We start from the raw sequence: 57,671 nt of genomic DNA on the forward strand, positions 1-57,671 counted from the left end.
AAAATAGCCTTTGGGGATTAAAAAGAAAAACTCCCGCCCATCCGCCTTAGCAATATAACTAAAGCGTTCTTCATCAATTAAAATAACATTTACGTTAAACGAATTTTTAAACCACGCCTTATCATTTGTTTTGGCCAATCCAGAAAACTCTTTCTCAGACAATAAGCCTGCAACCCCATGTATTTTAAAAGTTACACCATCTAACGAAAAGGAAATAAACTCATCTGACAGAAAATCGGATGGATAGATACGATGAACTCTCTCTCTTTTGCCCAGATTTACTGCGCTAACGGTGTAAATTCCAAAGATATTCTGGTGCACCGCATAAATACTCTCAACTTGCTGTGACCCTCGATAAAATGAGCTACATGCAGTCAGTGCAGTAACGCTTAATAAAATACAAAAAATAAGATAAAACCGCATAGCATCCAAATTAAAAAAGGTGATCTCAAATCAACCACCTTACCTTCCTTGAAAAATTAAATCACGAGCATCTAAAACTCAATTAAAAACCCGCGACTCAATTATTTTTTAAACAAAATTTTCAGTTACAATTCAAATTGAAATAGACAAAACCATAACCAACCCAATTATATCACTCTTCTTGGCACATGGAATCCATTTCACCATTGTGACAAATATAATTCTGGGTTGCTGCAGCCACCATTTTCCCATTCTCATAATACTTCACGGTCAAACTTGCGTGCCCTTTATATGAGGTCAATGTACCAACATTGACCTTGACTGAACTTATCTCTCCATTTGCGTTTAATGAGTCCGTAAACCAGTTCTTAACTTCGTCCGGTGAGTTAAAATACACATTATTACCAACCCGCTTAGTTTGGAAACTTCGCGAATTAAATACCCTGCCAGCACTGTTGTACAAATCAACAGCTGCTAACTGCATTTCCGTGTAGGAGTTAACATTGTCAATTTGTAAATAGAAATCATCGGGGTTAAATTGACTTGCTATAGAGGGGCTTAACCAACCAAAAGGGGCAAGCCTATTTGTGTCAATAGTTATGGAAACCTCCGTACTTTTTGTCTTGACACCTATAGTCGATTGGCAGGCGGTTACTAAAGTTACAATTGATAAAGCTAAAGCTATTTTACTATATTTAAGCATATTCATTCCTTTGAGATTAAGTTGTTCAACTAAGCTTGAACAACTTAACAATAGCCAAATTAAATAAAAGTGCAAAATAAATTAAAAGAACTCAACCAACAGATATAAAAAACACCCAAAGAAAAAAATAAATATCCACAAAAACTAAACAACTTAATAAAGGAAAAATTCAACATAATGATATTACTTCGCTTTTATCAAGTTCTTTGTTTTTATAATTAGTTTTTTAGCATATATTACTTTTAGCAAAGTTTAACCCGCTATCAGTTTGGTAAGGGCGTTAAAACCCATGCTCCACACTAAAACTTACCCGTTCTTTACTCGTTGGGTGTGCAAAGCTTAAGCTTTGGGCATGTAAATGTAGCCTTGGCGCAGCTGCCAAGCACGCAGCGTCACCATAAAAATCATCGCCTAAGATAGGGTGACCAAGCGCCAACATATGCACCCTAAGTTGATGAGTACGACCAGTCACAGGTTTTAGCTCTACTAGCGTTGAATTAGCACGACGTTCAAGCACTCGGTAATAAGTCACCGCAGATTTACCTTGCTCATAACACACTTTTTGTTTCGGTACGTTGTCCGAGTCCTTTGCCAAAGGTAAATCAATACACCCTTCTTGCTGCGCTAAATGCCCTTGCACTTCGGCAACATACACTTTACTGGTGGTGCGGTTTTGGAATTGTACTTTAAGGTCAATCTCAACTTTTTTGCTTTTGGCATACACCATCACACCCGAGGTTGAACAATCCAAACGGTGCACTAAGTAAATACTGCCAAGCTGCTTCTCTAAACGTGTTAGTGCGCAATCAAAGGTGACTTCTGCGCGTCCAGGGTTTGATAGCAAACCAGAAGGTTTGTTAATAATCACAAAATCATCGTCTTGATAACGGATATCAAGCCATGGGTCGCTTGGCGGGTTGTATTCAAATATTTGCATCTGGAGTAGTACTGAAAGCTATTTGTGGCAAAGTATACCTGACTGCTTTGGGGTCACAAACCTTTGCCTGTCAATCCGACTGTGCAGACCTATGAATAAAGGCTTTGTGCGCCACTGTTCCCGACAAAAGCCATTCACACAATCCGTGGCATTGCAGCTAGACGGTAGCTAAGCAAATGTGAGCTTCACTGTCGCAACTTCAGTACTAAAAATATAAACGGTTAGCCGAGATTTTTGAGCTGCTGCACAAATATCAACATCCCCACACCATCGAGTAAATCAAATTGCATAAAGGCCATTAGTGCATGAATAAAAACCAAATTACGCTGGTAAGGCAGCTGGTTATGATGTAACTGCTCAGCAAAATTAAGCGCTTGGCTGCGACCTTGGAGATGATAGATATTTAAAATCTCAACTGCATACTCTTCTGCAGTAACTGTCCGTGGTTTTGGTGTGTAGCCCAACTTTTCAATGGTAGCCTCAGCCATTTTCCACACTGACCAAGGATTTTGTCCTGTAATTAAATTATCATCGATAACCACATTGTTTAAATACATAGGCCCCTCGTAAAACTGCGCTCCTTCAGCCACTAACCTATCTTGTAGCAGTTGACCAAAAATCTCTCGGGCATCGGGGATCAATAATAACTCTTCTGGATTAGTAAACGCGGTGAGTTTTTTATTCGTCACAATAAAATCACCTTGGCTATTTTTCGCACCCAATAAGGCCGCAGGGCCGTGGCAAACCGCTGCGATGGCTTTATTGTCGTTGTAGAAGTGCTCAACTAATTGAGTGATTTCGGGGTTAGCAATAAAATCAAACATAGTGCCCTTCCCTCCCACAAAGTAAACCGCTTGATAGTCTGCCGGATTAACTTCGCTCAGCTTCAAGGTGTCTGCCAGCTTCTCTGTGGCTGCGATATCATTCAAAAAGGCATAATCGTACTCTGCCATATCGTCGCCATCGAGCACTTGCGGTGGTGTCCCCCCTTGTGGACTGGCGATATCCACACTAAAACCGTTGGCCTCAAAGACATAGTAGGCACGTGCGAGTTCCGTAAGTTCATAGCCCACGGGCTTTGCAGCATTACCCAGCTTATTATGACTGGTTACGACCGCTAAGATTTTACCGCGATTATCTGGAATATCCTTGCTGAGATAAGCCAGTTCCGTTTTTTGAGTAGTCTTTAAATTGTGTTTAAGTGCTGCTGTATCAATTAAGCCATACGCCCAAAATCCTGCGCTGACCAAAACTAGCACTAAACAGACAAAGGCGATGAGTATTTTCTTTAACATTCTTGTTGCTCCGCTGAGATTTAACCCAGATTAAAGTTGAGCATGTGAAATCAATGTGAAATCGCAAGACGCAAGATCTTAGACTGAGGTTTAAAAATGAGCGCGAGCAAGGATTACACTTGTAATTCTTTTTGAATAGATCTAATGTAATTAGCACAAATTACAACCGTAATCTAAATATGAAATCACATTTTCTTCCCTTAGTGAGCACCGTACTTTTTGCAGTTGCGGCATTGCCAGTATCCGCGATTGTACTGCGCCATGATGTCGCACCAGAAAACTACTTAGCTACTTTGCAAGACTTTCCTGCTCTCGCCCAGTTTTACCTTGATGGCGCTCACGGTGCGCTAATCGCCCCCACTTGGGTTCTCACCGCAGCGCATACCACCTTTTGCACCAACCCAGGTGCAAGTATTTTGGTCGGAGGGGAAAAGGTCACAGTAAAGCGCCGCTTTATTCATCCTAATCATACTCCCAGCGTTAGCCATGATTTGGCCCTACTGGAGTTAGCCGAGCCTGTCACTCGCATTAAGCCAGCCAAGATTTATTCAGCATCTGATGAGCTGGGCCAAGTCGTCACATTTATTGGTGCTGGCGGAACGGGAACCGGGCAAGAGGGGCAAACAATTGATAACGCTGAAAACAAGGGCGTGTTACGCAAAGCCAATAATACCGTGGCAAAGGCCGAAGGGCCGCTACTACAGTTTATTTTTCGCCAAGGTGATGAAGCACTTCCACTAGAAGGCATTGGCGGTGGCGGAGACAGCGGTGGCCCTGCATTTATTAAACACGGCGATGATTACATGGTACTCGGGGTAAGTTCGCGCGGAGAAATAGGCAGCACCATTGGCAAATACGGCAATCGCGAATACTACACGCGCATTTCCTATTTCAAAGATTGGATCAATAACGTGATGTCCGGCAGCGAAGAGCAGCGTGCCGCCATCGCTCTGCCGCAACTAAAACATTTGATGCCAGGCTTAAGTGTCGCGAGCCTACCGCAACTATGCGCAGAAATAAATCTAGCTTCGAATGAGTAGGCTAACATAAGTAAAGCTAACCACAGGGCTGAGCTAGATAAACCAATACCAAGTTATTACGAACCTTGCCCCTTTCGCTTCTATTCGCAAAATTATACTGACATTGCTATATGGGGTCACATTCCATCCTCAGCCGTTTTCAAGTAAGCTGCAAGCATTAGTGTAAAAAACGAAAGGTAATTGTGTTGGATAAACGAATTGAACCTGAGCTACTCAGTATTACACCTGATCTCGACCAAGTTGAAGACTTCAAACGCTCTCAGACTAAATCTAACATTCAAGCGCCACCATCTGAGCCAAGCACCACGGTCAAAGCTGCACCAGCCAAAAGCTCTGCTGCTACATGGTTGAGCGCAGTGGCGATTATTGCTTTAGCTGCAGGTGGGTTTGGCCTTTATCAACAAAATTTAGCAACTCAGGCGCAGCTAAAAGCTTCTGAGCAGCGTATCGCTGAACTTGAGCGCGCCTTGTCAGCTACCGGTGAAGAAATGGGCGAATCAGCAGGTGCTATTCAAGCCAAGCTGAGCGCAGTAGCGACGCGCACTGATGAACTGTGGACGCAAATGGATAACCTTTGGGCGTCTGCATGGCGACGCAATCAGGCTGAGATCAAAGAGCTAAAAGAGCAAAGTGATAAATTTGCTAACAGCCAAACCAAGCAACTAGCTGATATGGCATCCAGCAACAAGACACTTTCGCAAACACAAACCGAACTTGGGTTAAAAGTCTCGTTGTTACAAGAGCAATTACAAGCTACAACCACACTCAAAAGCCAATTGGCAGCCCTCAACAACGATTTAGACAAGCTAAAATCTCAATCCCAAAGCAGAGACGCGAAGCAGATAGAGATTGGCGCAACCATGGCACAACTTGAAATGACCCAAACAGCACTTACTGAACGGTTAGAGCGCTTGGAGAAAAGTCTAGTCTCGGCAGCAAAAACACCACCAAACCCAAATTAGGCTTGAACCGGTTCTACTGCTATTGCAGAGCAAGGGGTAAGTGCATTTTATCAACCTTACCCCAGCTCTCTGTGCGCGCCTATAGCACAACACAATCCATTTGCTTATTTTTCAATCATGCGATCAGATGAGTAATATCAGCATAAGCTTTACAATATAAGTTGGGACATACCCACAAGCACATACTGTAGTGCAGCGATTACGCGCCTTTGATCATGTGCGGTATAACACCTTAATAATATGCCAACCAAATTTAGTTTTGACAATTTGCGGGGTGAGCACTTCGCAAGTGAAACAGACTTTATCAAATTGCGGCACCATAGTGCCGCGTTTAAATTCACCGAGATCTCCGCCCTTTTTACCAGAAGGGCAAGTTGAGTATTTTTTTGCCAAGTCCTGAAACTTAGCCCCTTTTTTTAATTGCTGAAGAATATCTTCAGCTTGTGCTTGATGCTTTACCAATATGTGGAGTGCATGTGCTGTACTGGCCATATTACCTATTCTGACTGTCTTAAGTGCCGCATTTCAATAGATGCAATAATACACCAAAACTTCGTGAATGATGAGTGTATGGACGCCTTCACCTGTCGCTAAACAACCAAGTCGGCTTCCTCTCACCCTTCCTCAATACAATATTGCTTGAGCACGTCCATCATATTGGCAGGAATTGGGGTTTTTTGTGATGTGTGCATATTAAACATAACCACGTTGGCATAGCCCGTGGTGCATATCGCCTGTTGTGATTCACTGTATGCTTCGTAGCGCATCGTAAAGCGATCACTTTTAATATCGGTAATATAGGTGCCAACAATAAGCGTATCGGGAAAGACCACTGGGCGTTTATAATGGGCGTGGGTATCGCGCAAAACTGGGCTATGGCTTGGGTCTGACAATATTTCCAACAAACCGGTTTGCGCTAAAAAATCGATACGTGCCGTTTCAAAATAGCGAAAATACGAAACATTGTTGACATGTCCTAATGCATCCATATCACCCCATGCTACGTTAATTTTGGTTTTTATTGGAAACTTATCGAAAAATGCCTGCATTTTGATGCCTCTTTGCGGTTAATTTAATTCGAGGTTAGCAATTCGCCGAACACCTCACAACCCTCCAACTGAATAGAGTCGCCAAACAAATAGATCAAGCCAGTCTCTAGAAAGGTAAAATTGGAAATCAGTAAACAGTGACATCATTTTCAAATTTATTATTTAAAATCAATACCATACTCATGTAATCTCGATCTTCTGGCAAATATTATTATCGAAATGTAGAAATTTGACCTAATCTCAATCTAGGTAGAGCAAAAGGTTAAACTTGTGAGAAAAGAATTGGGATGGCGAAAGCAGGGTTATGTAGCGTGTCTATATTCGCTACTGCTGCTGGCAGCAAGTTTCTCCAACCAAGCTGTTGCAAATACTTTATCTATTTCAGTTGGTTGGAACAAACCACCATACGTTATTGAAGAGAAAAACTCCGGATTTGAGCTAGATATGGTTTCCGCAATTTTTGCAACAATGGGATATCCGGTGAGTTATGTCTATGTACCGTTTGGTCGTTCAAATACCCTGATTAAAGCTGGAAAAGTAGATGTCGCCTTAACCATTAATCAACGCATGGATACCGAAGGTTTAGCACTAAGCGAATCCTATATTTCTTATCAGAATGCCGCCATCAGCCTTAAAGGACGAAGTATAGAGCTAAGTTCGATACAAGATTTAAGAAATTATTCGATAGTCGCGTTCCAAAACGCGTCGCTCGTACTTGGCAATGATTACCGAATGGCAACTAAGTTGAGTCCGCTTTATTTAGAGCTACCAGATCAACGAAAGCAAGTCGAAATGCTGTTGAAAGGTAAAGTTGATTTCGTTGTGATGGACATCAATATTTTTAACTATTTAAGTACTGAGCTAATTGGCAGTTCACATATATCGAATGTGGTCATTCATCGCTTATTTCCAAAAACCGACTACCACATGGCGTTTAAGAGCAAAGAACTCATGCTTACTTTCAATGCTGCAATGCATGCGTTTAAGCAAACAGATGCGTATACAAAGCTCGTGGAAAAATATGAGTTCTTGCACTAAGGTGATGTATCAATGAAGTCAGAGTCGAAAGGTCTAGCTGTGTTCATACGACTACGACCCCATTGTTCATTTATATTGCTCGTACGTCTCTACGGAATCTAGCAAGTTAAATGGCGTTGCAAATAATCCTGAGCTTCTAAATTCTGCAATAACAGCAGGTGAAATCGCCTGTATAGCTAGGCTTGCCTCGATTTGCTCTGGCTCTTGCATAAACACCAAATAGTTTAAATCATCTAATAATTTTAATGCTTTATTATTGTTGTGATAGACCACCCTCGCGACTGTATAGGCGGTTGCTAGCGCCGACTGCACACCCTCACCAATACAAATTTGTTGCGTTTCAAAGTAAAAGTAACTGAGTATTTGCACAACTTGTGATTCATCTTGAGTTGGTAGAGATGCCAATTGTTGTGGGGAAATAACTCGGCTTGTAGCACGACACTTTTCTTGCTGCTCCGTATAATCAACAACGGCTTGTAAGTAACGTTTTACAGCAACACGCTCAACCGGTGTGGTCGCATATTGCTTGAGCTTATTAGGTTCGCTGAGTGCGCTTGCGCTATCTTGAGCAAACGAGCAGGAAGTAAACAGCGCCATAAAACATAACAGCATGGTCAATTGGGTATAAAAACATGTCATTTCAAAATCCTTATCAAAATGATGGTAAAACACTCCCAAGCCAGTCTCTCATCATAACCAATGAAAAGTGAACGAAAACTAAAGTCGTGCCCAAAGTCACTTGCATCCACCCCATATTCCTTGGATTCCGTAGGCGCTTTACCAGCGACACACTACGATTTTTTACTTGCTTAACTGGGGCATTTCTTCTGTCATCGCAGGGCATTTTGGCAGCATTTACGCCAAATAGCGTATTAAATGCTTTATCACACTCATACACAGATACTAATCTCGCTAAAATCTCCACGCTATCTAAGGTATTGCCAGTTAGCTCTGAGGTTTCAAAAAACGCTAACATTGGCATAGTGTTTCGCCTAATCACAATAAACATCATAAACGGCGCATGGCTACAAAGCAGGCTACTTTGCTCTAACATCAGCGGCTGACCATTTAAAAGCGCAGACTCCTCAATAAAACTGGCCAGAATGTTCAGCTGCCGCAGATATAAAGTGGACGTACAGCGTAGCTCTGCATACGCCCCACAATAACAAATACCATGTTTATCTAAGGCTAAATTGGGGGTACGGATATGCGCGTTGACCAAGTCAATCACCTCATCAAACAGCCAACTCCGTTTACTTGTCACCATACCACGCCCACTCCAAAGGTTAATAATTTGAAACTATTACACACCTTGTTATGAACATCTTCATAAACACTACAACACCTGATTTATATGAAAATATTGATAAATTAAGTTTTCGCCCTTTGCAATCTGTTTACTTTTAAATTAACATTTCGTTAAATGTGTGAAAATTGTAACATTTGACTTTTAGGTTTAATTTTATTTAAATGGATGTTAAATGAGGGCTGACAAACGCAACAGTAGGTCACATAGTGTCAAGCGTGACATTCAAGCCTCTATCAGGCAGCTACGGCAAAGTGTGAAAATGTCGCAAACTGAATTGGCAAGGAAAATGTCAACCCCTGTAGATCAGTCCACCATCTCTAATTGGGAAAGCGGCAAGACCGACATCACTGTATGGCAACTTTTGGATATTTTAATGATCTGCGGTAAAGATTGGTCAACTTACTTTGGACTACTTCAAGGTGAAAAGTCGAACAAGGAAAAAGATCAAGAGGTGGAAGAGTGAGCTTTAACTATACGGATTTAGCTGGGCTATTTATTGTCGTAATAGGTTTGATAGTAACATGGAAAAGTTTTAATGCGAGATGGTTGTTCATTATACTTATTGCACTACAGCTATTTGAGGTCGTCACCCATCCTTACACAATAAAATGGACTCAGCATTATTATATATGGCTAGTTGCAATGGGAGTTATTTTTTTTACCATAATTCTATGCCGTGCCAAAATAGCCAATTGGCTTTATGATGTAACATCCATTTCATTTTTTAAACAAAGCTGTAAGCAATACAATTTAACTCTTCCGGAATGCTCCTTTCTATTGTTCATTTTTATAGCCGAAGTATTCCATTTAGCTGTCTGGGTTGAGATTCAGTTGTATGTATTCAAAGTTATTCAGACTCCTTATTTATATTCTTATGTCTGGGAAACATTTCAAATATTTATCCAAGTCATGGAAATATGTGCACTGATCACATACATAATCAATGAAAGAAGGCAAATAGGACATATCAGTTATGAAACATGTTAGCCCTAAGTTATTGCGCTTTGTAATTGGAAGCGGCATTGGTGGGGAGCAAAAACCGGCGTTACCTCAACTTAGCCAACAGAACACAACGGCATTCTTGAACGCCGCAGAATTAAAAGCAAAACCCTGATGCAGGCGTTTAGTTTTAGCAAGCAAACTTTGCATTTGTGTGAGTCATACCACCGCAGAAAGGACATATTAATTATGAAACAGATTTGCCCCTTGGTATTACGTCTAATCAGTGCTGGTGCAAATTCAGGGGAACAAAAACCAGCATTACCTCCGCTTAGCCAAAAGAGCCATACAGCTGCCTGATAACGACAACGGGCCAAAGCAAAACTCAAATAGAGTTGTTTGCTTTTGCCCTGTATAAGTTCAAAGTTCTTATCAATTGTGCATAGGGAAAATAGCTGGCCAGCGAATCGCCCGCCATGGCTTTTGCGTTGGTAAGATTTTAAGACGTTAAGTTTATGATAAAAGCACTCTTCACAGCACTACTCCTATACGTGGGCTCAACTGCCGCACAGGTTGAAAACACGGTTGCCCCTTTACCATCACAAACATGTGAAAGCCTGCCATTCAACCTCGAAATGGTCGGTATCAAATTTTGTCTTAAACCAACTGTGCTTAGTTATGTAAATGTACTTTATGCAGACCGCCCCGCGATGAGCCTGCTCTACAATAACGAAGAAGTCTTTATACAAGTTCAAACATTCGCTAACTTTACAGGCGGTGCACAGAGAGAAGTGCAGCTTACCGCAAGTGATTATATAAAAGCATTAAAATTCAAAAGCATAGATAAACTAAATTACACTACGCTGTATCAAATCCATGAACTCAGTAACAGTGACGACCTACAACTTTACGAGAATAAAACTTGGTTAGTTGCAGTCATGCAAAACGAAGCAAGGCTTTTTAAGGAAGCGCTGATAGTGAACAAACAAAGTCAGCAAATGTTGCAAATTGCAGGCGCATTTAAGCATACCTCGTTGACGGAGTTTATCACTAAAATACAGCTGCCTAATTAGTGTATTGCTTTGGAGTCCATAAGGTCTACGTGCTATGAACCTATGGACTCCAAAGCAAAGTGTGATCCCATAACTCATTCAAAAAATTGACACCCTTTGAAATATCACGCTCTTACTGAAGAAAACCGCACGGTTTAGCGCAGTCCTTCAAGGCAAACAGGCATAAAAAGCAGCTTATTAGTTTGGTCTGGAAAATGCATAGAGACATAAATTACCCTTAAGAATGTCATTACCATGGATAAAAGATCAGATACGGTTTATGTGCTCAGCGGTTACGCTAAATGTTCGGTGCCAAATAACGGCAAGTACAAACTCGGCAACAAACATTCTATCGGGCTACTCACAACCGATGAGAATTATCAAAGCAACCTGCAACACCTTACCACCTTTGTTAAGGGTCTTGGTTGGGATTCCATTATGTTTTGCATGGTTGAACAGGTCGATGATATTAGTACATTGGAAAATGACGTTTTAATCTCGAGCTTTATGCGTGCCAAAGAAAACGGCCAATCTTTAGTGGTTAATGATCAGCCAATAACCATGCATTAATAACTGAAAGAACGCATATTCAAAGAAACGCTAAACGGAAAAGTCTTACTATTGGTGAAAGGCAGGTGCCGCAGAAAGCGGGAGCAGATCTTGCCTTTTGTTGCTATAAATAGCCAAAAGATAAGATCTAGCCCTGGTTCTACTTAGTAACAAGTATATGTTTTAGTACCACAGTTTGGCTCAATTGAATGACATCCTTCGCTCGCGCAATTAATATCTGTTTGGCAATAGCGACGCTCTGTAGGAATAAAACCACCAGCGACATTAGGTGTTAAATCTTTTGCAAATACGTTTTTGCTAGGCGTTAAAGATTTTAAATTTGATTTTTTTAGTTGAAGTTTCATTTTTCTTTCCTTGTTGCTTGTTTAATTATTAACAATTAAGCTACCAAAAAACAAAAATTAGTCAACATAATTAGACATCTAACCGCAGTATATCTAGCATTCATGCAAAGCTGTGGTCACACAAAGCAGAGTTTATGCGTGTCTTTTGCGATTCGCATAAGCTTACAAGTCAGCGTCGGGGTTCGTCGCACCGATGAGCGGGAATATCGCTCCAATATACCCGATATCTTTGGCACCGAAAAAGTAGAGTCCAAAGCATTGATTGGCCTGCATATCGGTTACCGCTTTTAATTTTTCGCGTATGGTCCCTGCCCCGTTAGGGCCTATACACCATTTCAATTCACCAAGATGACTTTTTCTAATTTTTTAAGTGATCTTTTGCATTATTTACAGCAACAAACGGATCACCCATAGGTTCAATTTGACCCATCGGTTATAACAACCACGTTGGTTTAATTGGTATAAATCGGCTAGCACTCTGAATTAACGTATTTGCGGTTAATTGCTCTACACCCATCACCCAAGTCTCTACGCCGTACTTTACAGCTACTTTTTGCATTAATAAATCAAAGTCGCCGTCACCCGAAAGCAGGCAAATCACATCAACCTCAGCGCCATGTTCAAGCACATCAATGGTGATCCCAACATCCCAGTCGCCTTTTGCCGACCCATCTTTTCGCTGAATAAATGGTTTCAGCTTTACGTTAAAACCAATATGCGAGAGCGCTTTTTGAAATTTATGTTGAGAGTCATCGTTTGGTGCAATGGCATAAGCATTAGCCAAAACAATATTCCCTTGCTCCGAAAGATATTGCCAGACGTGACGGTAATTCAGCGACCGAGCGAAGGTATCACGAGTGGTGTAATAGATATTTTGCACATCTACAAATACAGCAATATCTTTCATAAAATTCTCAGTTAAATTATTGGAATAAGCTGGGGGCAAGCAAGGGAGACCCAAACGAAGCAAGGGGTCAAATCTTGTATCGTGCAACAGCCCGGCTCACTGTCGAATAATGCACGCCAAATACCTGTGCGATTTCGCTCATGGCATATTGCCCTTCTAAGTAGGCTTTTACCATGCCCTGTTTTGGGTCGTCTTGGTACGTTTGTTTAAAGTGGCTGAGCGGTACAGCACTTGCACGCTTTTGTTTTTTAGGCACTTCGCTGAGTGTTAAGTCAGCATCTTCTTCAGCTGTTTTTAAATGCTGCTTTACAAACTCGCTACTGCCTAAAAACACCTGATTTTTTAAGTTCTGCCAAACATCAACACCAAGGCCTTGTGCAACAAAATCGCTGTAGCGCTTTATGGCGACCTTTCTCGACTTTGCAAATTGCAGCAGTAGCGCATCGGTTGCCAACCAATCGGGTGACGCTCGTACACCGATAGCATCTTGATAGCTGCTCCACGGCCAGTCTGCGGGCGAATCAACCATGCCTTTTGCCCGCACCGGATTGAGCACAATATAACGGCATAACTCCAGTAAATAGCTGTCTTTATCGACCAAAATGCTTTTATAGCGCCCTTGAAACAGATGGCCTACCCGTTGGTATTTGCGATTAAACTGCTGAGTATAAACACCGTTAAGTTGCCGCATCCCTTTTGCAAGATTCGCATCCGGTGTTTCAACTAATAAATGGTAGTGATTGGTCATTAAACAGTACGAGTGTATCACCCAATTAAACCGCTCGCAGACCGACGTGAGCACCGCCAAAAAACGAGCAAAATCGTCTTCATCGCGATAAATGGTTTTACGCTCATTGCCGCGTGACGTGACATGATACAAGGCACCCGCAAATTGAAGTCGTAAAGGTCGGCTCATCACAACGCCCTAAATAGAAAAAGGTTAACTAACTATAGTTAACCTTTCGAAAAATGCACAATACAAGACCTGACCCCGCTGATTACTCTGATTGCTCGGCTTCACAAATTGCGCTGGGATTAGTTTAACGTTATGGCCATGTTCTTGGCATTTTCTGGCAAGCCAGTGTGCTCCGGCACAGCCTTCCATCGCGATGTCGCAAGGTGGCAAGTGTGTGATGAATTCAATTAACTTACTTCGGCTGTACTTAGCTTTTTTAACTTGATGCTCTCGCTCATCCCATCCAATGACGTGAAAACTAGTCTTGCCTAAATCGATTCCGAGTGTTTTTATATGGGTCATGGTTTGCCTCTCTATTTTGTCTTCTCAACAACACCTTAACAGGTGATATTGAGGCGAACCATTTCATTAGACCTGACCCCATTGGTTTCTTGACCCCATTGGTTTCTGTGGGTCATGGTTTGCCTCTCTATTTTGTCTTCTCAACAACACCTTAACAGGTGATATTGAGGCGAACCATTTCATTAGACCTGACCCCGCCAGTTCCTTCAACAACACCTTAGCAGGTGATATTGAGGCGAACCATTTCATTAGACCTGACCCCATCAGATTTGCACTAAAAAACGTGCAGAAAGCAAGGGGTCACCCATTAGTTCTATTGACCCCATTGTTTCTTTAAATTTTATTGTTAATTTTATCAACAAAATTTTTGTATGGATTGTTTTTTATTTGATCCTTAAGCGTTAAGAAAATAGTACCAAATGCACTAGAAAAATCACCTGTTACACTTGCAATCTCGCTAGAGTTTGAAAGTCTATTTTTTAAACCTGGTTTAAGAGTCTTTAAGTTATGAGATAATTTAGTAAGCAAATCTTTCCATAAATTGATACAAGTCTGGCGTTGCAGCTTTTGATTAAAAGAAATTCCATATGAGCATTTTACATTCGTCTCTAGCAATACCTCGATAATTTTACTCATAGCATGGATAATCAAAAAAGCACTACCTCTCTCATTTAAAAATGCTAAAAACTCTTTTTCATTTTGCTGTGTTTCATTCTTCTTATCTTTTAATCTTAAGTCATCTTTTAATAAATTGGTGGCTTCTAACAATGTGTAAATAAATAAGATATGCCCTGCAGTTATCGTTGGATGAAAGGCAAGGCTATATAATTCATCATTATCCCAAATAGCCATTTTTTTATGATAACTATCAGATGGGTTACCATGCCAAGCCATTAGTGCTTGAGCTGCTGAATGTGCATCAATTTTAAGCTTTCTGTCAGTTGATGTAACTCCCCTTAGACCGCCATCATATTCAGCGGAGTTTAATTTAGTGAACTCTTCTCGCAGGCGTTTTTGAATTGCATCATTAGCTCTGAAATCTGACTGTAACACTCGGTTTTGGCTGTTGTTATAACGTGTTATTGACTCAATTTTATCCTTATTTTCACATTTTATAAACCTGACACCGACTTGTATATTATCTAAATTAATATCATTATCTAGAGAACCTAATGAACCAGTTGTTTGAGCACCGTTGACGATTGATATACCCTTAATCGATTTGATTTTTGTTGGATCATTTTCATCAAGCGTGAATTCATGAACTAACGCTGTAATTCCGTTGTTAAATACAAAAAAATCAATGGGGGATGTTCTAGCTGAAGCTTGAATACCTGCATTTATGACTTTATCATTATCTTTATTGTTTGCCCCCATAAAGCCTCTAACATTGGCGCTAAAAAGCTCAGTTCTATCAAATCTTCTATATAAACTTGCTAGCCAACCACCTGAGACTGTAGTTACAAATGTGTCCCAATCAGAGTCTGAAACACGAAAACCTTTACTCGGTTGATTCAAATAAATTTCTTCGTCAATTATTATCGCTTGTTTAGAAGACTTATAGAAAACATCTAGAGTTTCTAAACCAACTTCTTTGATACTTATATTGATATCAAATTCGTGCTTTTGGTATTTTATTAGTAGTTCTTGCGCTGGCGCTAAGATTAGTTGCATCTGTTGTTTGATTTGCTCATTTTCAGGAAGATTATGTACATACCAAACATGTAGCATATTTATTTCACCTGATTTGAGAGCTTCCCTAGCTTCTAGCACATGGGGTTTTATACCTAACGGAATATCATTTTCAGGTGAAGCGAGTAAAACGTTTACAGCATAAGATAAATCAGCTCCTTTGTTACCCTTAGCACTTTTTTTGAAAGTTTGCGCTTCATACGCTTGTATAAGAACGATGGAGCCTTGATCTCGATTGACATAAAGTATGTCGGTTTTGGCATCATCACTTCCACCAGTTACAGCTGCTGATAAGGTGTTTAGGACATCATCTAGTCCAAAAAATAGCTCTAAAGCAAAAATTGAGACTTTGTTCTCTGCAAAAATTTCAAGATCACTCCTGTTTGCAAGAGCATTCATAAACTGACTATCTTTAAAGTCGTTATAACTCATTTGGTATTCCTTATAATAATCACTCTGATATCCTATTGTTTTTTTGTAGAATTTTAAAGCATTGTATTGCCCCAGTTTTAACTTACTAATGGGGTCACTCCAACTGGGTCAGGTCATGTATTGTGCAACCCTCCCCCTTCTATCACGCCTGAAAATAAGCAATTGATGAGTAATTCATTTCATGGATGAAATGAAAGGCGAGTTAGGCCATGGATGGCCTATGTCGCCGTTTACGTTCACATCAATTGGTTATTTGAAGATTAAGCGTGATTTAGGGGCGCCGTGGGGTTCCAAGGGGAGGTCGGCGGCAGCCGCCCCTTGGTTGCCGTCGCCAACGCGACAATAGGTAAAATTGAAGGCTGTTATCAATTTGACACACCAAAGCAACGACAACGGGAATGCCTTCAAAACCCCTATTCGCGGCATAAAGCCGCTCCTACAGGACATTCATTACCACTGTTTTTTGCCGCAAATAATTGCCTATCAAAAAAACAAAAAACCGCCTTAATCTCTTAAGGCGGTTTTTTCAAATTCCAAGTCGGGAATTCACCCGACTTAAAACACCAGCTTACTCTGCATACGTATCCGTTGAAGGACATGAACACACTAAGTTACGGTCGCCGTATACGTCATCGATACGTGTAACCGTTGGCCAGAATTTGTCTTTCATCACTGACGCTACTGGGAATGCTGCGTAGAAACGGTCGTAGGCACGATCCCACTCGTTGCCTAGCACGTCGCCTTGCGTGTGCGGAGCAAATACTAATGGGTTGTTTTCTACAGACCATTCGCCTGATTCCACTTTCGCGATTTCGCCACGGATTGAAACCATAGCTTCGATAAAGCGGTCGATTTCAACTTTAGACTCAGATTCCGTTGGCTCAATCATCAGCGTGCCCGCTACTGGGAACGACATCGTTGGCGCGTGGAAACCGTAGTCCATTAAGCGTTTTGCTACGTCCATTTCTGTGATGCCAGACGCTTCTTTCAGCGGACGAAGATCAACGATACATTCGTGCGCTACGCGGTCGTTACGGCCACGGTAAAGAATTGGGAAGTGCTCGCTTAACTTTTGCGTTAGGTAGTTCGCGTTAAGGATGGCGATTTCAGTCGCTTGCTTCAAGCCTTCTGAGCCCATCATCGCGATGTATGCCCAAGAGATTGGCAGGATAGCCGCTGAACCAAATGGCGCTGCTGATACCGCACCGTTGGTTGCTGTTGTACCTTTCACGCTGACTAGGCTGTGCGCTGGCATAAATGGCGCAAGGTGTGCTTTAACGCCGATTGGGCCAACACCTGGGCCGCCGCCGCCGTGTGGGATACAGAATGTTTTGTGTAGGTTAAGGTGCGATACGTCTGAACCGATAAAGCCTGGGCTTGTTACACCCACTTGCGCGTTCATGTTCGCGCCGTCCATGTATACTTGGCCGCCGTGTGAGTGGATGATGTCACACACTTCACGGATTGACTCTTCGTATACACCGTGCGTTGATGGGTACGTTACCATGATACACGCTAGGTTTTCTGATACTTCTTCTGCTTTCGCACGAAGGTCAGCCATATCTATGTTACCTTCTTTGTCACACGCAACTACCACCACTTTCATGCTGGCCATTTGCGCTGTTGCAGGGTTTGTACCGTGCGCAGAGCTTGGGATCAAACAGATGTTACGGTGTGCATCGCCACGTGACTCGTGGTATTTACGAATTGCGATTAGACCTGCGTATTCACCTTGTGCACCTGAGTTTGGTTGCAGTGATACTGCGTCGTAACCTGTGATGTTGACAAGCCAGTCGTGTAGCTCGCCCATCATGATTTGGTAGCCTTCAGCCTGCTCTAACGGGCAGAATGGGTGAAGGTTTGCAAACTCTGGCCACGTGACTGGGATCATTTCCGCTGTCGCGTTTAGCTTCATGGTGCATGAACCCAATGAGATCATTGAGTGGTTAAGTGCTAAGTCTTTGTTCTCTAAACGCTTAACATAACGAAGCATTTCTGTTTCGCTGTGGTAACTGTTGAAGTTTTCGTGCGTTAGCACTTTGTCGTCACGTACTAGGCTTGCAGGAATACCTGTGATGCCGTTTGCTGCAACTTCTGCGTCTAGCGCCGCTACGTCAAGACCATGGCCTTCGCCTACGATGATGTCGAATAGCTCAACGATATCTTCACGTGTTGTTGTTTCGTTTAGCGCTACGCTGAATTCGCCTTCGCGGTTAATTGCAAAGTTCACGCCTTTTGCTTGTGAACGCGCCACGATTTCCGCTTTGTTTGCTGCAACTACGGTGATGGTGTCAAACCATGTGTCGTGCTTAAGCGCGATGCCTTTGGCTTTTAAGCCAGTCGCAAGGATGCTTGCAAAGCGGTTGATGCGCTCAGCAATGATTTTAAGACCTTGTGGACCGTGGTATACCGCGTAGAACGCTGCCATGTTGGCAAGTAGTACTTGTGCAGTACAAATGTTTGAGTTGGCTTTTTCACGGCGGATGTGTTGCTCGCGTGTTTGCATTGCCATACGTAGCGCATCGTTACCTAAACGGTCTTTTGAAATACCGATGATACGACCTGGTAATGAACGCTTGTACTCGTCGCGTGTTGCGAAGAATGCTGCGTGTGGACCACCGTAGCCCATAGGTACACCAAAGCGCTGTGCAGAACCTAACACTACGTCTGCGCCCAGTTTACCTGGTGCTTTAAGTAGCAATAAGCTCATGATGTCTGCAGCCACACACGCAATTGCGTTTTTAGCTTGTACTTGAGCGATTAAGCCAGTTACGTCTACTACTTCACCCGTTGTGCTTGGGTATTGGAATAGCGCACCGAAGATCTCGTGGTTTGCTGCGTCTGCCGCAGGGCCTACGATGATGTCAAAGCCAAATTGCTCTGCACGGGTTTTTACTACGTCAGCCGTTTGTACGTGTACGTCGTCGGCAATGTAGAATGCGTTGGCTTTTTTCGCTTTAGAAACACGTTTTGCCAATGCCATCGCTTCTGCTGCTGCCGTTGCTTCATCAAGCAATGATGCAGAAGCTAAATCCAGACCGGTTAAATCTAATGTCAACGTTTGGAAGTTTAGTAGTGACTCTAAACGACCTTGCGCAATCTCTGGTTGGTATGGTGTGTAAGCTGTGTACCAACCTGGGTTCTCAAGTACGTTACGTAGGATAACGTTAGGAACGTGCGTTGGGTGGTAACCTTGGCCGATGTAAGACTTGAATACTTTGTTTTTGCCAGCAACTGATTTTAAGTAAGAAAGTACTTCTACTTCAGTACGGGCTGCACCGATTTCAAGTGGCTTTGGTAAACGGATCCCAGCAGGTACCGTTTGCTCAATAAGCTCTTCAACACTCGATACTCCAAGAGCGCTTAGCATTTCACCGATTTGAGCAGGCGTTGGCCCGATGTGGCGGCGAATAAAATCTTGCTTTTGCTCTAACTGTTCAAGAGATTTAGCGTTTGACATTAGTCTAGATTCCTATGATCCAAATTCAATAGTCTGGCAAATGAGGGCATTGGCCAAATGTGTCACATTCGTTCGTGCTTCACTTGGGTAAGGTAAAGCGACAAACACTGGCAGGGTTTGCTTGGTATGGACAAGCGCCCTCCCGAGCCCGATGATGCGGGCGAATTTTGTGGGCAGCAAATTGCTGCCCGTTTGCACTTAACTATACAAAAAGCCCCAAATATTGGGGCCTTCAGTTAAGCGCTCGGCTGCTTACTCTTCGTCGATAGAGTTTGCGTAGCCTTCTGCGTCTAGCAGGTTCTCAAGCTCTTCTAAATCAGCAGCTTTGATCTTGAATAACCAACCGTCACCGTATGGGTCGCTGTTTACAAGCTCAGGTGAACCTTCTAGGTCTTCGTTGATTTCAACAATCACGCCACCGATTGGAGCGTAAATGTCAGAAGCTGCCTTTACAGATTCAGCAACAGCACAGTCTTCACCTGCGTCTACTTCGTCGTCTACGTCTGGTAGTTCAACGAAAACCATGTCGCCAAGTAGTTCTTGCGCGTGCTCAGTAATACCTACTGTGAAAACACCGTTACCTTCATCGCGAACCCACTCGTGAGAAGACGCATACTTTAACTCGCTAGGAATGTTGCTCATTTTGTTGTTCCTTTGGTTAATACTGTGGGTGGCGCGCCTTCGCGCCAAACCCTTTTTTATTAAATGACTGCTTTGCCGTTACGTACGAAGCAAGGCTTCACTACTTTAACGTCAAATAGTTTATTACGCATTTCAACTTGTGCGGTTTCGCCTGTTGAACGTGGTACGCGAGCCAATGCCACACTGTAGCCCAGCGTTGGCGAGAATGTACCAGAAGTGATAACACCTTCGCCACCTTCTACGATGACTTTAGTGCCAGCACGTAGTACGCCTTTGCTCTCAAGAACTAAGCCAACGAGTTTGTCAGTGCTTTGCTCTGCGCGTTGTTTTTCAACGACTGCGCGACCAATAAAGTCACGATCTGCCGGTTCCCAAGCAATGGTCCAAGCCATGTTTGCCGCCAGTGGCGATACGCTCTCGTCCATATCTAGGCCGTACAGATTCATGCCCGCTTCTAAACGTAGCGTATCACGCGCACCAAGGCCAGCCGGAGCGACACCCGCGTCTAATAATTTTTGCCAAAGGTCTGCAGCTTCATCGTTGTGTACAACGATTTCGTAGCCGTCTTCGCCAGTGTAACCTGTAGTGGCGATAAATAAGTTACCCGCTTGTACACCAAAGAATGGCTTCATGCCTTCAACCGCTGCGTTTTGCTCTGCGGTGAATACCGCAGCGGCTTTGGCTTTGGCATTTGGGCCTTGTACTGCAATCATCGCGAACTCTGGGCGCTCAGTAACAGTAACCGCGAAATCCGCAGCGACTTTTGCAAGATGCGCTAAGTCTTTTTCACGGGTTGCTGAGTTAACCACTAGGCGGTAATCAGTTTCAGTGAAGAAGTAAATGATCAAGTCATCAATCACGCCGCCTTGCTCGTTCAGCATACCGGTGTAAAGTGCTTTACCCGGCACAGTTAACTTAGCCACATCGTTAGCCACAAGCTTACGTAGGAAAGCTTTCGCATCAGCGCCTTTCACATCCACGATAGTCATGTGCGATACGTCGAACATACCTGCATCTTGACGCACTGCGTGGTGCTCTTCAATTTGTGAACCATAGTTGATTGGCATTTCCCAGCCGTGGAAATCAACCATTTTAGCGCCAGCTTCTAAATGCTTTGCGTGAAGTACGGTTTTTTGAGTCATATTCTTCCTGCTCTTGTTATGCCCAAGCGAGCTTGAGCGTTTGCAATATCACGTCGCTGTAAGCTGACAAGCTTAGTTCAGCGAAAAGCCTTTGTCCTGCCAATGGGCCTGCCATTTTGGCAAGTGTTCGTGCTGACTAATTAATTGAAACTGCTTTTCTTCCCCTGCTAGTAATGCAGTGACAAACACATCGCCACTTTGTGCGCCATAGCACAATTGGCGGTCTGTCAGTTGCAAGCCTGGGGTTAAATCAAAAGTTTCGACTAAAGAATCAAATGCGCTGCTGCCAGTTAAGGTGGCAACACTGAGGTCATCACGAACGAGGTAGGCAATGTCATAATCGACAGAGAAGGTGTTGAAGAGCTTTAACAACGCTTGCATTGCCGAGGTGGCAGCGATAAAACGATAAGCGGTGTCGCTGAAATAATACAGCGTGAAGGCTTCTCCGGTTGCCAGTTGACCTTGTAAACCAAGGCCCGGCGCCATCAACTTGGTGAGTGTCAAACCCAGCTCAGCTTGTAAAAATGGGGTTGCTTCAAAACCGCTGAAATCCAGCACTGTCACGTTGCCATTGGCAAGTAGCTGGTTTACTGGCGTGTTTTGACCAAGCGTGTGTTTGGCGAACATAGTTGCGGCAAATGGCATACAGACACCTGAACGATACAAAGTGCTCAAAGTATAAGGGCTGGCTAAGGGCAACAACAAATTGTAATTATTTATCAGTTGATAAATAATACTTATGTTTTGCGGTTGTTAAATTTCATTTTTAAATATTATGAAGAATCTCTCGATGGATGGTCTACGGACCTTTGTAAGTGTGGTAGAACTCGGAGGCTTTGCCAAAGCGGGTGATTTGCTTGGGCTTTCGCAGCCTGCTGTCAGCCTGCAAATAAAACGCTTGGAAGATCAGCTCAATCGGCGGCTGTTTAAAAAACAAGGGCAGCGCCAAGTGCTCAATCAATATGGCGAAATGCTACTGCCTTTAGCCAAGCAAATGCTGCAGTATAATGATGCAGTTATCCAGCAGTTCACCTCAGAGAGCGTGACCGGTAAAGTGCGCCTTGGTATTCCAAGTGAATTTGCCGCACGCATTTTACCTGCCATCATCGGCGATTTTGTGGCGCTTTACCCTGATGTGTCGCTAGAAGTGAAATCACGCCTGAGTAAACATCTGTTGTCAGTATCACGCAAAGATCAGTTCGACTTGGTGCTTGCACTCAATGAAGATTTAGAATCAGCCACTTTACCCTCTTTTATGCAAGACCAACTGGTGTGGGTCGGCGATTTAAGCTTGGCGCATCGCGATGTGATCACCTTAGTGACGGCGCCGGAAGGCTGTATTTATCGTCGCCGTGCCACCGAAGCTTTGGATAACGCGGGGCTAAAGTACCGCATTATCTATAGTAATGCCGATTTGACCGGTTTAACCGCAGCACTAAAAGAAGGCTTAGGGATCACCGTATTAGCCAGAAGCACAGTGCCTAACGAGCTCCCTTATCAAGCCCAAACCGAACATTTGCCCGAACTTGGCCAAATCGCCATCAGCTTAGTTAAGCACCCTAATGAATCGAATAATGCAGTAGATAAACTGGCGGAGTTTATTTCATCAAGATTGGTGGTGTAAGTGGCTTTATACATGGCTATTTAAACGCCAAATTAATTACAAATAAGTTTACAAAACAAATACAGGGTGTTAAAACTTTATTGTCAACTAAATGACAATAAAAAACAACTAAAAGGACATAGCATGAAATTATCACTTAAAAAACAGCAACTAAAATCACTAAGCAAGCAAGTAGTTGAACATGGCGCAACCAAACAAATTAATGGTGGTGCAACCCCTGTCATTACAGCGAGGAATTACTGCGGTACTGGTAATCAGGCTTTCTGCACAGCCGACTACTGCTAATTGAAAATATCGAGGCGGTGTGTTTAGAACCACCGCCTTTAATTTCCTCCAGCTGGAGGTTGCAAAGGTGCGATATAAAATCGCGCCCACAGGCTCTGCAAATTCCACTGTAGGCGGGGTTTTACACCCCGCAAGATTCAAGAACACGATAACAAAGCGCGATATAAAATCGCACCCACAGAATCTGTCACATTTTCGCCTGTAGGCGGGGTTTTATACCCCGCAAGATTCAAGAATCCGATAACAAAGCGCGATATAAAATCGCGCCCACAGAATCTGTCACATTTTCGCCTGTAGGCGGAGTTTTACACCCCGCAAGATTCAAGAACACGATAACTAAGCGCGATATAAAATCGCGCCCACAGAATCTGTCACATTTTCGCCTGTAGGCGGAGTTTTACACCCCGCAAGATTCAGGAACACGATAACAAAGCGCGATATAAAATCGCGCCCACAGAATCTGTCACATTTTCGCCTGTAGGCGGGGTTTTATACCCCGCAGAGTTCAAGAGCACGATAACAAAGCGCGATATAAAATCGCGCCCACAGAATCTGTCACATTTTCGCCTGTAGGCGGGGTTTTACACCCCGCAAAATTCAAGAACACAACAAAAAAGATAAAGGGCCTTTTCGGCCCTCGTGGAGAACGAAAGATTAATGTTTGGGTAAAAATCGTCTCATCCCTAGAAGACTGGCAATAATCACTAACCACCCCAAAGAACCAGAGCTTGATTTTTGGCTTTCTGGCTGAGGCGTTACCACAGTTTCTTTGGCGCTCACGGTAACTTTGACGTCCATACTGGTCACCTTATCGCCATCACTCAGCTCTAACGTAAACGTATGTTCGCCAACCATTAACTCGCTCACTGTGGTGGTGGCTGCAGTTGGCGTGGCAATATTACCTGGGCCTGTCCAAGAAAAACTTAATGGATCACCATCCACATCAAATGAGGCACTGGCATCAAGTGTGACTTTGCCACCTTCTGTAACGCTTTGCGCACTTTGTGCCACGTCAATGGTTGGTGCATCGTTTACGTTTGTTACTGTGAGGGTAAAGCTGGTACGCGCAGCATCATTAGGATGTTCGATATCACGTACAACCACTGTCACTAAGGTGTCACCCACAAAGTCAGCCGCCGGCGTAATGGTGACCAAGTCGCCATCGACCATTGCGTTAATATGTTCACCTGTAACCACAATTTCATTTGCTGACGTTTGCTCGTCAATGTGAGTGACGGTGAACGAAAGCGCGTGCTCCTCTTGCGTCGTCATGTCATCCAACTCAACCACAGTGATGTGGCTTGGAACTTCAATTGCGTGGTTCATCACGGTATCTGCCATACCTGTCATTGCCGCTTTCGCTGTGACCATCATCGTTCGACCTGGCGCTTTTTTGTTGACGTCCGCCCATACTGTTACTTCAAATTGCGAGGATTCGGGGCCGATGTAGTCCATACAAATGATATTGCCAGATTGCACTTGCGTATTAAGGTTTTCAAAGGCGATGTCCTTACCTATGTAGTTAGACAATGGGCCGTGTGAGTAGACTTGGCCTTTGAAGCCTTGAAGACCAATACTGCCGCGCGCGTCGGTTGAGCCATAGTTAATGTTGTCGTATGCGTAGTAAATTTCGTGCTCCCCTTTACCAAAACGGGTGTTCACGTTAAATAGGATTTCGAAATCGAACTGGTTATCGCGGGCCTCCCATTCGTACTTACCGCTAGTTCGATCTAGCACTGGATTGCCGTAGTCACGGGCGTTATCCCACTCGACGATACCCCAACCAGTAGCTGTACTTGCCAGTGAGATACCTTCTGCAGCACTAAGACCTAAGCTCATGATTTCAACATCTCCACCTATGCTGATCCCACGCCATAGGGGTGCTAGGCTTTCATATGGGAATGAGTTATAAGGGAATCTAAAGTGATAGGCGTAGAACAGCGGCGCCCCAGTAAAGTCAACAATACCGTTACCGCGCACCTGCATAATATTGCGCGGTGCGTTCATCTCGGCGGTGTTGTTAAACAGGCTAAATTCCTTGTATTGCCCGTTAAACATAGATGAAATCGGAATTGCCCAACCGTCACGGTAGTTGATCTGATTTTTATCATCAAAACCCGATAGCATTGGCAGGATACCAAACTCACTCAAGTTCACATATCCACCCGGATTACTGTTACCAAAGCTCGGCAGACGACACATTTCGTCGTCTGCGTTAGTGGTGACAAGATAATCAGGTTTCACATCTGAGGTATCAGCTTGAACGCCTTCAATTTTCAATTGATTGCCTGCAACACTTATCGCTAAATCTGCTTGCGATGAATGGAAAATACGCTCAGGGGTTACCGTTAAACCTTCAGGAATAGTTGCGGTGAAGCTAAATGTTCTGTCCATTCCGCTGTTGTTTGCCAGTACTTCAAATGTCAGTGGAATAGCTTGACCTACTTTCGCTTTGGTCTGTGGCACATCCAGAGATACGTGATTTTTACCCCGGATCACTTTGAGTGGAATGGCCCCCACATTCCCAGTATTCGCCTCTGAGGTGCCAACATCAATTAAGCTGTAGTAAACGCTATCAACGTCCATCGGCATTTGCCAAGTAATGTCCATATCTACTTTGTTTTTACCATCTGCGGCAGGCAGCGCTACTTGGATGTCGTTTGTCGTTTCATCTGTCACCATCGCAGTGGCGTAAGTAAATGTTTCTTTAACACCTTCAAGGTTGATCTTCTTGGAGTTGTACAACATTACCCAGTATTTTCCTTCTTCTGGGTTATTAATGTTACAGAAGTTGTTGTAAATGATATGGTTAGACACACATAGGATTTCATCTTGCGGTTGAATGACACCGTCGTCATTGTAATCTTTACCTACGTAAACCAGCGGGTTACCTAAGTTCAAAGACCCTTTTTGTGAAGATTCAACGACACCTTGCACTTCAGCAACAAGACGCTTAGCGTTTGCTGGCACAGTAATAAACTCAAAGTGGACCGCTTCGTCGATGACCTCATTCATGTCTACTTCGGTCGTACGGTTAAGTGCCCAAGGGAATGTACCGTCGTCGTCTTTTGGTAACGTAATGGTTTTGATATCCGCTTTGGTGGCTTTGTAAACACGTGATGTTGGCGATTCTGTCGCCGGCATTTGCACGTTTTTCACTTTATACGAACCGTCATCGGTGTGTGCTGACACAACTAGGTTTGAAGGTAAATCGCCACGGTCATATTTGAATACCAACGGCCAATGCGCTTCTGGAATATCGGCTTCTTCTGCTTTGAAAATGAGGTTAGTGTGTAGCTCAACTTCTGAGTTACTAAACCAGTCTTGCGTATCCATGATGGACGCTTTAATAACGATGGTTTGCGTTTCGCCTTTTTTCAAACTGAAGGTGTTTGGGATAACCTCAATATTGACGCCATTTTGCGCAGATTGCGTACGCATATCGAACGCCCAGTTGATCACATCTTCGTGTGACACTGACCATGTACCGTCTTTTGTCGCCTTCACGGTACGAACCCATTGACACTCTGGCGCACAGGAAAAGTTAACCAAGTTGGGGATATTGAGTTTGTGCGGTGTGCCACCGTTGTAAGGATCAGCGGCTAGGAAGTTGTCCGCAGTTTCATGCATAACAAGGCCTGCTTGCGCTGCGTTTTCAACGTTGATACGCCCAGTACCAGCACGATAAATACCCGCTTCGCCTACATCGCCCGAAGGTAAATTCAAACGACGATAACGCACCTCGTTATCTGTGGTCATGGCAAGCGCGGATTGAATTTCAGCAGCGGACCAATCTGGCTGTAATTGACGTAACAGCGCCATTGCACCAGCAACATGTGGGCTTGCCATTGAGGTACCACTGAGGGCGCTAAAGTCTGCCCCATGTGGTGCCGTAAATGGATGCTCATCAGCATATGCCGCATAAATGTTCACACCAGGCGCTGAAACCGTAGGCGCTAATACTTCAACATTTGCATAGGACGGACCCCGCGATGAGAAAGTAGCCAGCCAATCTGCACGCTCTTGGTTAATTTCGCGGGTAATTTGCGTTGGTTTAATGGTGATCATGTGACCCAACTCCGTGGTCGAATCCACCCAATCTTCTAACCCATCTTGACCGTTTACGCCGTTCCACTGTTCATTAGTGAAGTGCACGCCCGGCAGCTCATAGCTTTCAGGCACTGTGCTTTGGTCTTTAACACGGTTAAACATGATAAAACCAGCTGCCCCACCCGCTTTAATGTTGTCAATTTTTGCGGTGCGTGCATTGGCATTCGGATCGTTTGGCGCATGGCGTTGGCACACAACGATTACCTTAGTATCACCCGTTGCAGCGCCTGGAATTGCCGTACCATTTTTAAAAAAGTTAAAGGTGTTTGGTGCAAACTCCGTTGCACAGTAACCTTCTCCATCCACAATGCCATTTGCATCTTTGTAGTCCTTTGCCCAAACAACGACACCTGTGATCTCCGCTTGGTTAATGGCTTCACCACGCAAACCAGTTTGTGCCCAACTTGGTATTTCCTGACCTAAAGCAGGCTCGACAAAACCAGCAAACTCAACTGGTGTGGCAACCAACACCTCACGCGCGTGCGTTGTTGCGGCAACTTGGGCCAGCCAAGGTGAAGCGTTATCTAAGTAACCAAAGCATTCTTGACCACAATTACCTGAGCCTGAATTACCCGCGGCGGCCGCGATGTTAATGCCAGCTTCACGTGCCGATAAAAAGGCCAGTTGTACTGGATCTGCCCAAATATTTGAATCCGCTCCCCCAATTGAGAAGTTAATAACGTCAACGCCATCATCAATGGCATCTTCAATACCTGCAACCAGCGCTTCCGCTGGACATCCGTTAAAACCTGAGTCATTGCTCGGATAACAAACTTGATAAGAAACTATGTTGGCATGAGGCGCAACCCCCGAAAGTTCAGGAAATAACTTGTCTTTGATAATGTGACCGTCACTTTCTTCACCTGCACCAGCCACCATATAAGGAACATCTTTTAACACGTTACCCGCAGCCGTTGAGGCTACATGAGAGCCATGACCTTGATAATCTTCCCCAATAGCAGGCCAACCTGGGCGCATATCGTGATAAGTATCGGTGATCACATCGTATGAACGAACACCGATTAGTTTGTCGTTACATTGAATGTGCGCTGCATCTTCAACACAATCACCCACATAAACACCGGCTCCCCAAGGATTGATATGGTTATAACCATCCTCTCCTTCATCAGCAAAAGCGGGATGATCGGAATTAATGCCAGTATCTATAATGCCAATAATTTGCCCTTCACCTTTGGCCTTCAAACCCGCAGATGAGGCCTGACCAAGCCATACTTGCTCGGCATGAATGGTTTTTGGACCTTGATCTGAAAGCAGCTCATAGTTTTTCGCACGCACCACACTGACGACATTTGCTAAACCCGCAACTTGCTCAGCTTGGGCCTCAGTTAAAGTCAGCGAGAAACCATTTAAGGCTTTAGTGAATTGGCGGCGAACTTGATGTTGACCAGTCACACTCGCGATTTGCGCAATTACCGCCTGCTGCTTTTGCAGCAGTGACTGGCGGTAAGCATTGACTTTCTCACTTGCTGCGACCCCACGCGTAAAGAGTTTTTTGCTGCTGTTGTGCCGTGCCCTTTGTACCGCCAGCTCACCGGCCATTGCCATAGCAACAGGTTGATCATTAAGGCGCACGATATAAACATGCGCACCACTGATCCCTTCAGCGATAAATTTATGTGGACGTTTGATCTGGCGGTTTACCCCTTGTTGTGCATCACCAGTTTCCAAAGCATGCTCTTGTAGCTGCAAAGTCAACGCTTGCACATCGGCGAAGGTAAAATTAGGTGCTTGAAGTACATCAGAATTTTGATGATTCATGATTGCTGCTTGGAGTGTTCCCATAGAGACCAACCCGGTTAGTACAGCCAGTGCGACTTTTTTTATTTTCATAGCTATTCCCAATGGTTTAACAATTAAAAAATTTGAAATATTTAGTTCACATATATTCAAACACAGCTGCTCATTACTTAACCATTGACTTTGTGTAGCTTTTTGTACACTAGACATTCTTTAAAAATCAATTGGATAGGAGTTAAAATGGGCTTTTACGCAGACACAGACAATTGACATCAAGACTAATTTTTGGGAACTTCAGTAACACTCTATATACTGATTTAAGTCACTTATCTGGCCTAACCAATGACGATTTCGCAACAGTCTATTCTCGGTTTAGTATTTTTGTCTTTTGCCAGCGGCGCATTGGCGTCAGATCTTGTGTATGCCCCTAAAAACCAATTGCGTGCTTCCATTACGGTGGGCTTTGGAGGAATAGAAAACCCCATCAACAGCGCCAAAAATATTACGACGCCAGTTTTACCGGCAATCTCCTATTTTGGTGAAGATTGGTATTTCAGCAATTCAACCCTAGGCTACAGCCTGCATGAATCTGCTTGGTATTTGGATATAGCAGGTACATTAAATGAAGATGGCCTGTTTTTTGAATTGGACGGCGTGTCTAATTTATTGGTGGTTTATTCGCTGAATAACTCTTTGCCCAGTGGTACACCGTTGCACCTTAAACCGATAAAACGCAAATTGTCCTACATGGCAGGGCTGATTGGCGGCACTCGGGTTAATGACTTTGGTATTGAGTTTGCCGCCTTACATGATGTGACTGGGGTACATGATGGCTATGAATTTATTTTCAATACCAATTACGCCATCACCTTGGGCAAAGCCCAGTTGCTCTTTGAGCCTTCGGTCAGATACAAAAGCCAACAACTGATCGACTATTACTATACCGTTTCCCCTTCTGAAGCAATATCACGATTACCGCCCTATCAACTGCCAAACCACGCCATCAATTATCAGTTCGGTATTGCCTATGAACTACCATTTTCAGACAGTTGGAGTTTGACACTTAAACTCCAAAAACACTGGATAGATGGCAAACTCAGTAGCACGCCAATGTTTGTTCAATCGGTATACTACAGTGGCTTCGCTGGCTTGAAATTCGAGTTTTAGCATGATGGCAAAGCAAACACGACTTCATCCCTTGCTCTGCTTAATGTTCTTTATCACGAGCGTGTTTGCCCACAGCGGATCGTTAGAGGTTAGTCCGCATATCTGTGTTGTCAGTAATGCAGGTGATAAGTGCAACATTGCTGTAAAAATCAATATTGAACTACAAGACCAAGAAGAAGCCTGTTTGGTGTTAAGCCCCGCCAAACAGCACTTAGCATGCTTTACCAATGGCCTCCACCAACTGGTGCTAAACCTTGAACTTATCGACAGCACGGCTTTGGAACTTGTCAATCGAAACGGAGAAATTGTGGCGCAAAAGGTGATCACAGTGTCACGCTTAAATCGCAATGACTATCGTGTTAAACGTCGCTTTGGCTGGGGGATTTAATGTCTGCTTATATACTCTTGCTCGAAGATGACGAGGAGCTGGCGAGCTTAACCAGTCGGTATTTGCGTACACAAGGTTTTGAGGTTGAGATCTTATCCTCCCTTAAAGCAATCCAAGCCTACCACAACTTCGCAAAGCCGGATCTTTTACTGTGTGATGTCATGCTACCTGACGGTAATAGTTTCGATATTTTTCCATTTTTAGAACGTCACTTTCCATGCCCAATCATCTTTTTGACTGCGCTTGACGAGGACAAAGATCAAATTACCGGGCTCAATATTGGCGCCTGCGACTATTTGGTCAAACCCATCCACCCAGAAGTTTTGCTAGCAAAAATTAATGCCATTTTACGTGCAATTGGCAAAGTTAAAACCCTAAAAATGGTGGGTGGAGCAAGCCTTGATGACAAAGCACAACAACTTCATGTCGGCAATACCGTGATTACGCTAAACTCAGATGAAGTGAAGATTTTACATTGCCTGTTTTCAAACTACCCCAATCACGTCAGCCGAGAATCTTTGTTTAACGAAGTCCTCGCTCGCATGTACGATGGCCTAGATAGAGCCGTCGATTTAAAAGTTAGTCGTTTGCGTAAAAAGTTACAGAAGCATGGAGTGACGGAAATTGATTTTGTATCACACCGAGGACTTGGCTACTACATCAAGGTAACTGCATAATGCGCAAACAGTTTTTTCGTCTGTATTTATTTGCGTTTTTAAGCATAGCAACTATTTTGCTGGCGTTTAACCAAGTATTGCCCACCGAACAACAAGAACTGAGCGCCATTACACTGCCGATTAATTCATTGCAGGAACTTATCGCCAACAAAGAAACCCACCTCATTGCGCTTGCTATGACAGATATCGTGTTTCCCAGTGAAATTGCGCAGCAACTTGCCGCGCAGAAAATGATAACTGTGATAGAAAATGGCGAAAATTACGTTTACTTGCTGTCCACAAACCAAGATGAACTCTTTCGTGTCGGGCCAATTTCAATCAACCCTCCGAGTAACCCCGCGAACAGCTACATACTGTTAGGTTACAGCGCGATTGCGTTGGTTTTACTGTTTTTGATCCGGCCTATTTTTACTGAGCTTGCGCAACTGCAACGCGCCGTCAGACAATTTGCACAAGATAAAAAGCCCGTTGAATTGAGCCTAAAACGTGCGTCGTCTGTATATCCGCTGGCACAGGGGATCAGTGAGATGAGCGCACAGATTGCCAATTTCATCCAGCTTCATCGTGATCTCTCGCGGATCATTTCCCATGAAATTCGTACCCCATTAAGTCGCCTGCGCTTCGCACTGACGCTACACAATGACGTTCCCAATGAGCTCAATGAACGTTTACTGCGCAATTTTGATGAGATAGAAAAGCATCTAGATCAGTACCTCAGTTTTGCCCGAGTTGAGAATTTGGCTAATTTTATCCAACAGCGAGCGCATTCCAGTCACGAACTGATCGAAGCTGAATTGGCAAAAAATGCGATTTATAAAACCATACATTTTTCCTCTCACATCGCACATGACAAGCTATTTTGTGATGCCACCAGCTTAGCGTTATTGCTGCAAAATCTGTTGTCAAACGCACTGAAATACGCAAAAACGAGAGTTCATGTTGACTTCTATGTCGACCAGCAATGGCAATACCTCAGTGTGGAAGATGATGGCGAGGGACTTCCGCCTAACGCGGCACTGCTACTTGCGCCGTTTAAGCAAGGCTCAAATCCTTCGCTTCAAGGGGGATATGGACTTGGACTTTATATCATTCAACGGATTGCCCAGTGGCACAACGGTGAAGTGGTGTTAACTAGGCATGGGCAATTGGGGGGAGCGCGTATTACTATTCGTTGGCCAATTGAAGGCGTTGGGGCATGAGCGGCAAGTACCTCACCGCCCTGAGAAAATGCCGCTATGTTTGAAGGGGCAGGTTATTTCCCTTCAATGGCCTGTTTGGCAAACAAGTCTTTAATTGGGCCTAATTTATCAACCATAGATAAGCCTACGCCACGGATCAGCTTTTTCAGCGGATGGCTACCTTCGAATAAGGTTTTCAAACCTTGCATCATGGCAATATGCTTTTGTGCATCAAGCTTACGGCTACGCTCATATTCACGTAGCACGGCATGACTTGCAAACTCACTGAGGTTATCACGCAATAATTGAATTAATAGTGCGGCATCTTTTAACCCTAAGTTCATACCAAGGCCAGCAAGCGGGTGAATAGTATGCGCAGCGTCACCCATCAGCACCACTTTGCCGCTAAGCCATTGCTGGGCATAGCGCATGGTTAATGGGAATACGTGACGCTCACCCACCACCTCACATAAGCCACACTGTGCATCAATCGCGGCACAAATTGCTTTGGCAAAGTCGCCATCACTCATCGCCATTAAAGCCTTGGCATGATCTGGCTCAGTTGACCACACAATGGAGTGATGATGTTCATCAGCTAGCGGCAGAAATGCCAATGGCCCTTGTGGCAAAAACACCTGACGTGCAGTATAGGCATGTGGCTCAGTGGTTTTGATGGTGGTGACAATAGCGTGATGGTCGTAATCCCAGTAACTGATCGGCAGATTAAACTGACGACGAATAGCGGAATTTGCACCATCAGCCGCCACCAGCAGTTTGGCCATAATCGGCATGCCTTGCTCAAGAGTGAGCAGCACATCTGTGTCGCTTTGGTGGATATGCTGATAACGGGTATTAAAATGCAGCTTGGCGTTTGGCTCACGCGTCAGTGCTTGATAAAGCGCAAAGCGAATGGCTTCGTTTTCGATAATATGACCAAGCTCAGGCAAATCTAAACTTTGCCCGCTAAACGCGATACGGCCGCTACTGTCTTTATCTCTAACATCCATATGCTGATAAGGCGTGGCGCGTGACGCTAAAATGGCGTCCCACACCCCCAATTGTGCAAACAAACTCTGGCTTGCTAAACTTATCGCCGACACACGCGCTTGATATTGTTCACCTAACGGCCTTGGCACATCACCACTATCCAGCAAGGCAACACTGATTCCTGCTTTGGCAAGCCCCAGCGCGGCTGCTAAACCAACGCACCCACCACCAACGATACAAACTTGAATTTGCTGCATTTTATTCTCCTGCGCTACTTGCTGCTAACCTGCCCCATGAGCTGCTTGGCCAGTGGTGCTTTTAACGCTGGCAGCAATGCCATAGCGGTAAGCCCCAGACTGCGTCCCAGCGCTAAGAGTCGGCTGCGATTTGAAAACACTCGCACTAACGCATCGGTCAAGGTCATGACCGTTGAAATATCTTGTTCACGTGCCTCACGGTACGCTTTGGTAAAGGCATAGCTGCCCCATTCATGTGGTGGCTGCTGTTGTAAAAGTTGGGCTAACGCTTCGATATCACGCAGGCCAAGATTAAACCCTTGTCCTGCAATGGGGTGAATGGCGTGCGCGGCATTGCCCACCACCACCACGCGATGCGCCACGAGTGAACTCACGCGACCAAGCACTAATGGATAGCTGGCACGCTGACCCACTTGCGTAAATACACCAGCACGATAACCAAAAGCCTGTTGTAGCGCGGCCAGAAACTCTACCTCTGACAAAGTGCGGTAATGCTCTAACTGCGCCTCTGGCATACACCATACTAATGAGTAACGGCCTTTGCTCATCGGCAACAGCGCCATCGGGCCATGCTCGGTAAAGCGCTCAAAGGCGTTAAACTGATGCCCGCCTTGCACCGCCACATTGGCAATAAGCGCTCCTTGTTGATACGCTTTACGCTCAAAACTAATACCGACTTTATCTCGCGTTGGCGACTGCGCACCGTCCGCAATTACCAGTAATTTAGCCTCAAGCTTGGTGCCTGACGCTAAAGTTAAGGATACTTGCGCGGCGCTTTGCACTACCTCAGTCACATTGTCTGGACAAAACAGTGTCATTTGCGCTGTACTTAACTGCTGGTGAAGATAGGCGCCAAAAGGGGCAACCTCAACCACTACACCTAACGCCTCAACTTGGTATTCATCCGCACTCAGCCACGTTTTACCAAAATGGCCTCGGTCTGACACCGCCACATCGTGAATTGGCGCAGCGTAATCGCTATTTGGATTAAATAGCCCTAATGCTTGTAGGTAGCTGACTGAATGTGCTGCTAAAGCGATACTGCGGTCATCAAAGCTGGGATGGCTTTGTGTTTGCGGCGGATTGGCTTCGACAATCGCAATGCGGCATGTGGGCAGATGTTTATGAATGGCAAGTGCGGCGGTACTGCCTGCCAAACCGCCGCCGACGATGACTAAGTCAAATTGCTGTGCTGTGGTCATGTCTTTATGGGTATTCCTAGGCTTGCATTAAGGCTTCTATTTCAGCCACTGTTTTTGGTACGTCTTTGGTGAGCACCTCGTAACCTGACTCGGTCACCAAGAGGTCGTCTTCGATACGAATACCAATCCCTTTATATTGCTCAGGTACTAGCGCGTCCTCATCAAAGTACAGGCCAGGCTCAATAGTCAGCACCATCCCCGATGCAAACGGACGGTCTTTTTCGTCTTGTTTGTAGTCACCAACATCGTGGACATCAAGGCCAAGCCAATGCCCTAAACCGTGCATGTAAAAGGCTTTGCAAGCTTGGTTTTCAAGTAGTTCATTAAGTTCGCCCGATAAAATACCGAGCTTTATCAAACCTTCAGTCATGACGCGCATTGCAGCTTTGTTGGCTGCAATTAGCGTACCGCCCGGTTTAACATGCTCAAACGCAGCATACTGAGCGGCTAACACTAATTCATAAATGGCTTTTTGTGCCGCGCTGAAACGGCCATTGACTGGAAAAGTGCGCGTGATATCAGCGGCATAGCCTTCAAGCTCACAACCCGAATCTATCAGCACTAAATCGCCATCACGCAAGGTGTCGCTGTTTTCGGTGTAATGCAAAATATTGGCGTTATTTCCCGCTCCCACTATAGTGCCATAAGCGGGGTGACGGGCACCTTGCATAGCGTAATGGTGGTGGATCTCGGCTTCTAACTGATATTCAGTAGCGCCAGGTTTGGCAAAGCGCATCGCACGTTTGTGGCCTTCGGCACTGATCTCTGCGGCTTTTCGCATCACTGCAAGTTCGGCGTCTGATTTAAACAATCGCATTTCATGTACTAACGCACGCACGTCTTTGATGATTTCCGGAGCGCGATAACCTTTCTTCGGCGCACCGCGCAAAGTACTAAGCAACGACCAAATTTGCTCATCAAAATCAGCATAAGTGCCTTGGGCAAAATAGAGCGTGCGTTTGCCATTCACTAACGGCAGTAGTTCATTATCTAGTTCAGACAAGGGATAGGTCGCGTCAAACTGTAAAGTCGTTTTTGCCGCTTCATGACCAAGGCGGCGACCGTGCCAAATCTCAGCGATTTTGTCTTTATTACGACAGAACAGCACTGTTTGGCACTCACCGTCTCGCGATTTGGTCAGCACTAACAAGGCGTCAGGCTCTTTAAAACCAGTGAGATAAAAGAAATCACTGTCTTGGCGAAATGCGTACTCAGTATCGCGACTGCGCGTCACTTCACGCGCAGCAGGAATAACCGCAACGGCATTGTTATCCATCGCGGCCAGTAATTTTGCCCGTCTGGCAACAAATTCGGCGGTCGCTATCATTAATGTAAAGTCTTCTTAGTTGGTGCTGTGGTGCGCTCTTTGCCCATTTCAGCAAAGCACAATAACGATGATACGCGCACATATTCGATCACTTCGTGCAGCGCTTCTTCGTCTTCGTTACTGTCGTCAAATGAGGTGTCTAAACGCGAGATCTCAGTGAAGTCTTTAATCACTTCTTTAACATCTGCAGAGAGCTTGCCGTAGTCTTTTTGCTTTAAACCAAAACCCAGCATAAAGCCCGCAACCCAAGCCACTAAACCATTAGCTTGGTCCACTAAGCTTTCATCGCCCGATGGTAAATATAATTCAAAGTGGAATTCTTCGTCATTAAAGCCCTCCACCACTTGCGAGTACAAAGTTGCAAAGAAGGTTTTTAACTCAGGCGAGAACGCTTGACCGTCGTTAAATACATCGCTGAGTAAGGTTAAATATTCTTTTTCATCGATATTGAGGCCACAAGCAAGCAAACCACTGATAGCACCATGCACCTCAGCTGGCGCGACAAAAATATCGTGTTTTTCTAGTAGCAGCTGCGCCGCTTGGTAATCCGGAAACTCTACCATGTCGTTACGATCTCAATCTCGAACTATGAATAATGTCTAATGCTAACACCTGCTTATTTCTTTCACCAATGATTAAAGTCAATCTCTGCATGACAATTGTTTGGCAAATCAACAATCAGCTTAAAAACCCAGCGGTCGGAGCAGTTATTTGCAATTTTTCCTGTCAGGAATCCCAGTTGTTTTATATACTAGAGTTGTTCCCTCGCTCGTAGGACAGTTGATTAAGTCCCTGAGCCGATATAATTCTTTTAGGGATGCAGTTTGCTTGCTATTGCGCAGGCTCGGCATGTACCGAGAAGCCTACGGTAAGCTGTTGCCTTCCGCCTTGAACCTTAGGGTTCAAGGGCTGACATCAGCATCCACGAAGCTGGGGAACTCCTACTTACCTCTGATGCTATTCCGACTTTAATTCAATCAATACTTCATGTGTGGTTTTGTCGATATTCACGCGACCATTCAAGCGATTCACCACGAGGTTGTAAACTAAGTTTAAACCCAACCCAATCAGCCCCTTGCCCCGTTCTGTGGTATAAAAAGGTTCAAATAGTCGCTCTATTTCGCATTTGTTGAATCCTGGCCCGTTGTCTCGATAACTAATGGTCACGACCTTGTTTTCATTCCTGATAGCAAGATAGATAAGCAACTCATGCTCTTGATTTGCACCATGAACAAACGAATTTTCTACTAAGGCTTTAAACACCATAGCCAAAATGCTGGCATCACTTATCAATATATAAGTCTCAGGCGGGCTTACAAAGCTGATCCGCGCCTTTTGCTGCGGAAACTCTTGATGGCATTCATTAAAGGCTATTTGGCACAGCTGCTGACAATCACACAGCATGCGGTTAATTGCCTCGTTGTGTGCAATTAATTTGAGGGTATCTATCAGCTTGATTGCCTTTTTCAGGCTACGTTTGACGAGAATACTGCCCTCGCCGACTACAACCAAAAACTGCTCTAGTTGCTCCTTTTTCAGCTTACCTGATGCAAAATCAGCAGCAACTTTTGTATATTCCCCTTCGCCGTTAGTCAGTGCCATTAGGCAAATACCAAGTGGCGTATTTAATTCGTGCGAAACCCCAGCCACCATTTTACCAAGCGCCGCCATTTTCTCTGACTCTATTAACTCGTTGTGGGTTTGCTCTAGATTTGCGATAGCTTGACTGAGCTCAGTGTTGGCATGTTGCAATTCAGCAGTACGTAACTGCACTCGCTCTTCCAGTTTGTGATTGAGCGCAAGTAATTCTAGCTCCTGCGCTTTAGTTTGCGTGATATCGTGCAAAATACCTATCATCCGGCTTGGTTTACCGGCTATCCACTCCACCACTTTGCCGCGATCTTGCACCCATATCCATGATTTACGGTGTTTTAGTCGGTATGCTACGGAATAAAACTCGCTTTTACCTTCAATGTGCTGGCGTAGCAGCTGACTAAAGCGAGCAAAATCTTCAGGGTGAATAAACTGCGCGAAGGCGTCTATTGAATTGACTGCCATGTGGTCTGGTAGATGTAACTCATTGGGCAAATTCTGGCGTAAAAATACCCCAGAGAGTAGGTCCCAGTCCCATAAAATGTCCCCAGTCCCCCACAATGCCAGCTCTAAACGCCGAGCCATTGCCGAAAGTTCTTGATGCGCATTGCGCTCAAGTTGCAGTTTCTGGCGATGATAGTAACGCATTAACACCACAACGATGACGGCAATGAACAGCAGAGCCGCAAAAACCAAAAAATTACGATTAAGCTTAGTTTGCTCCAATTCCAGTTGACTAATTTTGAGTTGATTGCGGGTTTTATCAAAATTGACCCGCTGTAGCTGGGCTTCTTGCTCTACTCGTAACACGGCCAAATTGGTGGAAGACTCTTCATTAAGTATGGTTTCTTTGATGTGAATGTACTTTTTCAAAGTATCGAGCGCCGCTTGTATCTGCCCCTGTCGCTCCTGAAACTGATAAAGAAACTGATAAGATAGAAACAGTAAAAAGTTCTGTTTGTTAGCTTGGGTCTGCTCTACAGCTAACTCCACATACCTCAGTGCGGCCTCGGAATCCCCTTGGGCATCAGCCAATTTGGCGAGATCTAGATTAATTTCAGCAATGCGCTTGAGGTCATTATCCTTAACGTTAATGGCCATGGCATCTGCGAAATACTGCTGTGCTTTGGCAAACTCCTGCTGGGTCAGAGCTATTCGGCCATAGTAGAGGTAAGTTGAACCCAAAAAGCCGCGATTGTTTAATTGATTGCCTAACCTCTCAGCTTCTTGCAAATGCGCGAGCGCTGTTGGTATATCACCTTTTAAACGATACGCTTCGCCAAGATTATTATGGGAATACACCATACCTCGGGTATAGCCCAAGGCCTGTTTACGGGCGAGCGACAACTGGTGCATTTCAATGGCTTTGTCATATTGCGCTAAATCTTTATAGATCACCCCGATATTGTTGTAATTGGCGGAAATATAACGGTCATTACCAAGTTGCAATTGCCGCGATAAGCTCATTTGCTGATAATGTAGGGCTTTATCTAACATCCCTAAGCGACGATAAAAGTTACCCAGTTTTGAGAACAGATCCGCTAAACCTTCGCCATTTTCATGGGTTTTAAAAATTTGCTCGGCTTCTAAAAATGCCCGTAAAGCGCCTTCATTTTCACTGTTACGCTCCTCATTCATACCCAATAACACATAGGCTTTACCAAGTAGTACAGATGTTTCGCCACGGCGTTGATGATCTTTTACCAAACGCAGAATATCCATTCGCGCTTCTTCATGCCGAGCCATTTCGCTATAAACGATTGCCCTTCTAAGCCACACTTGATGCCAAAGTTCGGCAATCTGGCTGTTGCTCGCCTCAAGCACCACAAACGCTTGCTCAACCGCGTTTAAGGCTTCTTGGTTTTTACCTAGTGAAAGCAAAGCCTTGGCTGTATTACATAACGCATCAACCACCACTTCGTCACCAAACTGAGTGCTATCGGTTAAGCCTAACGTGGCGATAACATCAAGCGTATCCTTAGCATTAAATCCGGCATTTTCGCGGATAAACTCTTGAGCCAGCTGAATTTGTTGTGATTTTTCAGCATTTAGCACCTGCTCCTTATCAACGGAGCGAGCATAGATGTAACTGGGGGTGAGTAACACCCAAATCAGCAACCAAACAACGCGCATAAAGTACCCCAACTGGCACAATTATTTAACTATAGTCAAAACACGGTAATTTAGAGAAATATTACTAAACAATACAACTGAATGCAGCGTGCCGTTAAACACCGTACATGAGCTAATTTGGAGCCTGTGGCAAAGTGAATTGAACCGTCACGCCTTTATGACCTTGGTCGGTATTGTTCTGGACTTTCAACTTTCCACCGTGCGCAAGCACTATATCGTGACATAAAGTCAGGCCCAAGCCCGTGCCATTGGCTTTAGTAGTAAAAAAGGGCAATAAGGCCTGCTCCAACTGCTCGTCCGACATACCTTTGCCGCTATCTGCAATACTGAAAACCCAGCGTTTGTCCACCACAGCCACATCTAAGTGTATCGCGTCGATTGGGCTGCCAGATTCTTTAGCGTTTTTAATCAAATTAATCAGTACTTGTTCTATTTGCGCACTGTCCATGACAATTGTAGCGGGGAGCTTGGCTATATCGCTACGACACGCAATATGAGTTAAATAACGAATGCGCTCCAAAAACGGCGGTAAAGCCACACTTTCAATTTGCGGTTTTGGCAGTTTGGCGAAATTTGCATACTGCACTAAAAAGCGGTTTAAATTGTCGATGCGGCTGGTCAAGGTGCTAAACACTTCTGGCAATAGCTCATGATGCTCAGGCTGAGCAACAATTTTTTGTGCAGAAAGCACCAAAGATTTCATCGGCGCCATTGAATTGTTTAACTCATGGCTTATTAGACGTATGGTTTGCTTCCAAATATGACTTTGCTTGTGCTCTATTTCGTGAGTGAGATTTTTATACACATAGAGATGATGTTTGGAATTGCGTAAGTGCAGGCTTTGATAACTCAAGTTATAGCAGAGGTTTTCATCATTGTGGCTAAACGACACCAGACCCGAACTTTGTTTTAAACTCGCTTCACGTAGTGGTGCCGCCATGCTGGCAATAACGTCACTAAACACTTGCCCTTGTAGTGGCTGGCTAGTATTAAGGAGCTGCCGTGCCGCAAAATTATGCAGCACAATGTGGTGATTGTGGTCGACCAATATGAGCGCATCTGCCGCTTGTTGTACTAAATGACTGAGGAGCTGCTCGCGTTGAAATAAATCAGTACGCGCTAGGCTAATTTCGTTTTTCAGTTGATTGAAATTATCCACCAGCAAAGTGAACTCACGATACTGCTCATTGACAATAGAAAAGCTGAAATCATTGTCTTTTAAACCGCGCAGACCAATATCAAAAGCCATATTAAAACGCCGCAACGGCCTGAGCAGTAGGGGCACAAATAAAACTGCCAGCAAAGTGAGTATTGCTACGCAAACCCCACCCCACACATAAAAATTATCGCTGTATTGATGTACCAAGAGCAAGGCCGTAGCCTGCACGAGTAAGAAAACAACAATGTATGCCGTGATGCGATTAGCAAAACTTTTGCCTGTTGTACGTAACAACCTCTGCACCCCTAATCTAACTCATGCCCAATTTTTTCATTCGCCGATATAACGCAGAGCGGCTGATCCCAAGTGTTTTAGCAGCATTAGATAACACCCCCTGATTACTCTCAAGTGCAGCGCTAATATCTTGCTCGCTTAGCTCATCAGCAACCACAGTACTTTCTTCTGCTACTTCAATATTTAGATCCGCAGCCACTATTTCATCGTCGGTGCAGAGTAAGCATGCGCGCGTAATCACGTTTTTTAATTCGCGCACATTACCGGGCCAATCATATTGCAACAGCTTATGCTCTGCACACCCACTGAGTCGCAAACTTGCGCTCGACTCGCCATACAATTCAACTTGCTGTTGGTGCATAAAATACTGTGCCAGCGCCAAGATATCCTCTTTGCGCTCTTTTAACGCTGGCAATGCTAGCTCTATCAAATTAAGGCGATAATACAGGTCTTCACGAAAGCGCCCCTCGGCAATCATGGCTTTTAAATCCGCATTGGTGGCGGTGATAAGGCGTACAGTCACTGAGATAGTCTCGCCGCTACCTAGCCGCTCGAACTCCCCTGTTTCCAACACGCGCAGTAACTTAGCTTGACCTTCAAGTGACAAATTACCAATTTCATCTAAAAACAACGTGCCCTGATGAGCTTGCTCAAAACGCCCTATTCGACGCTTTTTCAAGCCCGTGTAGGCGCCTTCTTCTGCGCCAAACAGCTCAGCTTCCATCAGCTCGCTTGGTAGCGCACCGACGTTAACCTTAACAAACGGCCCGCTATGGCAATGAGAGTTCGCCTGAGCTATGTGTGCGATACATTCTTTACCCGCACCATTAGGTCCAGTTATCAAAAGCGGCACATTCACTTTGGCGACTTTAGTGGTTAACGCCAGCAAGGCTTGCATAGCTTGGCTGTTAAACTCATAACCACACAAATCAAACTTAGCCTTTAACTCAGCTAATTTATCGCTTGGCGCTTTGTTTGCCGTTGCTTGCTTGGCACTGCCAATAGTGAGTAAACCTTGCACCCGCGCCAAGAGTTTGTCCTCATCCCAAGGCTTAGCAATATAGTCGGCTGCACCTTCGCGCATTAAACTGACCGCGGTTTCAAGCTCTGTCCAACCCGTCATAAGAATAATCGGCAAATTGGCGTAAGTTTGCCGCAACTGACGAAAGAGCGTGATGCCTTCTCGGCCTGAGGTGGTATCGGCGCTGAAATTCATATCTTGTACGACTATGTCAATGTGCTCATTGGCGAGGATCTGCAAACTTTGCTCTGGGCTTAAGGCCACCAAAGGTTCAAGTTGATTGAGTTTGAAGAGCACAGAGAGTGCGACCCCAACATCGGGTTGGTCGTCTATTATCAGCACCCGCTTTTTTACCATAGTCACTTTACCTTAATTATTATGCTCTGTTACTTGAAACGTTTTAGCGTGGCATTGCTAACCGGGGCAATGCCACTGACCTAAATTAGTTCCCGCGCGTGGCTTCTGCAGGGGAGATTTGCGCCGCCGCTTTTGCGGGAAACCACACCGCGAGGTAATTGGTCGCCCACACTAAACCAGCGCAGCCAAGCAGTACCAACCAATTAAAACTCGATGGGCCATTACTGACTGTGGTCACATAGTAAGTAAGGATCAACACAGTTCCCATAACTAACCCGATCATAACTTGAATACTGTTTTCTAACAAAAAGTAACGCATCACTTGCCGCTTAGTGGCGCCGAGCGCACGTCGAATACCGATTTGTTTGCGGCGCTGATTAACTAAAAACGTCACTAGCCCCACCGTACCAAGCGTGGCGATAAGGAGCAGTAACAAGGTCACGGTTAGCATCACCAAAGCAAAGCTACCACGGCCGTCATACATACGTTTTAATACGCGTCGTAGCGTTTCTGCATTCGACAAATAACGGTTTGGCTCAACATAAAGCGCATCGGTAATGTCTTCAAGTAGCACATCTGCTTGGCCTGCGGCTACCTTAATCAAATAATCCGGTGAGCGTGACTGACTCCAACGCACTTGTGGGCGGATCACGCTATTGTATGACTTACCACGGAAATTCAGGTTAGAACCGGCCAAAAAGTCACTGTACACACCTACGACTTGCACCGGATGTGAAGTTAACTCGAGATAAAGCGTTTTGCCTATGGCACTTTGCTCGGCAAAAAGCTCCTTAGCCAAAGACTCACTGATCATGACATTGGCAACCTCACCTGCGCCAATCTCACTTATCACGACATCAGCGGCAGTAAAAAAGCGTCCTTCAAGCAGTTCTAAACCCAGCACTTCAGTACCATGCTCATCCATATCAAAATAGTTAGTCAGAAACGCTTGAGCGTCTGGCAATGGACTTAGATAAACGTTTTCCGCCCGCGGCCCTTCGGTTGGCCGCACCGCATTGGGCGTTGCCGCTTCAACACCAGGAATCGCCCGTAAACGTTCTAAATCTCTGGTGACTAAAGCCGAGATATTCATATTTGGATCAAAGACTTGGCTACGAACCGAAACGACATTATCTAAATCCAGCCCAGACGGCTTATTCCATTCTTTAAGGGTAAACACTGAGTCAGATACCGCTATGGTCAACACCATAAATGTCAGTGCTACTTGCACCATCAAAATCCCAGCAAGGAACTTATTTTGCTTCAAACTCAGGAGAATAGGTCTAATTTCCATTTTGTCCTCCTATTGTGATTTTAGTTGTGGCGCGACCGGCTTACTGCACATCTGCCAAATGGGATATAAACCGAGCACTAAACTGGTGCTCAGCGCAATACCTATTGCTTGCAACCCCAATTGCCAATTTAAGGCAAAGTTAGCCGCAACCGTCTGTGCCGAGACTTCAAAATCGACCGCATACTGGTTTTGCCAAATTAACCCTTGTAAGAATACGTAACTGAAGGCTAAGCCGAGTAGCGCACCTAGCAAACCAATGAGGAGTACCTCAGTAATGTATTGAGCAAAAAGCATTTTTTTGCTGGCCCCTAAGGCTCGACGTAAACTGACCTCATAGCCATTACGGACAAATTTTGCGAGTAATAAGCCGATGGCATTTAATAAACACACCCCAAAAAAGAGTGGCGCTATCACGGTCATCGCACCACCGTAAGCCTCATTCCAAAACGCAGTTAATTCACGAAGTGAGGTAAAATAAGTGACCTCATCACGTGTTAAGCGCCCTAAGCTTCGCTGCGCCACCACGTAATTGGCTAACTTGTCGCGAAATTGCATTTGCTGCTCAAGGTTGTCGAATTCAAGCCAAAGACGGATAAAACCACACTCAGCACTTTTGAGTCCTTCGATGTCTTGCACCGCATAGCTTCCGCGCTTGGCAATATCTTTATTGTGGCAGATCAGATTCATAGAACGGGGTAAGTTTTGTTTTACCGCAAACGAGTGTGGAACAAATGAAGTATTAGGATCTGTCATCCAAAACGAACCTAAGTAAAAAGGTCGGGTATCTGGCATACTTGCCACCACCCCCACTACGGTTGTGGCATGCCCACCAATACTGACTTGCAGCCCAACACTATTTTTACCGCCAAATAGCGCTTGATTGCTTTTCTCATTCAAGACGATAACCGGTGCGCCTTGTTGATCCGCTTCTGCTGACCAAGGTGCACCATAGATAAAGCGACTTTCAAACATGCGAAAGAAATCTCGGCTAGTCACTACGCTTTCACTAAAATAAGGCCGTACACCGTGACTCTCGGTGCTCAGCACATTGTAACTGCGCCATGCTAAAGCGTGACCTTTGGCCTCACCCGAGAGCAGAATTAACTGCTCAGCGTCGAAATAAGTTAAATCAGGCCAACTGCGGAAAAAGGTAATATCTGAAGAATCCACCCCACGCGCGTCGAGCTGTACCGACCATATCCGCTCTGCTTTATGCGCCAATGGCGGTTTAGTGCTGTGATAAGACTGAGTTTGCACCATCATCAAAATACCAATACCAATTGCCAGAGCTAACACCATCAAACTGCTTAACTGCCACTGTTTGCGGATACTACGAAGTGCTAATTGCAAGCTATAACGCCACATATTCCCCCCTATGCGCGCTTTGCGGCAGGATTGGCGGTCAGTTCGCACACCGCACCATCGTAAATTTGGATATGCCGACCTGTGCGTTTGGCAAGCATGTCATCGTGCGTCACCATCACTATGGTCGTACCATTGGCATTGATTTTTTCCAGTAGCTGCATCACAGATTCAGCCATCATCGAGTCTAAATTCCCGGTTGGCTCGTCTGCTAAAATAAAAGCGGGCTCACCCGCTAATGCGCGCGCAATGGCCACCCGCTGCTGCTGACCACCAGAGAGTTGCGTGGGTAAGTGCATGGCTCGGGCTGATAAGCCAACAATTTCTAACGCGTGCATGATCCGCTCATATCGCTCTTTTTTGGCAAGGCCGCGATAACGTAGCGGCACATCAATGTTGTCAAATAAAGGTAAGTCGGTGAGCAGATTAAAACTTTGAAATATAAAACCGATTTTTTCATTTCTGAGGCGAGATTTTTGGTCATCATTCATCCCTTGTACGGCAATCCCATCAAGAAAATATTGCCCTGCGGTAAAATCCTCTAATAGCCCTGCGATATTCAAAAAGGTTGACTTACCTGCACCTGATGGGCCTGTCACCGCCACAAATTCGCCCTTTTGCACGCTCAAATCCAAGTTTTTTAGCGCGTGGGTTTCAATTAATTCTGTTCTAAATACTTTGCTAAGGTTTTTCATCTCTAACATGGGTTTTCTCCTTGTTGTTATGCTTATTCGGCAAGATGGATTAAAGTGTTTTTACTGAAATTATCTAAACTCGAAATAATGATTTTTTGCCCTTCATTGAGGCCACCTAAAATCTCAACTTCGCTTAAGCTACGTGCGCCTAATTCGACATCAACACGCTTTGCCTGATCACCTTCCACAACATAAGCCATCCGCGCACCGCCACTTTCAACAAACTGACCACGGCGCACTTTCAAAACATTATTTTTGGTTTGAATAAAAATCCGCGCCGAGACTTGTTGGTTTTGCCTCAGTCCCTCGGGCGAATTTTGTTTGAAGCGAATTAACCCCACCACTTGGCCATTATTGACCTCAGGGGCAATCGCTTTGAGTAGGCCGGTGTAGTTTTGGCCGTTAACGTTCACTTGAGCTTCAAGCCCAACTGACAAACTATCGGCATAACTTTCAGCAATTTGCACACTAATCTCAAAGTGGCTTAAATCGACTATGGTGAGCAGTGGGCTATTTTCTGTAACTAAGTCTTTTTCGCGGATATTGACCACCCCAACAATGCCATCAAGCGGAGCCGTCAGTTGCAACGCTCTGATCTGACGTTCTAGCTCTGCAACGACTACGGTTTGGCGCTCTAGCTCTGCTTGGCGCGATTTAAGTTCAAAAGCCAACGACTCTTTTTGTAATTCATAGGCTTGCTGCGCATGCTCATAGCTTAACCGCGCCAAATCTAGATTGCTCTGTGTCACTTGATACGCTTCTTGGCTTATCAGCTTATGTTGCATGCTGGCTTCAGCGCGGCTCATATTGTTCTGCTGTAGGGCTAAATTCACTAAGCCTTGCTCAATCGCTTGCTTACGATTAAGCAGCACTTCTTTGTTGGCGATCTGTTGACGTTCAAGCGCTAAATTAAACTCCGCCAAACGGGCCTGCTCTTGTGCTAAACGGCTATTAAGTTCAGGACTTTCGACCTCAACCAGCAATTGACCACGCGTGACCACATCCCCAGCTTGTACTAGCAGCGATACCGTACCTTCAGCGGGAGAAAACAGCGTTGGGCTATTCGCCGACACGACCTGCCCTTGTACACTGATATCTTGCAGTAAATCCCCGCGCGTTACGGTCGCAAAACGCAGTTGCGACACGGCAATCGATTGCTCAGCTTGGTAAATCGAAGCAAACTTTGTCGCACCATAAACGCCACCGACAATTGCCGCGAAAGCGACTAAACCTAGCATTAATAGCCGCCTACCTGATCTTTTCTGCGGTTCAAGCTTAATATCTTGCCCTGATGTATCTCTCATCTTTCATCCTTTAAGTGGCTAACAGCCCCTTACACTTAACGAATTCTCCAGCAGCCTTTTTACTTGGCTACGTCTGCTCAAGCCATAGCAACTAATAAGCCAACTTTAAAATCATTAAAAATCAATAAATTATAAAATTTCAAGGGCGTAAGTATAGTGTGCGAACAAGTCAATCAACTGCGCGCGCAGTCGCTTCGTGCAAGCTAGAAAGTTGCCGCTAGCCTCACATGCAAACACTTAGGCTAATGAAGTTTAAACTTGCTATAGGGAGGACAAAGGAAAGAAGTAGAAACTGGGGCTTAGGTAAAAATTTTGAATAAGATTGTTTTGTAGGGAAAGGGTGTTTTTGTAGGAAACGGTATTTTAAAAACGCGCTGTAAGCTAGATGGGATGGTGCCCAGAGGCGGAATCGAACCACCGACACGGGGATTTTCAACCCTCAATGCTTATGCACATAACGTACTGTTTTTACTACACAAAACAACAAAATATTTCCTATAATTTTCGTCTAGTTTAATATTTGTTGGTTAATTTAGCTAAAATTACTTTGTTTTTAATAGCTTAGAAAACTTAGCTAAATTTACAATGTCTAACTTGAAAATAATGCCCTTTTTATTGCTAATTTTCAATGCTTTGTTTTTGCTTATCCGCAAGCAATTTAGGTGCGACTGGTGTTACCTGAGAATAGCCCCGCCTATAAACACGTTTAGTTGTCGCCACATTGGCATGCCCAAGTAATTCAAAAGCCTGAGTAACACTGCCACACTCACTTGCCGTTTTCGCTCGAAGATCTCTGTCCTGAAAGCGTTGTTCTGGCACCAGATCTCCACAATCTATAGCAGCTCTCATGGCTTTATTCCAAGCCGTTCTGAACCCATCTGGTGTCAATGGTTGCTCTTTTCGCGCATTAGCACTTGAGGCAAAAAAGTACCAATGTAATAGCGGCGTTCTGTGTTTTCTAGTCGTTCGATAGCCATTTATTTGCTTAAGCTCGGCAATAATTGAACTCAGATGTTCAACGGCTTCAAACTGTAATCTACTACCCGTTTTAGAAGCTTGAACGCGCAACCCATTAGCATCATCCCAATCTTTGCTGCTGAGTTTTAGCATATCGGTTTGCCTTAAGCCTGTTGCCAATTTCAGCGCTATATATAATTGCATCCATCTAGGGCAATGCTTTAAAAGTGCCGCTAGCTCGTCGTCAGTCACTAATCTATCCCGTGGTTGTTCAGGGTTTCGGATGATCCGGTGAAACGGCGTATCATCAATAACTCCCCATCGCACTGCGTGAGACATAATAGTGCTGAGCAAAGCAAATTCTCGATTTGCTCTAATTGGCGCGCCCTCTCGATTTCTTAAATCAAGGTATTGGTAAGCATGCCGCGCTCTCAACATTTGAGGGTTCATGTGCCCAAAACGTTTTATTAAATGCTTCGACGCACTGACATTACTCTTATGTGTTGATTCCGCTTTACCAGGCGAGATCTCTTTAAGATAACGGTCGATTAGGTCGTGCATAGTCTGGCATTCAAAGTTAATCGATGCATATGCATAATAGTTGCGAAAGGCTTCACTTAGTGTTTTGCCAAGACGAATGTCCTTTTGCCCATGCGTCCTAAGGTAATATGTGTTCCCTTTTTTATTGAAGATCATACCCTTGGGCAGGTTTTCATTTGCTTCGGAACGTTTTCTTCCCATGACTGCTATTGCCCTATGTACAGCTCGTCATCTTTAAGCGTAGCCCCGCCACGCCTAATTTGATAGCTTTCGCCGGCACCAAGTTCAGCTTCAATAGTTTTACGCAGCACTTTAGGCCATCCGAAGGCGTCGAGGGTGAATAAGATCTGCATTGAGACCAGTTGCTCAACTTGCTTCTGGCGCTGCTTGCGGCCAGTCAATTCGCTCATTTCCTGTTTATTTAAAAATAGTATGGCACTCATTCAAAAACCTTCAAAATCAGAGGAATAATTTGGAACTTATTGTAAGCATTAAAATTTTGTAGGAAAAAAAAGCCGTGAACAGCCTCACGGCTTTTTACTGTTGACACGAGGTAAAAAATTTGATCGAATAAGGTGTCTAATCCTATTCAGACGTACGAGCTGTACCGATTACATAGGAGCTTTGGTGTCGCTAAAATGGTTCAAAAGCAATGCATAATAAACTGACATCAAAGCCCACTCCATAAAGCTTTTACCGAGGAGCACTTCATGCAAAGTGTGTTAAAAAATGCAGTACGAGCTCTTTTCTTGTTTTCAATAACGTTGCTTGCTCTTTTGATTCAAGCAGTATTTAAGGCTTTGTTTAACCCGAGTTCAAACAATAAAAATCAGCCGATGCAATCTGACATACATTATGATCATCAAGAAAATAAAGTATCTTCATACAGTGATAACTCAGGTCGTTTCACGAAGTTATAAGTGCAAAGCCATTACCACTAGATTTTTATATTTGTTTTAGACCTTGAAGAGGCTGTGTTTGATATAACTTGATCTTGAACTTGGCTAGCTTGCTTGCCTGACCCCTCAGCAGTACTTCCTCCGCTTTTACTCATCCCACTACTCCCAATGTCTCCTATCATTGAAGCAACGTCGTTTGCTTTTTGTAGCATTAGTCCAATAAGCAATGGAACTGCTAAATAGAGCACGGCAACAATACTGTTCCATAAAAAAATGGTCGTAGATTGCTGCGTCCCTGTCGATACTGGTTGAAAAGCAGCACTCCAAACACCTCCCACCCCCATCAAGTCTAGCACCTTGTTATCTACAAATGAGATAAAAGCCCACCAAACCGTAAGCATCTTAATGAAACAGAGCGCAATGATCGGAAGCATAGCTTTGTCTAGGGAAAAACAAGATATCAACCCGAACACTGGCAGCATAATTATTAGGATCATAATAAGTAAGGCTTGAATTATAGGGAGGGCTTGTTTTACAACCTGCATTGTAGTTTTTGCTTCGAGCAGCTTTTTACCCGAGCCAAATACACCTAAAATATTGCGAAGAGAGTTCATCAACCCTTTTTCTGAGTCAAGAAAAGCCGCAGGTTCCGACACGGAGTCTGATGTGTTCCGCAGGAAATGTCTCAAAGCAGCATCCTCAGCCTCACGACCTATTTCATCAACACCGAGGATCTTTACCTTAGCCATAATACTGCCCACATGGTCTTTCATTGCACTAAACCAGTCTTCTGCAGTGCAGCTGCCACCATCAAGGTTCTTACCCTGCGGGCTTGTTCCATGGCACTTGCGGGTTTCTCTTATGTATTCAATCAGTCGACTTCTTAGTCCTGTATCAAGGTTATTCACGCCAACACTTGTGCTATCAGTTTCACCTATCCACCATTCATTACAGTAGGGATGACCTTGATTGTCCCTAAAAATTGCATCTCTGTCAGGGTTGTATGAAAATTGTTTTACAGGATGTACGGCTTGAAAGCCATGAGAGCCATCACCACATGAATTGGCATTTTCACATTTTGCATACAGGCCCTGAGTTAACAAAAACACTTTTGAGCCTATCCAATTCATATCAGACGGATTCTTTTCTAAAATATTTGTTATAAAGCTTGGAACGTCTCCGCTCATACTTTGCTCATATAATCTACTGTACTTTGATTTTGCAGGCATGAAACATTCATTGGTAAAGCGCCGCACTTCAGCGTATAGAGCTGGATCTTTAATAGAAGCAGAGTACAAAAGACTTTCAAACTCTCGGAGGTCTTGAACTCCCTTTTTGAGTCCATTCACGCCTTCCACTCCAGCATGCATGATCCCATTGCTTAGGCTGTAAAAAAAGCTGAAAAGAATAGGTACCTTAATATGGGTTCCTACTATTAACTCCTTGATATCTTGTTGAAAGGTTTCTTCTTTCTTGCTTTTCTGGTTTGCCTTTACTTCACTGTTTGGCGTTACAACTTTAAATTGGTTAATACCAATCTTTACAAATGGTGTATAAAACAAAATCATCACACTAAACGCTACAATTATCTCAATTGCCATTTTCCTCCTTGATGCTATAGCAATACTTCCTCCATTTTTTTTGTATTGGTTTAACCAGCTATCCCAAAAAATAACCAAAAATGGCACCGCTATTAATCCAGTTCCAACAAGAATGGACCAAAGCATGCTATAAAATTGGAAGCTGATGATAATAAGAAACAACTCTTGTATACTCTGGACGACCATATACTTACCCCCAGAACACCAAGAGCACTTCGTTCAAAACATATATCAAAATTATTTGCTGTCTCAGCGACTTACACTGTTGTTCGATTGCTTCTTTTGAAATCAGAGCGTTGTACTGTCTGAGCTGTTCACAAACTTTGTGAGGTAGATATACAAAGCAATATATCCACACTAGAAAAGCTCTGATCGCAAAAAATAGTAATGAGTATTCCCTGAAAAAATTTAGTATTGCTGATTGGAGTGAAAGGATATCTGTATTTAATAATCTGGCAGCTAAGAATAACAAGCATCCAATCATTAGGAATGAAACACCGATAAAAACAGCTAAATTTATTGAAAACTTCAAAGAAGTTACTTTGTTTTGCATCTTGTGCACCTTTTGTAGGAATGATGCATTATGCTAACTGTCAAAATTGGTGATAATAAAAAAAGCCGTGGAGGCGTCCAACGGCTTTTCTTTCATGTTAGGTTTTGAGTTCTATTCAGCAACTCAAACATTTGAAGGTAACTCATCGACCTGGCCAGATCGATTTGCCGACGCCACTTTACGCCATTAGTGACTTGAGTTTTTCGGCTCTGCAGAGATTGAAATGGAGGCCAAGAAACCTTAACCTCCGTAGGCAAGGGTGCGAATCTATGCCTTTTTTTTATGCTAAACTAGAAAACAGACATAAGGCAACAAATAAATATTCATTACTAATTAAATTACTTTTTATACTTGAATGTTTCTTAGAGCCAATAACATAAATAATTAGCTTGCATTGCCATGCTAAAAATAATATTTTTTCTATGTTCTGCTTTGAAAGCAGTCCTTAACCGATGCAACTAAAGCTCGGTCCCTTGCCTAAGTTACAGGATTTTTCCGGCGTAACTATCTTCAAAATATCACTCTCATGCCATGTAGCATGAAGAACCTGATTGGCTCAGCCGCCCTTAACTATGTAACTGGGTTTTTGAGTCGCCGTCTCTTTTTTCTACTGAAAAAGAGACGGCCGACAAAAACCTGCTACAGCCCTTTATTTGTAGGCTATACCAACTAAATCAGCATTCACGAAATCGCACGAAATTAGCGCTGCGACTCTTTGAAATATGAGCCTGGCTCAAATACCAGCCTTGAATGGGGCTAGGTAAGCGAACGAGTTCCCTCCTCCAAGGCAGTATTTCAAATAATTGATAAGTTCCCGTGGGTAACGGTTTATCTACCCTTGTGCTGGCAAGAACCAGTGCCGATCAAAAGCAAGCAAAGCTTTCAAAAAATTGCGTAACACCAACCAAGTTAAAGAGGGTTGATCGGAGTGAATAAACTGATTGGAGAGTTATTTTGAGACACGAACGGCAAAACCCAAATGCAAGGAATTTTGGGCTGAAGTCGAGAGACATAGGCAAAGCTGGCCTCAATGCGCTTAAAGAAGACATCAAGTCATTTTCTTCTATATCGACTATGCATGGTCGCTGGAACCGCTTTTGTTCTTGGCTCAAGGCTGAACATCAAATAAAAGATATCCGAGATATAACGCTCGATCATTTACAGGAATACTCATCACATCTGAATGAGCGATGCAACCAGCAAAACTTGTCAGCCTCAACCGCGCAGAACTACATGAGCGCTGTAAACCGAGTGATGGAAATAGCTCGAGGTGATAGAACAGTCCACGTTGCACCGGTTGCGGAAGGTAATCTTCCTAAAAGGTCAGGTATCGCAACAACCAATAAAAGCGTTACTGGCGATGTTCATGCAAAGTCACTAAATGCCCTAAGCCCAAGAACCTCAGCCTTATTGGAACTTCAACGACAGCTTGGTTTACGGTTTGAAGAATCTGCGAAGTTAGATGCTAAAAAAGCGCTGCATGAAGCCTTGCTGCATAGATATATAAACATAAAAGATGGTACCAAGGGCGGAAGACTACGAACGGTACCAATTCAAAATGACTCCCAATATCAGGTGCTAAGACTTGCTGCAACATTTCAAAATGGAAGAAGTATGATCACACCTGGTCAAAGCTATAAACAATTTAAACAAAACGCATACAACGAATTAAAATCACTTGACATAACATTCCATGCAGAGCGCCATCACTATGCACAAATGCGTTATCAAACATTGAGCAATGTTGCTTGCCCTGTCGCTAGCGGTATTAAGCACGGCATTGAACATTACCGCTACATAGCTAGCACTCTAAACATGTCTCTCAAAGAAGCCAAAACTTTAGACCATCATGCAAGAATGCAGGTATCGCAAGAGCTTGGCCACGGCCGTATCGATGTAACAAACAGCTACTTAGGTTAAGTCATGAGCCATATGGAAAAATGGATAAAAGAAAGAACCCATGTGTATGTTCGACATGGCGGCAAAACCGCACGACGAGCAATGGTGAAAAGGTTAATCAACATACTTGAAAATATCGCGCAAAACGAAAAAGGTGTTAAATCTCCGCCTCAAGTCGGGCGAGCACATATTCATCGATACTATGCCAGGCACTCCCATCTAAGCTCAACTACACTGCGCGATCACCGGCTGGCCGTAGAACTACTTTGGGAGCTGCTGAATAGAACCAACAAACCGCCTTTCCCTGTTATCTAGAGCGAAGTTGTCACGAATGAGTCCGAACGAAGCTAAAAAGTTGCTTGTTAGATCGATTGGTTTATCAGGAGGCTGGCAGCATTATCGGCATTACTATAAATACGTGCGAGCACAACTTTATGGCGCTATAGCTCCATCGTTGAAAGGCCAATCATCAAGGGGCACGCCCCTTAATAATCCCATTATTTATTCAATCACAGTTCCATCTTGATTGCGGAGTCAAAATACTCGTTTTTCTATCTATAAACTCATTTTAGGCTTAACAAATAAAAAATATTTATTAAGGCGGAGCCGACTCTCAACCAACTCATATGCAAATATAGCGATTGTGTGGCAACGTGGGGGCAGCTTGCGTCCCCAGTTGTCCACATGAGCGTACTCAAACGTTCAATTATAAGCCACTTTCTTCAGCACGCTTCTGTGCTAATTCAAGCACATCATCATATGAATAAGCCGAGGTATAAAAAGCATGCTCCCAATGAGGTGGCACTTCACTCATGGAGATCTCGTATCCGTGCTCTTCTAGCAATGTGAGCAAATACCCTCTTTGATTTCTGGAAATTGAGCCATTCCAGTAGATCCCATTCTCTTCAATATCTTTAATCGCTACGTCTAATAGATGTTCTCTCGCATTTTCTTTTAAATTCATAAAAACCTCTTGATAAAATAATTAACTCTCATTTGAATCAATGCGTGTAAAAATAGCCAAATTCAAGGCACAAAAATGCCTAAATCAGATGAACTAATTTGTGAGGTAAAAAGCCCGAAAGCTTGGTTTTTAGTTGTGAGTAGATCTCACTGATATGATAAAGCCAAAGGCTTTATTTCTTGACGCGATGACATTCGTCTCGCTTTTGCTGGAATCTTCTTTAGACTGCCATAACACGCTCAGAACGTCAACAATTAATTTTCCCCTCTTTGTTCTGCTTGGTTTAGCGCGGTATATTTGCGAATGTAGATATACAGGGTGACTTTTGAATTACCTCTGAACCAAGGTAGTTAACTTAGAGAATGAAACTATTTCTGGTTTGTGCCAAAAGCGGAAATTCAATGAAACTAGCAACAATGTCCGCTATAGCGTTTAAAGCGGTCATTGCTTTCAGCCGATATAAACAAATGAGTTTGTTCTTACCTGCGCGATCATGTTAACCAGCAACTCCCCAACAGTGCCCACTTCTTTATGCAGCGAGTGATCGTCATCTACCAGCACCAATTTAGCCTGGTGCAGTTTTGCCCAGCGAATAGCATTGTCTACCGGCACCACCTCGTCATGCCAGCCGTGCACGGCAGCAATGCGACTTAACGAAGGCGCAGGGTAAGGCTCTGGGTAATCCGCGAGGCCAAATGCCGGAGCCATTAACAGTAATGAATCGGGTTTCAGCGTGCGGCTGGCTACAGTACTAACATAACCACCCATACTGGAGCCCACCAAAATTAAACCATGGTGTTCAGGCAATGCAGTGTCTAAAAGCAATTTTACCCGCAAAGCCGGGTCCAAGGTGCTGGTGTAATCCACGCTTAGCGTTTTCGCACCAGCGCTGTGGGCAATCTCGAGCAGGATATTAATTTTTCGGCCATTAGGGCCGGTTTCTTTGCCGTGGCTAAAAACGACTAAAGGTTGTAATGCTGGCATATTTTGTTAAACCTGAATTTGTTACTCACCTAGTACGAACCGCCTAGTTAAGCTGGCAGAGAAAAAAGCGTTATATGCTAGATACCATAACGTTAGTTGCTCGCTTCTTACCATTAATTTTATCGAAAATATTTCTTCAGCTTGTTTGCGAAAAGTCGTTTGAAATACGTGCCTTGTTTTGCTGGGCTTTAGCATTAAGCTATTTTTTCAGCAAATGTTTAATGCTGCTAAACAAATAATCAACATGAAATAACAAGGTACCTTATGAAAAAAACAATTATTGCGACAGCGTCTATATTGGCCTTTGGCAGCTTCTCAGCTATGGCAGGAACTTGCCAAGTTACAGTAACATGGCCAGATGGCAAAGCTAAATCCGGTGTAAGGGTTACAGGTGAAGTAAGCGGCGGTGGTATGACACAGCCGGTACAAACCGACAGCAATGGCAGGGCCACTATTACCTGGTCAGGAACGAATAGCTTAAGCACGGTTTATATTGATGGCAAAGATCAAAAAACACGTTGCCAGGATGGTGGTTCGGTTACGGCAGTGAGCAAGTAATAGTTGTAGTGGGAAAGCTAACATGTTTTCGGTATGTTAATACCACAAAAAATTCCGTAGCTGCATATTTTATAAATATCAGAAGTTCAATGAGAGGTGTCAGTGAAGACGTTAATTGCGCTGTTATTTTTAGTTCCATTTTTGTTACATGCTAAAGACTTGGGAGGGATCAAGTTGGGAGCACAATTCAACGCAGCTTCAATGGGCCTCAATTGTGGGAGCCCTTCAATTAACGATGATGGCGCGTATATCAGGTGTACTAAAAACGGTTTTGATGGGCAGTTTGAAATTACTTATAGTCTGAAATACGGTGTCATAAGTGTTTTGCAGCATATTAAATTTGACTATGAACCCAATATGGACACTATAAAAGCTAGTTTAATAAATAAGTTTGGCCCTCCACAGCAAGAAGTTCGTTTGAATTTTGGTCCCAGGAATGACAAAGGTTCTGGGCTTGCTTGGCTGGCATTTTGTTGGCAGAATTGCGCTGTACAGTCTATTTATAACAATTTTTTTAGAGGAGACGAACTTACTTGTACAAAGCAAAATCAGTGCATTAATGCATCAATTGGCAGATCGCCTTCAAGAGTAAATATTGAGATTAAAGATTATGATCTAGAAGAGAAATCGTTTGCACTATCTCAGCAAATTCGCAAGGAGCGTGAAGAAAATCAGTCTAGAATTCGACTTTAGTAAATTTGTATAGGTATTCCTTCCGTTAATGCTGATCTATGAAGGTTGTTAGTATGAGTAAACCACAAAAGACCGAAGACGATCTGTACCAACAGGCATACCAAGAATTGCAGGCTAATGAGCCTATTGCGCCAACTTGGGCAAAAGCCTTGGCGATGGCTGAAGGTGATAAGGCCAAAGCAGAGTCGGCTTATTTGCGTTTACGGGTGCAGCAATTGGCGCAGCAGCATGGTGTAGCCCTGAGTGATGCTACCCCTAAAGCAGAGCCGAAATCGCAGTGGAAAATTCCAGCGATAGCCGCTGTAGCAGCAGTTATTGTGGCTGGCTGGTGGTTATCGACGCAAAATGTAAATAATTCTGGTGCAGCTGCCTCAAGTGCTCCTGTTAAAGCCGCCAAACCCGCCAGCGCCGCAACTAAAGCTGAACTTATCGACGGCCGCTATCGCGATAACGGCAATGGTACTATTACCGACACCAAAACCAACCTGACCTGGATGCGTTGCAGCCTGGGGCAGCAATGGACAGGCAGTACCTGTGCCGGTGTGGCGATGGAAATGAACTGGAACGATGCGCTCAGAACCGCCATAAGCTATAGCTATGCGGGCCATAGCGATTGGCGAGTGCCGACAGTCGATGAGCTGGATACGCTGGTGCTCT

Annotated in this window: 52 protein-coding genes and 1 other RNA gene (2 of these 53 cut by a window edge); 20 read left to right on the top strand and 33 right to left on the bottom strand. The window is 44.2% G+C overall.

Features of this window, described 5'->3' with window-relative positions:
* The 4 genes from ACFOEE_RS00490 to ACFOEE_RS00505 form a co-directional block, all read right to left on the bottom strand.
* On the bottom strand, positions 1-423 hold the 5' portion of the coding sequence (locus tag ACFOEE_RS00490) for a hypothetical protein (RefSeq protein WP_377119817.1). 375 nt of this gene lie to the left of the window's left edge; only the first 423 of its 798 coding nucleotides appear in the window; it begins with the start codon at positions 421-423; its stop codon lies beyond the left edge, outside the window.
* 172 nt (positions 424-595) lie between these two features.
* The gene (locus ACFOEE_RS00495) at positions 596-1,126 is read right to left on the bottom strand and encodes a hypothetical protein (RefSeq protein WP_377119819.1); all 531 of its coding nucleotides are present in this window, start codon (positions 1,124-1,126) and stop codon (positions 596-598) included.
* A gap of 280 nt (positions 1,127-1,406) precedes the next feature.
* Positions 1,407-2,063 (bottom strand): RluA family pseudouridine synthase, encoded by a 657-nt coding sequence (locus ACFOEE_RS00500; protein WP_377119821.1) that lies wholly within the window; start codon positions 2,061-2,063, stop codon positions 1,407-1,409.
* A gap of 221 nt (positions 2,064-2,284) precedes the next feature.
* Positions 2,285-3,358, bottom strand: a complete 1,074-nt coding sequence (locus ACFOEE_RS00505; RefSeq protein ID WP_377119823.1) for a type 1 glutamine amidotransferase domain-containing protein — start codon at positions 3,356-3,358, stop codon at positions 2,285-2,287.
* A 179-nt stretch (positions 3,359-3,537) separates the two neighbouring features.
* On the opposite strand from ACFOEE_RS00505, the gene ACFOEE_RS00510 reads away from it, so the two are divergent.
* Positions 3,538-4,398 (top strand): S1 family peptidase, encoded by an 861-nt coding sequence (locus ACFOEE_RS00510; RefSeq protein ID WP_377119825.1) that lies wholly within the window; start codon positions 3,538-3,540, stop codon positions 4,396-4,398.
* 185 nt (positions 4,399-4,583) lie between these two features.
* Complete coding sequence (locus ACFOEE_RS00515) at positions 4,584-5,360, top strand: hypothetical protein (protein ID WP_377119827.1); 777 nt, start codon at positions 4,584-4,586, stop codon at positions 5,358-5,360.
* A gap of 213 nt (positions 5,361-5,573) precedes the next feature.
* Here the strand turns inward: ACFOEE_RS00515 and ppiC are convergent, their stop codons facing one another.
* Both ppiC and ACFOEE_RS00525 read right to left on the bottom strand, forming a co-directional pair.
* On the bottom strand, positions 5,574-5,852 hold the full coding sequence (gene ppiC / locus ACFOEE_RS00520; protein WP_377119829.1) for a peptidylprolyl isomerase PpiC: 279 nt from the start codon (positions 5,850-5,852) through the stop codon (positions 5,574-5,576).
* A gap of 122 nt (positions 5,853-5,974) precedes the next feature.
* Positions 5,975-6,409 carry an acyl-CoA thioesterase gene (locus ACFOEE_RS00525; protein WP_377119831.1) on the bottom strand — a complete coding sequence of 145 codons (435 nt, stop codon included), beginning with the start codon at positions 6,407-6,409 and terminating at the stop codon, positions 5,975-5,977.
* A 270-nt stretch (positions 6,410-6,679) separates the two neighbouring features.
* Between ACFOEE_RS00525 and ACFOEE_RS00530 the strand changes: the two genes are divergently transcribed.
* Positions 6,680-7,447, top strand: a complete 768-nt coding sequence (locus tag ACFOEE_RS00530; RefSeq protein ID WP_377119833.1) for a substrate-binding periplasmic protein — start codon at positions 6,680-6,682, stop codon at positions 7,445-7,447.
* A gap of 66 nt (positions 7,448-7,513) precedes the next feature.
* Here the strand turns inward: ACFOEE_RS00530 and ACFOEE_RS00535 are convergent, their stop codons facing one another.
* Together ACFOEE_RS00535 and ACFOEE_RS00540 are read right to left on the bottom strand one after the other, a co-directional pair.
* Positions 7,514-8,086: a hypothetical protein gene (locus ACFOEE_RS00535; protein WP_377119835.1), complete on the bottom strand. Its 573-nt coding sequence runs from the start codon at positions 8,084-8,086 to the stop codon at positions 7,514-7,516.
* Positions 8,087-8,099: 13 nt separating this feature from the next.
* Entirely contained in the window at positions 8,100-8,714 is a 615-nt protein-coding gene (locus tag ACFOEE_RS00540) for a hypothetical protein (RefSeq protein ID WP_377119837.1), read from the bottom strand.
* Positions 8,715-8,928: 214 nt separating this feature from the next.
* On the opposite strand from ACFOEE_RS00540, the gene ACFOEE_RS00545 reads away from it, so the two are divergent.
* The 3 genes from ACFOEE_RS00545 to ACFOEE_RS00555 all read left to right on the top strand — a co-directional run bounded on the left by ACFOEE_RS00545 (position 8,929) and on the right by ACFOEE_RS00555 (position 11,317).
* Positions 8,929-9,219, top strand: a complete 291-nt coding sequence (locus ACFOEE_RS00545; protein WP_377119839.1) for a helix-turn-helix transcriptional regulator — start codon at positions 8,929-8,931, stop codon at positions 9,217-9,219.
* Between the two features lie 991 nt (positions 9,220-10,210).
* Positions 10,211-10,768 carry a hypothetical protein gene (locus tag ACFOEE_RS00550; RefSeq protein ID WP_377119841.1) on the top strand — a complete coding sequence of 186 codons (558 nt, stop codon included), beginning with the start codon at positions 10,211-10,213 and terminating at the stop codon, positions 10,766-10,768.
* 234 nt (positions 10,769-11,002) lie between these two features.
* Positions 11,003-11,317 (top strand): hypothetical protein, encoded by a 315-nt coding sequence (locus tag ACFOEE_RS00555; protein ID WP_377119843.1) that lies wholly within the window; start codon positions 11,003-11,005, stop codon positions 11,315-11,317.
* A 143-nt stretch (positions 11,318-11,460) separates the two neighbouring features.
* On the opposite strand, the gene ACFOEE_RS00560 is transcribed toward ACFOEE_RS00555, so the two are convergent.
* Positions 11,461-11,661: a hypothetical protein gene (locus tag ACFOEE_RS00560; RefSeq protein WP_377119844.1), complete on the bottom strand. Its 201-nt coding sequence runs from the start codon at positions 11,659-11,661 to the stop codon at positions 11,461-11,463.
* 138 nt (positions 11,662-11,799) lie between these two features.
* Between ACFOEE_RS00560 and ACFOEE_RS00565 the strand changes: the two genes are divergently transcribed.
* On the top strand, positions 11,800-11,952 hold the full coding sequence (locus tag ACFOEE_RS00565; RefSeq protein WP_377119846.1) for a hypothetical protein: 153 nt from the start codon (positions 11,800-11,802) through the stop codon (positions 11,950-11,952).
* Positions 11,953-12,094: 142 nt separating this feature from the next.
* Here the strand turns inward: ACFOEE_RS00565 and ACFOEE_RS00570 are convergent, their stop codons facing one another.
* The 7 genes from ACFOEE_RS00570 to ACFOEE_RS00600 all read right to left on the bottom strand — a co-directional run bounded on the left by ACFOEE_RS00570 (position 12,095) and on the right by ACFOEE_RS00600 (position 21,839).
* Positions 12,095-12,568: an NYN domain-containing protein gene (locus ACFOEE_RS00570; RefSeq protein WP_377119848.1), complete on the bottom strand. Its 474-nt coding sequence runs from the start codon at positions 12,566-12,568 to the stop codon at positions 12,095-12,097.
* A gap of 67 nt (positions 12,569-12,635) precedes the next feature.
* Positions 12,636-13,484, bottom strand: a complete 849-nt coding sequence (locus tag ACFOEE_RS00575) for a transposase (protein ID WP_377119850.1) — start codon at positions 13,482-13,484, stop codon at positions 12,636-12,638.
* Between the two features lie 675 nt (positions 13,485-14,159).
* Positions 14,160-15,950, bottom strand: a complete 1,791-nt coding sequence (locus ACFOEE_RS00580) for an AIPR family protein (protein ID WP_377119852.1) — start codon at positions 15,948-15,950, stop codon at positions 14,160-14,162.
* 568 nt (positions 15,951-16,518) lie between these two features.
* The gene (gene gcvP, locus ACFOEE_RS00585) at positions 16,519-19,410 is read right to left on the bottom strand and encodes an aminomethyl-transferring glycine dehydrogenase (RefSeq protein ID WP_377119854.1); all 2,892 of its coding nucleotides are present in this window, start codon (positions 19,408-19,410) and stop codon (positions 16,519-16,521) included.
* Between the two features lie 252 nt (positions 19,411-19,662).
* Positions 19,663-20,052: a glycine cleavage system protein GcvH gene (gcvH, locus tag ACFOEE_RS00590; protein ID WP_377119856.1), complete on the bottom strand. Its 390-nt coding sequence runs from the start codon at positions 20,050-20,052 to the stop codon at positions 19,663-19,665.
* A gap of 59 nt (positions 20,053-20,111) precedes the next feature.
* A complete protein-coding gene (gene gcvT, locus ACFOEE_RS00595) occupies positions 20,112-21,194 on the bottom strand; it encodes a glycine cleavage system aminomethyltransferase GcvT (RefSeq protein ID WP_377119858.1) in 1,083 nt (360 codons plus the stop codon).
* A gap of 72 nt (positions 21,195-21,266) precedes the next feature.
* A complete protein-coding gene (locus ACFOEE_RS00600; RefSeq protein WP_377119860.1) occupies positions 21,267-21,839 on the bottom strand; it encodes a hypothetical protein in 573 nt (190 codons plus the stop codon).
* 130 nt (positions 21,840-21,969) lie between these two features.
* On the opposite strand from ACFOEE_RS00600, the gene ACFOEE_RS00605 reads away from it, so the two are divergent.
* Positions 21,970-22,818: a LysR family transcriptional regulator gene (locus ACFOEE_RS00605; RefSeq protein WP_377119862.1), complete on the top strand. Its 849-nt coding sequence runs from the start codon at positions 21,970-21,972 to the stop codon at positions 22,816-22,818.
* A gap of 123 nt (positions 22,819-22,941) precedes the next feature.
* Positions 22,942-23,103 carry a hypothetical protein gene (locus ACFOEE_RS00610; protein ID WP_377119864.1) on the top strand — a complete coding sequence of 54 codons (162 nt, stop codon included), beginning with the start codon at positions 22,942-22,944 and terminating at the stop codon, positions 23,101-23,103.
* Between the two features lie 654 nt (positions 23,104-23,757).
* On the opposite strand, the gene ACFOEE_RS00615 is transcribed toward ACFOEE_RS00610, so the two are convergent.
* Positions 23,758-29,064, bottom strand: coding sequence for a S8 family serine peptidase (locus tag ACFOEE_RS00615; protein ID WP_377119866.1), 5,307 nt, complete (start codon positions 29,062-29,064; stop codon positions 23,758-23,760).
* 249 nt (positions 29,065-29,313) lie between these two features.
* Between ACFOEE_RS00615 and ACFOEE_RS00620 the strand changes: the two genes are divergently transcribed.
* From ACFOEE_RS00620 to ACFOEE_RS00635, 4 genes are read left to right on the top strand one after another with little or no spacing between them, the layout of a single operon-like run.
* Complete coding sequence (locus tag ACFOEE_RS00620; protein WP_377119868.1) at positions 29,314-30,138, top strand: MipA/OmpV family protein; 825 nt, start codon at positions 29,314-29,316, stop codon at positions 30,136-30,138.
* A 1-nt stretch (position 30,139) separates the two neighbouring features.
* On the top strand, positions 30,140-30,526 hold the full coding sequence (locus ACFOEE_RS00625) for a DUF3019 domain-containing protein (protein WP_377119870.1): 387 nt from the start codon (positions 30,140-30,142) through the stop codon (positions 30,524-30,526).
* On the top strand, positions 30,526-31,203 hold the full coding sequence (locus ACFOEE_RS00630) for a response regulator transcription factor (protein ID WP_377119872.1): 678 nt from the start codon (positions 30,526-30,528) through the stop codon (positions 31,201-31,203). Before ACFOEE_RS00625 ends, ACFOEE_RS00630 begins: the two co-directional genes overlap by 1 nt.
* Positions 31,203-32,402 (top strand): ATP-binding protein, encoded by a 1,200-nt coding sequence (locus tag ACFOEE_RS00635; RefSeq protein ID WP_377119874.1) that lies wholly within the window; start codon positions 31,203-31,205, stop codon positions 32,400-32,402. The genes ACFOEE_RS00630 and ACFOEE_RS00635 overlap by 1 nt, the downstream gene beginning before the upstream one ends.
* 53 nt (positions 32,403-32,455) lie before the next feature.
* Here ACFOEE_RS00635 and ACFOEE_RS00640 read toward each other — a convergent pair whose 3' ends face one another.
* The 4 genes from ACFOEE_RS00640 to ACFOEE_RS00655 are packed head-to-tail and all read right to left on the bottom strand — an operon-like array spanning position 32,456 to position 36,717.
* The gene (locus ACFOEE_RS00640; protein WP_377119876.1) at positions 32,456-33,625 is read right to left on the bottom strand and encodes an FAD-dependent oxidoreductase; all 1,170 of its coding nucleotides are present in this window, start codon (positions 33,623-33,625) and stop codon (positions 32,456-32,458) included.
* Between the two features lie 14 nt (positions 33,626-33,639).
* Entirely contained in the window at positions 33,640-34,827 is a 1,188-nt protein-coding gene (gene ubiH / locus ACFOEE_RS00645; RefSeq protein WP_377119878.1) for a 2-octaprenyl-6-methoxyphenyl hydroxylase, read from the bottom strand.
* A gap of 16 nt (positions 34,828-34,843) precedes the next feature.
* Positions 34,844-36,154 carry a Xaa-Pro aminopeptidase gene (gene pepP / locus ACFOEE_RS00650; RefSeq protein ID WP_377119880.1) on the bottom strand — a complete coding sequence of 437 codons (1,311 nt, stop codon included), beginning with the start codon at positions 36,152-36,154 and terminating at the stop codon, positions 34,844-34,846.
* Entirely contained in the window at positions 36,154-36,717 is a 564-nt protein-coding gene (locus ACFOEE_RS00655; RefSeq protein WP_377119882.1) for a UPF0149 family protein, read from the bottom strand. Before ACFOEE_RS00655 ends, pepP begins: the two co-directional genes overlap by 1 nt.
* Positions 36,718-36,912: 195 nt before the next feature.
* Here ACFOEE_RS00655 and ssrS point away from each other — a divergent pair.
* Positions 36,913-37,095: non-coding RNA, 6S RNA (gene ssrS / locus ACFOEE_RS00660), on the top strand.
* A gap of 16 nt (positions 37,096-37,111) precedes the next feature.
* On the opposite strand, the gene ACFOEE_RS00665 is transcribed toward ssrS, so the two are convergent.
* The 9 genes from ACFOEE_RS00665 to ACFOEE_RS00705 form a co-directional block, all read right to left on the bottom strand.
* Positions 37,112-39,880, bottom strand: coding sequence for a tetratricopeptide repeat protein (locus tag ACFOEE_RS00665; RefSeq protein WP_377119884.1), 2,769 nt, complete (start codon positions 39,878-39,880; stop codon positions 37,112-37,114).
* A 112-nt stretch (positions 39,881-39,992) separates the two neighbouring features.
* Positions 39,993-41,129, bottom strand: a complete 1,137-nt coding sequence (locus tag ACFOEE_RS00670; RefSeq protein WP_377119886.1) for a sensor histidine kinase — start codon at positions 41,127-41,129, stop codon at positions 39,993-39,995.
* A gap of 220 nt (positions 41,130-41,349) precedes the next feature.
* Complete coding sequence (locus ACFOEE_RS00675) at positions 41,350-42,711, bottom strand: sigma-54-dependent transcriptional regulator (RefSeq protein ID WP_377119888.1); 1,362 nt, start codon at positions 42,709-42,711, stop codon at positions 41,350-41,352.
* Positions 42,712-42,796: 85 nt separating this feature from the next.
* Complete coding sequence (locus tag ACFOEE_RS00680; protein ID WP_377119890.1) at positions 42,797-44,005, bottom strand: ABC transporter permease; 1,209 nt, start codon at positions 44,003-44,005, stop codon at positions 42,797-42,799.
* A 9-nt stretch (positions 44,006-44,014) separates the two neighbouring features.
* Entirely contained in the window at positions 44,015-45,370 is a 1,356-nt protein-coding gene (locus ACFOEE_RS00685; RefSeq protein WP_377119892.1) for an ABC transporter permease, read from the bottom strand.
* An 8-nt stretch (positions 45,371-45,378) separates the two neighbouring features.
* Positions 45,379-46,071, bottom strand: a complete 693-nt coding sequence (locus tag ACFOEE_RS00690; RefSeq protein WP_377119894.1) for an ABC transporter ATP-binding protein — start codon at positions 46,069-46,071, stop codon at positions 45,379-45,381.
* A 23-nt stretch (positions 46,072-46,094) separates the two neighbouring features.
* Complete coding sequence (locus tag ACFOEE_RS00695) at positions 46,095-47,366, bottom strand: efflux RND transporter periplasmic adaptor subunit (protein ID WP_377119896.1); 1,272 nt, start codon at positions 47,364-47,366, stop codon at positions 46,095-46,097.
* Positions 47,367-47,984: 618 nt separating this feature from the next.
* Positions 47,985-49,064 (bottom strand): tyrosine-type recombinase/integrase, encoded by a 1,080-nt coding sequence (locus ACFOEE_RS00700; protein ID WP_377119898.1) that lies wholly within the window; start codon positions 49,062-49,064, stop codon positions 47,985-47,987.
* Positions 49,065-49,069: 5 nt separating this feature from the next.
* Entirely contained in the window at positions 49,070-49,306 is a 237-nt protein-coding gene (locus ACFOEE_RS00705) for a DUF4224 domain-containing protein (RefSeq protein WP_377119900.1), read from the bottom strand.
* Between the two features lie 267 nt (positions 49,307-49,573).
* Between ACFOEE_RS00705 and ACFOEE_RS00710 the strand changes: the two genes are divergently transcribed.
* Positions 49,574-49,783 carry a hypothetical protein gene (locus ACFOEE_RS00710; protein WP_377119902.1) on the top strand — a complete coding sequence of 70 codons (210 nt, stop codon included), beginning with the start codon at positions 49,574-49,576 and terminating at the stop codon, positions 49,781-49,783.
* 17 nt (positions 49,784-49,800) lie between these two features.
* Here ACFOEE_RS00710 and ACFOEE_RS00715 read toward each other — a convergent pair whose 3' ends face one another.
* Positions 49,801-51,549, bottom strand: a complete 1,749-nt coding sequence (locus ACFOEE_RS00715; RefSeq protein WP_377119904.1) for a conjugal transfer protein TraG N-terminal domain-containing protein — start codon at positions 51,547-51,549, stop codon at positions 49,801-49,803.
* 1,321 nt (positions 51,550-52,870) lie between these two features.
* Here ACFOEE_RS00715 and ACFOEE_RS00720 point away from each other — a divergent pair.
* Both ACFOEE_RS00720 and ACFOEE_RS00725 read left to right on the top strand, forming a co-directional pair.
* Positions 52,871-53,836, top strand: coding sequence for an integrase domain-containing protein (locus ACFOEE_RS00720; protein WP_377119906.1), 966 nt, complete (start codon positions 52,871-52,873; stop codon positions 53,834-53,836).
* Positions 53,837-53,839: 3 nt separating this feature from the next.
* The gene (locus ACFOEE_RS00725) at positions 53,840-54,130 is read left to right on the top strand and encodes a hypothetical protein (RefSeq protein ID WP_377119908.1); all 291 of its coding nucleotides are present in this window, start codon (positions 53,840-53,842) and stop codon (positions 54,128-54,130) included.
* 391 nt (positions 54,131-54,521) lie between these two features.
* Here the strand turns inward: ACFOEE_RS00725 and ACFOEE_RS00730 are convergent, their stop codons facing one another.
* On the bottom strand, positions 54,522-54,779 hold the full coding sequence (locus ACFOEE_RS00730) for a hypothetical protein (protein WP_377119910.1): 258 nt from the start codon (positions 54,777-54,779) through the stop codon (positions 54,522-54,524).
* Between the two features lie 450 nt (positions 54,780-55,229).
* Complete coding sequence (locus tag ACFOEE_RS00735; protein WP_377119911.1) at positions 55,230-55,763, bottom strand: alpha/beta hydrolase; 534 nt, start codon at positions 55,761-55,763, stop codon at positions 55,230-55,232.
* Positions 55,764-56,027: 264 nt separating this feature from the next.
* On the opposite strand from ACFOEE_RS00735, the gene ACFOEE_RS00740 reads away from it, so the two are divergent.
* From ACFOEE_RS00740 to ACFOEE_RS00750, 3 genes are all read left to right on the top strand, one after another.
* Positions 56,028-56,321 (top strand): hypothetical protein, encoded by a 294-nt coding sequence (locus ACFOEE_RS00740; protein WP_377119913.1) that lies wholly within the window; start codon positions 56,028-56,030, stop codon positions 56,319-56,321.
* 102 nt (positions 56,322-56,423) lie between these two features.
* Positions 56,424-57,014 carry a hypothetical protein gene (locus ACFOEE_RS00745; RefSeq protein WP_377119915.1) on the top strand — a complete coding sequence of 197 codons (591 nt, stop codon included), beginning with the start codon at positions 56,424-56,426 and terminating at the stop codon, positions 57,012-57,014.
* Positions 57,015-57,067: 53 nt separating this feature from the next.
* Positions 57,068-57,671, top strand: partial view of an Lcl C-terminal domain-containing protein gene (locus tag ACFOEE_RS00750; RefSeq protein WP_377119917.1) — the 5' portion only. Its footprint extends 263 nt past the window's final position; the window shows 604 of its 867 coding nt (coding positions 1-604); its start codon is at positions 57,068-57,070; its stop codon lies off the right edge, out of view.

The organism is Pseudoalteromonas fenneropenaei (genome assembly GCF_042643375.1).
Classification (GTDB): Bacteria; Pseudomonadota; Gammaproteobacteria; order Enterobacterales; family Alteromonadaceae; genus Pseudoalteromonas; species Pseudoalteromonas fenneropenaei.

Coding starts and splice junctions, on each gene's coding strand:
- ACFOEE_RS00495 (WP_377119819.1), bottom strand. CDS start 1,126: ATGCTTAAATATAGTAAAATAGCTTTAGCTTTATCAATTGTAACTTTA.
- ACFOEE_RS00500 (WP_377119821.1), bottom strand. CDS start 2,063: ATGCAAATATTTGAATACAACCCGCCAAGCGACCCATGGCTTGATATC.
- ACFOEE_RS00505 (WP_377119823.1), bottom strand. CDS start 3,358: ATGTTAAAGAAAATACTCATCGCCTTTGTCTGTTTAGTGCTAGTTTTG.
- ACFOEE_RS00510 (WP_377119825.1), top strand. CDS start 3,538: ATGAAATCACATTTTCTTCCCTTAGTGAGCACCGTACTTTTTGCAGTT.
- ppiC (WP_377119829.1), bottom strand. CDS start 5,852: ATGGCCAGTACAGCACATGCACTCCACATATTGGTAAAGCATCAAGCA.
- ACFOEE_RS00525 (WP_377119831.1), bottom strand. CDS start 6,409: ATGCAGGCATTTTTCGATAAGTTTCCAATAAAAACCAAAATTAACGTA.
- ACFOEE_RS00535 (WP_377119835.1), bottom strand. CDS start 8,086: ATGACATGTTTTTATACCCAATTGACCATGCTGTTATGTTTTATGGCG.
- ACFOEE_RS00540 (WP_377119837.1), bottom strand. CDS start 8,714: ATGGTGACAAGTAAACGGAGTTGGCTGTTTGATGAGGTGATTGACTTG.
- ACFOEE_RS00545 (WP_377119839.1), top strand. CDS start 8,929: ATGAGGGCTGACAAACGCAACAGTAGGTCACATAGTGTCAAGCGTGAC.
- ACFOEE_RS00550 (WP_377119841.1), top strand. CDS start 10,211: ATGATAAAAGCACTCTTCACAGCACTACTCCTATACGTGGGCTCAACT.
- ACFOEE_RS00555 (WP_377119843.1), top strand. CDS start 11,003: ATGGATAAAAGATCAGATACGGTTTATGTGCTCAGCGGTTACGCTAAA.
- ACFOEE_RS00560 (WP_377119844.1), bottom strand. CDS start 11,661: ATGAAACTTCAACTAAAAAAATCAAATTTAAAATCTTTAACGCCTAGC.
- ACFOEE_RS00570 (WP_377119848.1), bottom strand. CDS start 12,568: ATGAAAGATATTGCTGTATTTGTAGATGTGCAAAATATCTATTACACC.
- ACFOEE_RS00575 (WP_377119850.1), bottom strand. CDS start 13,484: ATGAGCCGACCTTTACGACTTCAATTTGCGGGTGCCTTGTATCATGTC.
- ACFOEE_RS00580 (WP_377119852.1), bottom strand. CDS start 15,950: ATGAGTTATAACGACTTTAAAGATAGTCAGTTTATGAATGCTCTTGCA.
- gcvP (WP_377119854.1), bottom strand. CDS start 19,410: ATGTCAAACGCTAAATCTCTTGAACAGTTAGAGCAAAAGCAAGATTTT.
- gcvH (WP_377119856.1), bottom strand. CDS start 20,052: ATGAGCAACATTCCTAGCGAGTTAAAGTATGCGTCTTCTCACGAGTGG.
- gcvT (WP_377119858.1), bottom strand. CDS start 21,194: ATGACTCAAAAAACCGTACTTCACGCAAAGCATTTAGAAGCTGGCGCT.
- ACFOEE_RS00600 (WP_377119860.1), bottom strand. CDS start 21,839: ATGCCATTTGCCGCAACTATGTTCGCCAAACACACGCTTGGTCAAAAC.
- ACFOEE_RS00605 (WP_377119862.1), top strand. CDS start 21,970: ATGAAGAATCTCTCGATGGATGGTCTACGGACCTTTGTAAGTGTGGTA.
- ACFOEE_RS00610 (WP_377119864.1), top strand. CDS start 22,942: ATGAAATTATCACTTAAAAAACAGCAACTAAAATCACTAAGCAAGCAA.
- ACFOEE_RS00615 (WP_377119866.1), bottom strand. CDS start 29,064: ATGAAAATAAAAAAAGTCGCACTGGCTGTACTAACCGGGTTGGTCTCT.
- ACFOEE_RS00620 (WP_377119868.1), top strand. CDS start 29,314: ATGACGATTTCGCAACAGTCTATTCTCGGTTTAGTATTTTTGTCTTTT.
- ACFOEE_RS00625 (WP_377119870.1), top strand. CDS start 30,140: ATGATGGCAAAGCAAACACGACTTCATCCCTTGCTCTGCTTAATGTTC.
- ACFOEE_RS00630 (WP_377119872.1), top strand. CDS start 30,526: ATGTCTGCTTATATACTCTTGCTCGAAGATGACGAGGAGCTGGCGAGC.
- ACFOEE_RS00635 (WP_377119874.1), top strand. CDS start 31,203: ATGCGCAAACAGTTTTTTCGTCTGTATTTATTTGCGTTTTTAAGCATA.
- ACFOEE_RS00640 (WP_377119876.1), bottom strand. CDS start 33,625: ATGCAGCAAATTCAAGTTTGTATCGTTGGTGGTGGGTGCGTTGGTTTA.
- ubiH (WP_377119878.1), bottom strand. CDS start 34,827: ATGACCACAGCACAGCAATTTGACTTAGTCATCGTCGGCGGCGGTTTG.
- pepP (WP_377119880.1), bottom strand. CDS start 36,154: ATGATAGCGACCGCCGAATTTGTTGCCAGACGGGCAAAATTACTGGCC.
- ACFOEE_RS00655 (WP_377119882.1), bottom strand. CDS start 36,717: ATGGTAGAGTTTCCGGATTACCAAGCGGCGCAGCTGCTACTAGAAAAA.
- ACFOEE_RS00665 (WP_377119884.1), bottom strand. CDS start 39,880: ATGCGCGTTGTTTGGTTGCTGATTTGGGTGTTACTCACCCCCAGTTAC.
- ACFOEE_RS00670 (WP_377119886.1), bottom strand. CDS start 41,129: ATGGCTTTTGATATTGGTCTGCGCGGTTTAAAAGACAATGATTTCAGC.
- ACFOEE_RS00675 (WP_377119888.1), bottom strand. CDS start 42,711: ATGGTAAAAAAGCGGGTGCTGATAATAGACGACCAACCCGATGTTGGG.
- ACFOEE_RS00680 (WP_377119890.1), bottom strand. CDS start 44,005: ATGGAAATTAGACCTATTCTCCTGAGTTTGAAGCAAAATAAGTTCCTT.
- ACFOEE_RS00685 (WP_377119892.1), bottom strand. CDS start 45,370: ATGTGGCGTTATAGCTTGCAATTAGCACTTCGTAGTATCCGCAAACAG.
- ACFOEE_RS00690 (WP_377119894.1), bottom strand. CDS start 46,071: ATGTTAGAGATGAAAAACCTTAGCAAAGTATTTAGAACAGAATTAATT.
- ACFOEE_RS00695 (WP_377119896.1), bottom strand. CDS start 47,366: ATGAGAGATACATCAGGGCAAGATATTAAGCTTGAACCGCAGAAAAGA.
- ACFOEE_RS00700 (WP_377119898.1), bottom strand. CDS start 49,064: ATGGGAAGAAAACGTTCCGAAGCAAATGAAAACCTGCCCAAGGGTATG.
- ACFOEE_RS00705 (WP_377119900.1), bottom strand. CDS start 49,306: ATGAGTGCCATACTATTTTTAAATAAACAGGAAATGAGCGAATTGACT.
- ACFOEE_RS00710 (WP_377119902.1), top strand. CDS start 49,574: ATGCAAAGTGTGTTAAAAAATGCAGTACGAGCTCTTTTCTTGTTTTCA.
- ACFOEE_RS00715 (WP_377119904.1), bottom strand. CDS start 51,549: ATGGTCGTCCAGAGTATACAAGAGTTGTTTCTTATTATCATCAGCTTC.
- ACFOEE_RS00725 (WP_377119908.1), top strand. CDS start 53,840: ATGAGCCATATGGAAAAATGGATAAAAGAAAGAACCCATGTGTATGTT.
- ACFOEE_RS00730 (WP_377119910.1), bottom strand. CDS start 54,779: ATGAATTTAAAAGAAAATGCGAGAGAACATCTATTAGACGTAGCGATT.
- ACFOEE_RS00735 (WP_377119911.1), bottom strand. CDS start 55,763: ATGCCAGCATTACAACCTTTAGTCGTTTTTAGCCACGGCAAAGAAACC.
- ACFOEE_RS00740 (WP_377119913.1), top strand. CDS start 56,028: ATGAAAAAAACAATTATTGCGACAGCGTCTATATTGGCCTTTGGCAGC.